The sequence below is a fragment of the Alishewanella longhuensis genome, from assembly GCF_014653435.1.
Lineage (GTDB): Bacteria > Pseudomonadota > Gammaproteobacteria > Enterobacterales > Alteromonadaceae > Alishewanella > Alishewanella longhuensis.
Genome location: NZ_BNAO01000008.1, coordinates 1 through 57671, shown reverse-complemented (window position 1 = coordinate 57671; position 57671 = coordinate 1). Strand labels below are relative to the sequence as shown.

44 protein-coding genes (1 of these 44 running past the window's edge) are annotated in these 57671 nt (G+C 43.8%); 6 read left to right on the top strand and 38 right to left on the bottom strand.

Annotated elements, in window-relative coordinates:
- The 38 genes from IE163_RS14235 to IE163_RS14050 form a co-directional block, all read right to left on the bottom strand.
- Positions 1-263: the beginning of a DUF2357 domain-containing protein gene (locus tag IE163_RS14235; protein ID WP_229833584.1), read on the bottom strand. The gene continues 3769 nt to the left of window position 1, outside the view; only the first 263 of its 4032 coding nucleotides appear in the window; the start codon lies at positions 261-263; its stop codon lies beyond the left edge, outside the window.
- Positions 264-2873: a DUF8727 domain-containing protein gene (locus tag IE163_RS14230; protein WP_189433657.1), complete on the bottom strand. Its 2610-nt coding sequence runs from the start codon at positions 2871-2873 to the stop codon at positions 264-266.
- Positions 2873-4996, bottom strand: a complete 2124-nt coding sequence (locus tag IE163_RS14225; RefSeq protein ID WP_189433656.1) for a hypothetical protein — start codon at positions 4994-4996, stop codon at positions 2873-2875. Before IE163_RS14225 ends, IE163_RS14230 begins: the two co-directional genes overlap by 1 nt.
- Positions 4993-8418, bottom strand: coding sequence for a DEAD/DEAH box helicase (locus IE163_RS14220; protein WP_189433655.1), 3426 nt, complete (start codon positions 8416-8418; stop codon positions 4993-4995). Before IE163_RS14220 ends, IE163_RS14225 begins: the two co-directional genes overlap by 4 nt.
- Positions 8415-9911, bottom strand: a complete 1497-nt coding sequence (locus IE163_RS14215; RefSeq protein WP_189433654.1) for a protein kinase domain-containing protein — start codon at positions 9909-9911, stop codon at positions 8415-8417. Before IE163_RS14215 ends, IE163_RS14220 begins: the two co-directional genes overlap by 4 nt.
- The gene (locus tag IE163_RS14210) at positions 9908-10636 is read right to left on the bottom strand and encodes a PP2C family serine/threonine-protein phosphatase (protein ID WP_189433653.1); all 729 of its coding nucleotides are present in this window, start codon (positions 10634-10636) and stop codon (positions 9908-9910) included. Before IE163_RS14210 ends, IE163_RS14215 begins: the two co-directional genes overlap by 4 nt.
- A complete protein-coding gene (locus IE163_RS14205; protein WP_189433652.1) occupies positions 10629-11210 on the bottom strand; it encodes a VWA domain-containing protein in 582 nt (193 codons plus the stop codon). Before IE163_RS14205 ends, IE163_RS14210 begins: the two co-directional genes overlap by 8 nt.
- 1 nt (position 11211) lies before the next feature.
- Complete coding sequence (locus IE163_RS14200) at positions 11212-12942, bottom strand: Card1-like endonuclease domain-containing protein (protein WP_189433651.1); 1731 nt, start codon at positions 12940-12942, stop codon at positions 11212-11214.
- A complete protein-coding gene (locus tag IE163_RS14195; RefSeq protein ID WP_229833582.1) occupies positions 12939-16094 on the bottom strand; it encodes an FtsK/SpoIIIE domain-containing protein in 3156 nt (1051 codons plus the stop codon). The genes IE163_RS14200 and IE163_RS14195 overlap by 4 nt, the downstream gene beginning before the upstream one ends.
- A gap of 22 nt (positions 16095-16116) precedes the next feature.
- A complete protein-coding gene (locus IE163_RS14190) occupies positions 16117-16338 on the bottom strand; it encodes a hypothetical protein (protein ID WP_189433649.1) in 222 nt (73 codons plus the stop codon).
- Complete coding sequence (locus tag IE163_RS14185) at positions 16331-16708, bottom strand: hypothetical protein (protein ID WP_229833581.1); 378 nt, start codon at positions 16706-16708, stop codon at positions 16331-16333. The genes IE163_RS14190 and IE163_RS14185 overlap by 8 nt, the downstream gene beginning before the upstream one ends.
- On the bottom strand, positions 16698-18026 hold the full coding sequence (locus IE163_RS14180) for a hypothetical protein (protein WP_189433647.1): 1329 nt from the start codon (positions 18024-18026) through the stop codon (positions 16698-16700). The genes IE163_RS14185 and IE163_RS14180 overlap by 11 nt, the downstream gene beginning before the upstream one ends.
- Before the next feature lie 9 nt (positions 18027-18035).
- Positions 18036-18305 carry a WXG100 family type VII secretion target gene (locus tag IE163_RS14175; RefSeq protein WP_189433646.1) on the bottom strand — a complete coding sequence of 90 codons (270 nt, stop codon included), beginning with the start codon at positions 18303-18305 and terminating at the stop codon, positions 18036-18038.
- A 20-nt stretch (positions 18306-18325) separates the two neighbouring features.
- Entirely contained in the window at positions 18326-18640 is a 315-nt protein-coding gene (locus IE163_RS14170) for a hypothetical protein (protein ID WP_189433645.1), read from the bottom strand.
- 10 nt (positions 18641-18650) lie between these two features.
- On the bottom strand, positions 18651-19361 hold the full coding sequence (locus IE163_RS14165; protein WP_189433644.1) for a vWA domain-containing protein: 711 nt from the start codon (positions 19359-19361) through the stop codon (positions 18651-18653).
- A gap of 30 nt (positions 19362-19391) precedes the next feature.
- On the bottom strand, positions 19392-19721 hold the full coding sequence (locus tag IE163_RS14160) for a DUF4258 domain-containing protein (RefSeq protein WP_189433643.1): 330 nt from the start codon (positions 19719-19721) through the stop codon (positions 19392-19394).
- Entirely contained in the window at positions 19718-20005 is a 288-nt protein-coding gene (locus IE163_RS14155) for a hypothetical protein (protein WP_189433642.1), read from the bottom strand. Before IE163_RS14155 ends, IE163_RS14160 begins: the two co-directional genes overlap by 4 nt.
- A 212-nt stretch (positions 20006-20217) precedes the next feature.
- Positions 20218-26574, bottom strand: a complete 6357-nt coding sequence (locus IE163_RS14150; protein WP_189433641.1) for a DEAD/DEAH box helicase — start codon at positions 26572-26574, stop codon at positions 20218-20220.
- A gap of 16 nt (positions 26575-26590) precedes the next feature.
- On the bottom strand, positions 26591-30130 hold the full coding sequence (locus tag IE163_RS14145; RefSeq protein ID WP_268248632.1) for an STY4851/ECs_5259 family protein: 3540 nt from the start codon (positions 30128-30130) through the stop codon (positions 26591-26593).
- Between the two features lie 14 nt (positions 30131-30144).
- Positions 30145-30690 carry a DUF7004 family protein gene (locus IE163_RS14140; protein WP_189433639.1) on the bottom strand — a complete coding sequence of 182 codons (546 nt, stop codon included), beginning with the start codon at positions 30688-30690 and terminating at the stop codon, positions 30145-30147.
- Between the two features lie 21 nt (positions 30691-30711).
- Positions 30712-31359, bottom strand: a complete 648-nt coding sequence (locus tag IE163_RS14135; protein WP_189433638.1) for a hypothetical protein — start codon at positions 31357-31359, stop codon at positions 30712-30714.
- A 2-nt stretch (positions 31360-31361) separates the two neighbouring features.
- Entirely contained in the window at positions 31362-32453 is a 1092-nt protein-coding gene (locus tag IE163_RS14130) for a ComEC/Rec2 family competence protein (protein ID WP_189433637.1), read from the bottom strand.
- 297 nt (positions 32454-32750) lie between these two features.
- Entirely contained in the window at positions 32751-34598 is a 1848-nt protein-coding gene (locus tag IE163_RS14125) for a DEAD/DEAH box helicase (protein ID WP_189433636.1), read from the bottom strand.
- Positions 34599-34694: 96 nt separating this feature from the next.
- Positions 34695-35570, bottom strand: a complete 876-nt coding sequence (locus IE163_RS14120; RefSeq protein WP_189433635.1) for a hypothetical protein — start codon at positions 35568-35570, stop codon at positions 34695-34697.
- Entirely contained in the window at positions 35570-37330 is a 1761-nt protein-coding gene (locus IE163_RS14115; RefSeq protein WP_189433634.1) for a DUF3696 domain-containing protein, read from the bottom strand. The genes IE163_RS14120 and IE163_RS14115 overlap by 1 nt, the downstream gene beginning before the upstream one ends.
- Positions 37331-37339: 9 nt before the next feature.
- Entirely contained in the window at positions 37340-38050 is a 711-nt protein-coding gene (locus tag IE163_RS14110; protein ID WP_189433633.1) for an HNH endonuclease signature motif containing protein, read from the bottom strand.
- Positions 38051-38069: 19 nt separating this feature from the next.
- Positions 38070-39281, bottom strand: a complete 1212-nt coding sequence (locus IE163_RS14105; RefSeq protein WP_189433632.1) for a restriction endonuclease subunit S — start codon at positions 39279-39281, stop codon at positions 38070-38072.
- Entirely contained in the window at positions 39278-40819 is a 1542-nt protein-coding gene (locus IE163_RS14100; RefSeq protein WP_189433631.1) for a class I SAM-dependent DNA methyltransferase, read from the bottom strand. Before IE163_RS14100 ends, IE163_RS14105 begins: the two co-directional genes overlap by 4 nt.
- Before the next feature lie 89 nt (positions 40820-40908).
- Positions 40909-44325 carry a type I restriction endonuclease subunit R gene (locus tag IE163_RS14095; RefSeq protein WP_189433630.1) on the bottom strand — a complete coding sequence of 1139 codons (3417 nt, stop codon included), beginning with the start codon at positions 44323-44325 and terminating at the stop codon, positions 40909-40911.
- Positions 44326-44386: 61 nt separating this feature from the next.
- Positions 44387-45883 carry a sigma-54 interaction domain-containing protein gene (locus IE163_RS14090; protein ID WP_189433629.1) on the bottom strand — a complete coding sequence of 499 codons (1497 nt, stop codon included), beginning with the start codon at positions 45881-45883 and terminating at the stop codon, positions 44387-44389.
- Positions 45884-46416: 533 nt separating this feature from the next.
- Positions 46417-46956 (bottom strand): hypothetical protein, encoded by a 540-nt coding sequence (locus IE163_RS14085; protein WP_189433628.1) that lies wholly within the window; start codon positions 46954-46956, stop codon positions 46417-46419.
- A gap of 39 nt (positions 46957-46995) precedes the next feature.
- Positions 46996-49050 (bottom strand): AAA family ATPase, encoded by a 2055-nt coding sequence (locus tag IE163_RS14080; protein WP_189433627.1) that lies wholly within the window; start codon positions 49048-49050, stop codon positions 46996-46998.
- 195 nt (positions 49051-49245) lie between these two features.
- Positions 49246-50352 (bottom strand): hypothetical protein, encoded by a 1107-nt coding sequence (locus tag IE163_RS14075; RefSeq protein ID WP_189433626.1) that lies wholly within the window; start codon positions 50350-50352, stop codon positions 49246-49248.
- 61 nt (positions 50353-50413) lie between these two features.
- The gene (locus tag IE163_RS14070; protein ID WP_189433625.1) at positions 50414-51427 is read right to left on the bottom strand and encodes a helix-turn-helix transcriptional regulator; all 1014 of its coding nucleotides are present in this window, start codon (positions 51425-51427) and stop codon (positions 50414-50416) included.
- A 70-nt stretch (positions 51428-51497) separates the two neighbouring features.
- The gene (locus IE163_RS14065; protein ID WP_189433624.1) at positions 51498-52367 is read right to left on the bottom strand and encodes an arginase family protein; all 870 of its coding nucleotides are present in this window, start codon (positions 52365-52367) and stop codon (positions 51498-51500) included.
- An 11-nt stretch (positions 52368-52378) separates the two neighbouring features.
- Positions 52379-52585: a hypothetical protein gene (locus tag IE163_RS14060; protein WP_229585690.1), complete on the bottom strand. Its 207-nt coding sequence runs from the start codon at positions 52583-52585 to the stop codon at positions 52379-52381.
- Between the two features lie 199 nt (positions 52586-52784).
- Entirely contained in the window at positions 52785-53357 is a 573-nt protein-coding gene (locus IE163_RS14055) for a hypothetical protein (protein ID WP_189433623.1), read from the bottom strand.
- A gap of 609 nt (positions 53358-53966) precedes the next feature.
- Positions 53967-54221 (bottom strand): helix-turn-helix domain-containing protein, encoded by a 255-nt coding sequence (locus IE163_RS14050; protein ID WP_189433622.1) that lies wholly within the window; start codon positions 54219-54221, stop codon positions 53967-53969.
- 302 nt (positions 54222-54523) lie between these two features.
- Between IE163_RS14050 and IE163_RS14045 the strand changes: the two genes are divergently transcribed.
- The 6 genes from IE163_RS14045 to IE163_RS14020 all read left to right on the top strand — a co-directional run bounded on the left by IE163_RS14045 (position 54524) and on the right by IE163_RS14020 (position 57548).
- Positions 54524-54763 carry a hypothetical protein gene (locus IE163_RS14045; protein ID WP_189433621.1) on the top strand — a complete coding sequence of 80 codons (240 nt, stop codon included), beginning with the start codon at positions 54524-54526 and terminating at the stop codon, positions 54761-54763.
- The gene (locus IE163_RS14040) at positions 54756-55949 is read left to right on the top strand and encodes a site-specific integrase (RefSeq protein WP_189433620.1); all 1194 of its coding nucleotides are present in this window, start codon (positions 54756-54758) and stop codon (positions 55947-55949) included. The genes IE163_RS14045 and IE163_RS14040 overlap by 8 nt, the downstream gene beginning before the upstream one ends.
- 14 nt (positions 55950-55963) lie before the next feature.
- Positions 55964-56260, top strand: a complete 297-nt coding sequence (locus IE163_RS14035; RefSeq protein ID WP_189433619.1) for a hypothetical protein — start codon at positions 55964-55966, stop codon at positions 56258-56260.
- A 66-nt stretch (positions 56261-56326) separates the two neighbouring features.
- A complete protein-coding gene (locus tag IE163_RS14030) occupies positions 56327-56476 on the top strand; it encodes a hypothetical protein (RefSeq protein ID WP_189433618.1) in 150 nt (49 codons plus the stop codon).
- A gap of 293 nt (positions 56477-56769) precedes the next feature.
- Complete coding sequence (locus tag IE163_RS18010) at positions 56770-56979, top strand: MbcA/ParS/Xre antitoxin family protein (RefSeq protein ID WP_189433617.1); 210 nt, start codon at positions 56770-56772, stop codon at positions 56977-56979.
- Positions 56980-57104: 125 nt separating this feature from the next.
- Positions 57105-57548 carry an Xre family toxin-antitoxin system antitoxin gene (locus IE163_RS14020; protein WP_189433616.1) on the top strand — a complete coding sequence of 148 codons (444 nt, stop codon included), beginning with the start codon at positions 57105-57107 and terminating at the stop codon, positions 57546-57548.
- Positions 57549-57671: the final 123 nt, after the last annotated feature.

Below are 57671 nucleotides of genomic sequence, written 5' to 3'. Positions count from 1 at the left end.
TCGACAATGCCGGTATGCAGAGCATGCCCAGAAACAGGGTCAAAGCTAGAGACTTCCGTCAGCCAGTTGCGCAGCATTAGCATCAAAAGAGCCTTGGCCTTTATCTCATCCTGACCGTTTAACGCCTTGTAAATAGACTCGACGGAATCAATAGCCCCGATGGATGGTTCAACAATCTGGGCAGTCGCATGCTGGCGTTGATGGTGATCAGACAACATGCGCTCCTGTCTGGCTGTCAGCTTATATTTCTGCGGTTCAGCCATCTATTTGTTCTCCGCATTTTCCTGACCGTCCACAGCCTCATCATCTTTTAAGTAGTTTGCACTGTTCCAGATAAACTGCCCATAGCCAAATTCACAAGCAAGATCGAAGTCCTCTATGATGTTATAATCGTCATTGACTAGTTGAGTTCGTATTTTATCAAGGCAGTCCGATTTGGATTTCCCACGGGTTTCAATGCCGCGCAGCTTAGGCATAACCTTCTGTACAAGCTGGTCTTCAAAGGCAACTTTCATTGCTTTGCTCAAGCTTGCGTCATCGTTGTTTCTCTGAGCTTCCAACACATCTGGATAATTAGCCATGTAATACTCGATGGACTGCCACACCCTGTGCCCAAGAGCCCTGCCAACCTTGGACAACGAGGTATTCATTTCTTCAATGAACCCCTTGAAGGGTAAAATCTGATCGTCGTTGAATTTGGTTTCTCTGCACCACCAACTCTCCCACAGTTTACGAGACAGCAGAGGAGCTTGCTCTCTCAACGGTTTCAGCTGACGGCGTCTTTCCAGAGTGGTCGGTCGGGGAAAGTTAATTACAATTCCTCGATCAAGAACCTTGTCAGAAAGGGATTTCGTTGTCTCGTCCTGATTCATTGTTCCAGCCCAGAGAACGTTTCTTCCTAAAGAAAGAGGGTAAATAAAATCAGAACCTACTCCCAACTTTACTGGCAAGCTTGGTACGTCATCTCCTTTTAGACCACGTCGCAGCTCAAGTTTGCTCAAAAATTCCGCAAAATAGAGTTCGACATGGGCAAGGTTCATCTCATCCATCAAGATCAGACTCATGGCATCTTCAAGTCCAAAAGGATTATCTATTGTTTGTTTCCTTTGGCTCTGAACTAAAAAGCGTAACACTTCCTGCGCATCAAACTCGTTATCAATTGAGTTAAAGAATCCGAGCATGGATTCCTGGCTGTCCCAGTTCGGCTGCACGGACAGGCTCAAGAAATTGATACCACCAAAATGTGAATATAGTCTTGGCAGCTCGGACTTACCGGTTCCGCTGACGCCCGCCAGTACCGTGACTGGAGACCACTCGGAGGTTTTAAGAGCTGTGTGGAATGCATGCAGGATTCGACGCGGAAACTTTAGACCATAATCGAGACTGGAACGACTTATATTGTCCAACCATTCTTGTTCATAGGTTCCAATCGCATTATCTAAATCAGAATATTTTTGCTCATCGTCTTTTGATAATTCTCCTTCTCGTTTTTTTATCGCTTGCAGCTTTAAGAATTCTCCGGCTTCAGCTTTCAGACATTCGTTTCGCGGGATTTTCTTTTCGATATATGGCTTCTCAATATTTATCTTGCGTTTTTCAAAATCAGATTCTCTTACATATGCTGACTGCAATCGTTCAAGTTCTTTCATCAATCGGTTATTCTCTGCATCCACCGATTCAAACCGCCGCTGCAGTGATTTGTTTTTATCGTTCAGTTCCGCTAACTGCATTTCAAGATCTGACTGGGTCCGTGCTGAACTTCTGAGAACCTCATTTTCTTTAGAGAGTCGCTCACAGGCCAGCAGCAGTTCGCTCTGTTCGGACTTCAAACGATCAAAAGCTTCCCGCATCTCCTGTGTTGGGCGTGTGGCAAGGTCATCACGCAGCTTTTTAAGTTCCTCTTCATAGGTTTTCAGTTTCAGTAAAACAGCGGCTGGGTCTTCATCACCGAGCTTATGCTTCAATTCTTCAAAGTTTGAAATTAGAGCACTGCTCGTTTTGATAGATTCTCTCAAACGGGCAACTTCATCATTAAGTGCAGACTTCTCAATCTCGAAAGATTGCTTCCGCTCAACAACTTTAGCATCCACCTCAAGGTTCAAGTTCAATTCTCTTTCCTCAAGGCGGTCTTTGCTGGATTGAAGGCGCTGTTTTTGATAATCAAGTTCATCCTTGAGCTCATCAAGCTCAGCCTGATCCTTCAGGAACGCCTTTCTTTTTTGTTCGAGCTCATCCTTTTCCTGTTGAATCGCTGCCTCATGAACTTTCAATCTATCAGCGATCTCTTTCTCCAAGCTTGCTATTCTGGATGTCCTCTCCTCCGAAAGTTCTTTTTCAATGGCAGTCAGAGCGCCTGCCCGTTTTGACTCCAGCTCCTTTTCCTGTTCTTTCCGAAGATTGAAGAGTTCGTCATCAAGCTTTGCCCGGGCATCTGCATAGCCATTGTCCCTTTGGATTTCAGCCTTTTGTACCGCCACCTCTCTCTGCCGCAACTTTTCCTTTTCGGATTCAAGAGACTCCAACTCACTTACGCACTGAGACTCCCGCTGCTCCAATTGTTTTTTGAATGCTGCGAACTTTTCCTCAAAGAGTTTCGGAAAGCCGTTTTTTGCCTGAAGCTCCATCACTTCAAGCTGAACACTTTTGACATTCAGCTCCGCTTCATTTTTGGCTATCGCTTCATTAGCGATCTTGAGATCCTGTTCCTTTTGAGCAATAAGCTTTTCTTTTTGAGTCAGAGAGTATTCCAATTCCTTCAGTTCCTGCTGTTTATTCTGGAGGACAAACTCAGTGACATTTATTGTATTATCATCCTGATCTGCCTGTTCAGTATCGGCAGAAGACTGGACGCTCGGCTTGTTATTGTTGTCCATTAGAAGACCTCCGTTAATATTTTGATTGCTTTGAATACATTGTTTTTTAACGACTCCATGTCGTCTCGTGAAATGTCAGATTGTTGTTTGTTGCCGTGTCCACGCAACCGTATCAAATTCTCGGCACAATCAATGAATGCTGGATGTGATTTTTGAAGCTGAATCAGTTCGCTTTCCGATCCCAGCAGGAAAACTGCAAGAAGGTGAGCTCCCAGAGTTGTGCTTGAGCCCTGAACAGCACGCCTTAAATTGTGGGAAGCCACCGTGGTCAGTTGTACTGGGACTCGCTCTTTATCGGAGAAGAATCCGGCCTGGACGATTTTTTCAACCGCAGATTCTTTGATTGTGTCGCTTGCGTTTTCAATCCTTCGGTCGTTTACTGCTTCTAAACAAGCACGTTGCATGACCGAAGCGTAGCATTTGATGATTTCGATTGCCTTTTCTTCTGCATATTGGGCTAACATGAGTTCAGAACGAATCAGTTGTTCTTTCATGTCACCACTTAGATTTGAAACAAAAGCTGTTCCTAGTGCTTGTTCCAGAGCAATAGTTGCCTTGAGCCTTTCCTGATTGATATCTCTATCACGGGAAAGCTCCTCACCCTCACCTAAATCCTCCGCAACATCAGGTATCAATGAAATTACCAGAGCTATAGTCGTTTCAATCAATTCTTTCAGCTTGCCCTCGTCAATATTCAGCTTTTCGGTGCTGCCATGTTCAATTGGATCGCGGTATTTTTTTAACCTCAACGCATAAGTCAGGAATCCAGAGTGATTTTGAGCTAACCGATGAATAGGATGGCTTGCATTGCTGCTTCCTCCCGCGATAGCAAGTGCCAACAAAGGTTGAAGCTCTACCTTGCCGTTCTCGATTTGTCGAATGGCACCTGGTTTGACTTGTAACAGGCTTTGATTATATTCGTTTAAAGAAAATCCAACTTTTTTTGCGAAACCTTTCAACAACTTTTCGTTATCTCGGAAATTACTGCTGGAAAAGATCTTCTCCCATTCAGAAACGGGATTTTCAGCAACCACTTGACGAAGTGTCCACTCTAAGGCGGCATATAGATTCTTGATGCCATCTTCAATCTCTTGCCGGTAGTCACGCTCGTAATTAGTATTGTTTACTGTTAGATTCATGATTTTTTCTAGTGATTTTTTGCTCCACTTAATGCGTTTGCTTATCTCTGAATACCTAAATAATTTTCTTGAGGCTTTATTATCCGAAGCTTCGGCACCGCCAATTTTATCGACAACTCCTTGCTGCTTCAGTTTGATGACCCAATCGAAATTTTGCGAAGTAAGATAATTGGCAAAGCTTTCAGAGAAACCAAACCCGAATCCATCAGTCACCAAAAGGTCAGAATTGCCTATCTGGATAAGGACATTGCAATGCAAGTAAACCAGTTCCGGATTCTTATGTAAGGATATGGCTTCAGCCATTGGCACCGGAGGCGGGTACTGATCGACACCTTGGTTCAACAAGGCATGCCGTTTATATTTCTTCTTAAACTCCCTGATGGCTCTGATGATACTGTTGGAGTCCGGTACTGCTTTCCAGAAAGAGTCTTTAGCTGGGCGTATCTGTCTTGCACTGACCCTCGACTTCTCATTAGTTGGATTGATTAGAAAATCAATAAATCCGTTGTCACCAATCCTTGAGATTTTTTTATAGCTCAGCTGCTCCGTGCTGACATAGGGAAGAAGCTTCCCGGAAAGCAAATCTAAAAACACTGTGGCCACGATGTATTCCAGATTTCCGTCTGATTTATTCTGCCACTCGCTCAGAAGCTCCTGTCCTTGCTGAGTCAACTCATAGCGATCATTCAAAAGGCCGAGCTGGTTGAGGCGATTCTGAATGAAGGCAACCAGCTCATTTTCCAGACAAGTGAGCAGCGCAATCTTTTCTGTGTCGCCGGATTCAATCTCCGTTATCTTCAAGACAGTTTCTTCAAACACATTGAGGCCACTCTTTTTCTTTTGCGGAATAGAGATGTTGAAAGCGTGACACGGCCATAGAACACTTTGTTTGGCGGCGATGTTCAATCCATCCAAAGCTGTGCGAAAACTGATTACTTTAGGACGATGGTCTTTTGCTGATTTTTTTGTAGAGGGCGCACTCATAGGATCACCCCCTTTTCGTGGCACAAATCATAGAAGTTTTTCAGAGCCGGAACGGCATCCGCAGCAATCTGGGTGTTTGTAAGGACGCCGTCTCCCACAATGGCTAAGACCTTCTTCTGACGACTCATGCTCACACATAAGCGGTTTTCCGACATGAGATGGCCGAATAGTTTTTGTTGCTTCTTTTTGTAATCCAGCTCGTTGCGTATATTAGGCGGCAAGGCGTTCATGTCCTGAGACCTCACCATGGAAAGAAACACAATATCGAACTCCATGCCCTGAAAGGCATCAACAGTACCGATGCGGAGCCGCTCTTCGCCATTTTCAAGAAAGCGGAATTCCTGACATATCTGCCATGTACCATCCTGTGCCCGCTCCGTGACACCATATTTTTCTAACTCTCTGTAGACTTCAAATACTTGAGGTTTATAAAAACTAATAATTCCAAAACTAAGGCCTGCATGTTTTGTATCACCAGTCAGTTCCTGCATAAATTCTGCACTGGATTCTTTCGATTTTATCCAAGTATTAGTTTTTTCAGCGATAACTTCTGCCTCTACACTTCGCCATCTCTTCCCACCATCTTTGTTGTAACCTTCTGGTCCTCTACTATTAGGTACATCAAACCATACTGCTGCTTTATCTTCGATGCCTTTTAACTTCTGGGAAAAATACTTAGCAGCTAAAGGAGAACGATAACCTTCATTGTATTGGTTATAAAAGTTGCGGCTTGCAAAATCCCCCAAAATCGGATGTGTTCGGTACTGAGCATCCAGCGTCACTGTTCGTTTGATGCCATCTTTCTCCTCCAGTTTCTTCAGGCGGTTGAACAGATACTCAAACATACTTTTCTTGACAAAATCGACATCAACCGACGGACCGGATGAATCTTCACCTTCCAAGGCTCTCGCGACCTCCTCATCAATCATGTGAGGAAGTTGACGATGGTCACCAACCAGAATGATCCGTTTTTCTGCCTGAGCCATGGGTATTAAAAGATCTCTAGGGCTTACTCGTGCCGCTTCATCAATGATGACAGTGTCATATCTAACAAATTCATCGTCCTTAAATTTCTTTTTGGCTTTCCTTATCGCTATTCCTTCAGAATGCCCCGTGGTAGCTGCAAAAACAAAGTTGTAATCCTCTATGGCCTCTCGAACGCCATCAGGATTGTCTTCAAGCTCATGTAAAAACTCAGCCAGTATTGCATCACGTTTATTGGTTGAATTGAGTTTTTTCTCCAGAAGCTGAGATACCGTTGCCACCAATCTCAAAACATCTTCTCTTGGTTTTTCAGTCCTGAAATCAGGCAAAGGCAGATATTTATAAAGTAGTGATTCTTTCAGTTCTCTAAGCTCTGGGAGAAAACTCAAAGGCTTACCACAGCGCCAACGGGCCGCTTTTTCAAGAACGCTTAAATCTGGATTAGCCAGTTCGTCTTCGATCTTATCCAGCAAATCGACAGCTCTTGCGGCACCGTCGTCAACAAAGGCAGCTTCACTGACACGCAGAGCTCTAACGAGCCGCAAGGTGGAAGGATCATTCGACTTCAGTTCGGTTTGCAGGGAATTACTGATTTCTTCTGCCTCACTGGTGATATCCTCAGAGATCACGTCTCTGGGCAAATCCAGAATACGTTTCATTAAACTGACTGTGTTGTTCTTCGAGGGACACAATGAGTATGCGACAAACAGTTCAGCCAGTCTTACCTGATCTTCAGTCTGAGCAATTTGAGGATTTTTATTTCGAATTTTCTCGGCGACATTGGAGCACCATTTGTTAATTTTTTCAGTGACGGCATCTTCCGTAAATTCCGAATCACCGGACCTTCTGCCGAACTTAACTGCCGGAAGTGCATTAACACTCAGCCTGGCAACGATATTCTCAACGGCATCATGCTGAAAACCGGACACAAGTATCTGACCTCTTATCGACTTGGTCTTGTCATATTCCTCATTGAGCCTTTCAAGAATAGCTGTAACAACAGTTGTTTTTCCTGTTCCCGGAGGTCCCTGAATAAGAGCAATATCCGGGGTGTTCAATGCGACGTCGATGGCCTCCACCTGCCTGTCTGTGGGCGGATGCTTAAAAATCTTCTCTCTCACAAAGGGCGTCAAAGGCTTCAGTTTGGTGACGCGCTGTATGTCCGGTAGCGTTCCTCCTTCTTCAATCAGCAGGCCAAGAAGCGGGTTAGCACAGCGTCCTTCCAGAATGGCTGAACGTGCCCGCATTCGTCTTTCAATCTGTCTCTTGTCGCCATTGATGGACAGAATCAAAAACATCTGACCAGACGGAATTGACGGCAGTTCCAATTCAATGCTGGTTTTCGAAATCTTAAGGATCGGGGCATAAACAGAAGCCGGCATTTCAGCATCGTTTTTTTTCTGACCCTTTTTGGTTGCGAATTCTTCTTCCAGAGCCTTGCTGTAGGCTTCCCATGTAAGAGCAGGATTCTTGAGGTATAAAGGCTCCTCGGAGGTGATCTCTATCTCATCGCCTTCGGTAAGTTGATCCGGAATAGACGACACAAAGAACTTAACACCTTTTGTAGTCTGTTCAGTACCATGATAGTCTATTTTGCCAACTGCTTTGGCTCGGGCCAGCAGCATTTCACCTTCAATTGCGCCGTACTCGTCCCACTGTTTTAAGTAACTCCCGCTCTCCTTGGTAAGTTGACTCATCGCTCCAGCGGCTAAAGCCCGAATGCGACCTGTCGTGGTGTAGTCAGAAAACAGGACCGCCCCCCTTGCCAGACGCAATGCTCCTTCACTCTTCTGGTTATCCTTAAAGACCGCTTTAGTCGCAAAATAGATGTCCTTTGACTTATCGACATTGCGCCTTTCAACCGGGATACGAACTCTCTCTCCATAGATTGAGAATTCCCGGTACTTCTCCTGCGCAACGGTTTGGGAGTCGGGCGAGTCTTCATCCTCAGGAATATCTGCTTCAAAGTCAGCCTTGGCGGATGGACCACTCATAAGCAGAAAGAAATTTTCACCGCCAACGTTGATTTTGCATTTATCGTTTAATACGAGCCCCAGCTCTTCAGCTCCATTGAAGCGAATGCCATTTCTTTTAGCCGTTGATTCTATGCGCTCATCAATGCCGATCTCCACATCGCCAATTTCGACGATTTCACCATTGAAAAAAATGATTTTAACAAGCGTACTGCCGTCCTTTGCAACCTGCATTACCTCGGCAAGATGCGCACAACCTCTTTTAAGGTGAAAATTCAGATCCTTTCCAGCTGAGGGATCACGAAGTTGCACGTTCCACTGCTGGCTATCGATTCTCAATCTGTATGCCTGCCCGGTATTATTGGGTGCGATATATCCAATACCAATTTTTGGAGTCTCTCCGGATAGCTCCGGTATAACCCATAAATCAAAGGTAATTTCGGCATTTATGTCTTTAAGTCTCATTTGCCACCTCCGCTGATCATGCATTTAACCAACCGAGGACTATTCAAATGTGAGAACATCCAGAACTGAACATCTAGTGTTACTCGGTCTATTTTCATCTGTGAATAGAGCTTCTGAAAACCACTTTGTGGGTGACTGTCAGCAGCAACCGACAAATCGGCTTTGCCATGGTCTGACCTTTTAATCAGAATGCCATTATTGCTCGAAGAAATGAGCACCTCTGCTGTATCCGAATCAAGCATTGCAAACTCATCAAAAATTCGCCTTGGTATCGCTATTTCGGTGCCCTGAGAGATCTCTCGTACATACCGCCAGCATGGTGAGTTTATGGGTTTGTCCGGTCCACTCCATCGATAAGACTCAAGAATGAGCACCTGCGGCCTCTGCGTTTTACAATAAGGGCAATTGTGATCCTCTGTTTCCGGGTGAATGAAATCATAGTAATAATTCATCGAGCAACTTGGGCACGTGACGGTCATATCCGCTGCCTGAGCGAGAGCTTCAGGCCAGTGATAGATGGTCGGCCGCAGCGATGGGGATGTTCTGCCCGGGCCGAATGTGCCCTCAAATAAAGAGATCAGTTTTTCTGTAAGGAGAAGGGATCTGGGCAGACCGCTATCGGAAGAATTAGAATCATCATCTAGGTCGTCAACCCAAGGGAACAGCCCTGCATAGGCTTTATCTTCAACATCCCCGCCATCATTTTCCTCATCAGCCCAGTCGCCTTCATCCGTTCCATCCACCTTTTTTCCTACAAAGGGGTGAATCAGCGAAAGAAGGTAGAAAGCCACGACCGCGAACGCATAACAATCGCTTGATGGTCTTCCACCGTCTTTGCCCTGCACCAGCTCGGGGGCTCCGTATTTTGGTGTGTAAACAACACTTCCGCCTACGGTGATTTCAAATCGAATATTGTCGGCATCAATCAGCCAAACTGCTGAATCATCAAGCCCTTCTGAAATAAAGATATTGTTGGGAGAAATGTCACCATAGACCATACCATTGCCGTGAAGGCGTGCCAGCAATGATGCGCACTTGTAGAGCGCATGAAGCCTGCGCCTAAGCCCGCCGGTTTTATAATAATAAACAATCTTTTTTGCTTCGTTCTCCGGCATTGCCGAAAGCCATGCCGGGATATCGTCTGGACCAATATTTTCTGCAGACTTGCCATCAAGCCAGAAATGACTGAACGGAACCATTTCACTCAAAAGCTGCATCACATAACCGGCATTGTTTTGAAGCAGAGCTGCCGGTACGGATATATTCAGATTTTCTGGCAGTGGCAGGAGTCGAACGCGGTTAAAGCGCTTTGAATACCGTTCCACCGACTCCTCATCGGTGACCGGAGTTCCGCTTTCATTTGTAACAAGCTTGATCGCCAGATCAGGATCTTTGGTACGGAAAACGACCCCTTGACCTCCTTTACCAAGCACCTTGTCCTGAATGTGTACATTCTGATATTCATCCACATACTCGTTGAATCTATGACTCATTGGGAATCTCCTTTCTTAAATAGACAAGCAATCGTCTTGTCATCGGAGTGTCCCGGAACCGGCCATTCATTGAGCCAACGTTTAAGATCCCTCTTTCTTTCCTCTGACTCTAGGTCTGCATAAGTGGAGTAGAGTTCCTGTGCAAAAGTCACCTGCTTTTCAGGTAACAGGTCATCGGATATGCCATCCGTGCATAGCAAAACTGCATTGCATGTCGTGCATTCAATCGTCGCTGTTTGCCACTGTTCTGGCTTAAACTCCTGTTGAAGGCTGCTTGTATAGTTTGAGAAGGAATCTTGTTTGTTATCACTGAGAATAAGGTGGTTTTCGCCAGTTTCTCCAAGGGCGGCAATCATTCCGTCACCAAGGCGTCCAAGAGTGATAATTTCTGCGTTCTGGATGGCGAAAAGGCATGTGGCCGAACAATCTGTTGAAGAGTACGGAGCTATTTTCACGAGCCAGTTGGCATGAACGAGCCTTAAAATATCAACGATATTGGCGTCGGGGGTATTCTGGTAGCTCTTGGCTGCCTCAAACACAGCCAGACAGGCGGCTTTTGAACCGTGATCTGAATGTGCCTTGCTGCCCAGTCCGTCCGATACAACAACGACATTTCCCCATTTATACCGGCGTGTCATCCAAGAATCCTGATTGGGAATCCCTGCTTTAACATGTAGGGGGCCGATTACTGAGGCACCCCAACTATTCCAGAGTTTGTCAAGCATCCCAATCCTCCCCTGGTACTTCTATTTCAGTCTGTGCGGATTCCATAATCCTGGCTGTGGATAGTGGCGCGGTCAACAGCTCATCAGAACCAAAGATTGTGCTGTCAATTGCTGAAGCTATGTTCTCAGAAAGGTAAACAGTGTTATTTGTGGAAATTTTCTTCAACTTCAACAAGTCGGCATCTGCGCCGACGGCGACTGTCCGGATGATCAGGTTTCTAAATGTACCCAGTTGTTTCTGAAAACTTACGATGTTTGAATTGGGGAAATTACCGTCTGATAGAATGAGAACCATTAATTTCCCGGTATCATTCAGATACTGGGACAGAAAATCGGAGATAACACATAGATTCGATGAGCCTTCAGCATTTAAGGCAGGGATATCCCCGTCGCTTTGCAAAACGATCTCGGAAACATTCTGCGCCCATTGATAAAAGCGGATGTCTAAGCCCGAGTATTTTTCCTGATCTATGAGCCTTGACTGAGCTGCATATCGGCACAGATTCCGCTGAAGATGGTATTTTCCCATTTCATTCATACTGCCGGAAACATCTACAAAAATAAAAAGTTCCATCTCAAATTTTCCCGAAAAAATTTAGCAAATGTTTAGAGGCTCCACTACCAAAAAACCATTCCACATTTATAAGATCATCTGATTTTTGCTTTATCACAGGATGCGAGGGGGGAAAAGACGAAATCATTATTCCGTGTCCTTTCACACCACCAAAATGTTTAGCAGTTTCACTCAGCTTCAAAACATGGTTCGCTTCAACCTTTCCACTTTTACATTCAATAATGAATAAGCGATATCCATCTGTACAAATAACATCAAACTCTTGATAACCGATATTTTCTTTAAACCCATCATGGTAATACTTAAAGTTATCATTGGAGTCGACGTTCGCAACAGACACCTCTAACCCAAGGCGTAAATCTTTTAGAACAGCAGATTCCTTTAAAGGAAGTAACACACTAAAAATATACACCTCTAGCCACTTACCTAGCAGAAACTCCAGAAAACCAGGGAATTCATCAAACACAAATGACTTACCACCAATTGTTAGCTTTGCTTGTTTATCAATTGTCAGTTCAGCGTAGAAATCATCCCCCCAACTCTTGAATGTTTCATCAGAAATATAACTTTTCAGCTCACGATACTTTGATGCGATCAAGTTACGACTTTCCCAGATTATCTGAGAAGCATTAATAATTTCTCGAGAAAGTTCTTGTTCTGTAAGACCAGGCTTGGATACTGTTAATCCATCACCGTTCAACTTCAGAAATGTTTCAACCGAATCTACTGACACAATCTCACTTTTAGTGAAACTATTAAGATTGATAACCTGTTTCTTAGAAAAATCGAAATAGAATGGCGTTGCATTTACCTTACGACAGGCGGCAAGCGCCCCTGCGTACATCAACTTGGTCCCACCCGTTAAGTTGAAACCGATCTTGGCATCGGCAGGCATTTTCGCAATCAGATCCAAAACTGTGGTTCGGACATTTTCAGGGTCATACGGGTCTACCGCGATTTCACCGTATTCAGCTTCTCCAAGAAATTGTTTCATGACATCGGCAGGGTAATGCGCAGAATTCACAAAGATATGCTTCCGGCTTGAAAACTGGATCACGCCAAGCAGGTTCGGCATACGCTGTTCGCCGAACAGGTGAAAAAAAGCATCATACTGATCATATTTCGTATTGGTTGTTCGAACCTGCCTTCCGTGCCATTCCAGCCACTCGTTTGGCAGGACGATTCTTTCTGGAGGTCTTCCTGGGTGAGAAGATGCGATAAGACGTTTTTTTAGCGTTGGGTGCCTCAGGGCCGCAAAAGCCCAGACGAAAGCCATAACCGGAGTACCCGGACTCAGGTAGAGCGTAACGAGCTTTTCACCTTCAGACGCGGCAACCGCATTCAGGGATTGAGTCGCTGCCTCATATATGCCTTCTGTGTCATTCAGATGTGTAAGGCCCACAGGGTTAAAACACACATCGACCTTTTTACCAGAATCCCTAAGCTGTTTCTTTAGCCATTCATTGAAATGATGGTGCGCCTCCGCTGTATTTGAAAACACATCAATAAACTGTCTCGCGGTTGAAGGATCAAAACCTCTGATCTCTGATGTTTTTTTTTGAAATTCATCGGCTTTATTTTCGCTTTTATCCAGGTGTGTAAAACCAAGGATGACCACGTCGGTGTAATCTTCCGCCAGCAATGCTCCAAGAACAGGGCCTGTTGTCTGTTCCAGTCCGAGTGAGGCCCTGAAATCAGTCATTCCATACCATGTCATTAAATATTTCTTCATAAACTTTCCCCATTTATGTATGGACGGAACCAACTAACCTGATTTTTCAAGCGATCGGCAAAGACAGCGCGATTGTCTGTTTCAAGTCCTTTAAATTTTCCTATTGCTCCAATGACGAATGAGCCAGCATCATCTTCATTCATGCAGAATCCGACGCGCATCTCAAAGAAACCTAGAAGATCCTTGCATGCTGAATTACAGCGCTTCCAGTTATCCACAAAGGCAATCACAAATGTCCCTTGAGGCGGACCGTCTTCCAGAATTTTCTTCAGGCTCTCTTGTGGTGAAGGTGGCTCATCTTTCTTCACCGGCCTAAAACTCGCCGGACCGGACTGAAACTCCTTGGTCGAATCCAGCCCGTCAATAATCACAATTCTTTTTGATTGTTGTAATTCCCCGGAGATCTCGGCCAGACTCAGCGTGGGAACACTCTCATGCCTTGAAACATGTCTGCTTCCGGAACTATTGAGATATTTTGATGCCCCCGCCGGAACTATGGATCGTCCGTTAAAGTAGATGATTTCATCGATGCCATTTTGAGCATCCAAGCTTTGAAGGATGGAGGCGAGCAGACCGTCGTGGATTACATCGTTATAGCCGGATATCAGTAAATTCGATGACGGTCGGTTAACCAATGTGAGTGAGAGCGGCTCAGCTTCAAAGCTCAAACGCTCACCAAGGTGCAGTTGCACCGCCTCATGGCTTTTTGAGTTGAACCAATCAGCTGCAGGCATTTCCGGCAGACGAGAACCGTTGAATATTCTTGTTGAACCGCAGTAACCACGCTGGTGTGCGGTTTGAGTAATCTTGGTAATATGATCCTTGCACAGCCCACGATCGGCAAATGGGATCAGAAACCGTTGATTTGCCGATTTTGCCCCGTTGGAATTGTTGATGATCCCCTCCGGAGGGCTGCTCAATTTGGAAGCCTCCCAGTTGCTGTTGCCAAGAATCATCGCGGAATCTTCCTCGCTGCAGGCAAGGGCAATCCGGCAGCCGATCTGACTTATCAGCTGGCCCATCGAAAGAGACTGGATTCCTTTCAATGTCTGGGTGGCCAGCAGCACATGTATGCCGTAGGCCCGTCCTTGCCTTAGCAGCTGGTTCAACATTTTCTCTGCAGGTTCAGCCACTTGCCGCCCCTCAGAAAATAGGATCTGAAACTCATCGATAATCAGCAGGATACGCGGGAGTTCGGCCGCTGAAGATTCCCTATATTCATAAAAGTCGCGGACAGCCCGGCTTTTGAACTCCTTAGCTCGTTTTTCAAGCTCCTCGGTCAAATGCGCCAGAACAGTTACCCCGTATTCGGGATCACTCTCAGTAGCCACAAGTTTTGCTTGAGGAAGCGGAGGGGAAGCATAAACACTGAATTCCGTACCCTGCTTGTAATCCAGCAGGTAGATACTCAACTCCGAGGGTGAATAAGTATGGCAGAGGCTATGAATCAGAACATGGAGCAGGTTCGATTTTCCGGAGCCTGAACGCCCGGCCAGAAGAACATGGTGCTCTGTATTCACCCCGCCGATAGAGAAAGGAACGATCTCGCCATCTGCAGTCCAGCCGATCGGCACCTGTATACCCTTAACAGCGTCGTGACCCCAGCAGTCCGAATTGCACCAGAGGTCAGTCAGGCTCTTGCTGAATTTCGCGCTCTGTTCATATATGTCAGATATGGATGCAAGAAGATCGGTCAGCTCAGAACGTCCTGGCCAGAACTCCTGTTCCTCCACAACATTTATTTCAGAGACATGCTTGGTCAGTATCTCTGCCGGAATAATGGAATCCATTCTCTTGGAATATTTATCTATCGCAGTGCGCAGCCCCGTAAACTTGCGATCATCAAGCCGACTTTCATCAAAGGTCAACACCGGAAGCACGCCGCAGACAGGGCCGTGTTCCAGAAGGCGGCCAAGGTACCAGAGGCTTTTGTCCGTCAACTGTTCCGGCACTCCGAAAATGAGCAACAGTTTATAAGGTACGGGATTGCTGCTGTTTGCCTCGTTGTAGGCAGACCAGCTATTAATCTCACCCTTGAATTTATTCTGAAGCAGATCCTCGACATAGTCCGTTAACCGGGCCAACGCATTTTCCAGTTCGTCTGACCGAGTAAGTAATCGCTGCTCGGGAAAGAGCCGTTTTACTTTCAACAGAGAAAGAAACGGGTCAAGAGACCTGCCCAATTTCAGCGGATCTGCACCTGTAATTTCAACATTGCCGACCGGCATGCAGTGCATCAGCCGTAAGATCAGCTGGTGAATCAACCGGTATCCTGTAGTCTGGTCAGGCAGCCAGAGCGATTTCTTAAAAGGAAAAGGGATCAGCCGTGGGATATAACCTTTCCAGTTCTGATAGGTAAGGTACATACGCCCGAACGCCAGAGCATCGGGGAAATGGGTGCCCGTGTTGATATTTTCGGCTGTTAACTCATTCAGATGCGGCTGACGAAGGCGGACCCTTTTGCATAGTTCATCAAGATTCTTCAGGGCCGAAACCCATTCCTTCTCAAACTCCTCGTGTACCCGATGTTTTCTCTCTCGAATCTGCTCTTTTTTTGACTTGAGAGCATTCAGCGCGTCGTTTCTTTTTCTGGCTTCCGCGAGTTTGGAATCACTCAATCGCTTAATTTTGGCCTGGATACCGGCAAGCTCAACTTTAAGGTCATTCTGGCGATTCTCCAAACCATCCTTTCGAGAGCTGAGTTTGGCTCTGGTTTTAATTAAATCATCTTTGCCAAGCTCATTCTTTTGAATCTCTCTCTGGATTCTTTCAGATTCCTCACGTTCAGCATCACCGAACACGTACTTCACGATTGAAATTAAAATGGGTCGCTCGTTAATCTCACGGTCAAGCCTATTCTTATCACTCGCGAGATCGGAAATAGCTTTTTCAATCTGCTTTATATGATCCTCTACACTACGGATCTCATCGCTTAGCGATAGCAGATCTTTCTGCAAAACTGTCTCTTTATCATGCAAAACAGCTAGTTCGCCTCTTTCCGCAGAGTCACTGACAGCTCTGAGATTGCCCATATTTCTGTCGCAGTACTGCTCCGATTGCTTCAGTTCAGTTTGAAGCTTACGGTAGGTATCTTCCTTCCTTAGAATCGCTTTATTCATTGCACCAACGGCATCGAACAGGCGTTTAGGCATGGACTCCCTGTTTTTCCGGCTGCTACTCATGGCCAATGCTTCCTATCGATTGCAGTTCTTCAGTTAGCTGATCAATCTCAGCGGCTCTGGTCTGAAATAATTCTCCCATTTGCTGAAGGCCGGAGATGTCCTGCAAAAGGGGCTCGAAAACGTCTGAGACAATAGAATGACCAAACTCGTCTCTGACTGTGTCGGAAAATTTGCCCATCTGCTGTGAAGTCACATTAAATAGGTCATCAAACATCGGCATCCTCCTCTTCAAACGGTAGTTGGAGGACGATACCATCAGCCTTTAATGCCTGCTCAATAACCCCTGAAACATCCGCAAATGATTCAGCCACACCGGCTGCAATAATCGTTTCGAGTTGCGGCTTGGCCATGATGTAGTCGGACTTGAAATCGTTATCAGAGTTTCTGACCTTTTCAATCAGCTGGTGCCAGTATTCTTCCGGTAAGGACAGGGAATACTCGCTATCTGTTAGCGAGACCAGTTCTTCCGTGAGTTGGTCAACAGCACTCATCTCACCTGCCTCCATAGCGTTCTGGAGCTTGGAGGAAAGATCCTGAGCTTTGCTGGTGTGTTCACTTGGTATCAGAGCGATTTTAATTTTCATGAGCTCCTCCGTTATTTGCATTAGAACCAGTCACCATGTCCCAGCAGGCTTTGTCGATCTCGTCTTTTGTCGGGAGCATGCCTATTAATGGCGATCCGGCACTCCGAAGGGCTTCACGCAGCTCTTCTTCTTGTTCTGGAGTTAAATCCTTGATGTCGCGTGAACATATCGTCATCGACGCATTGGCTTCCTGATGTCCACCGGACTGGAATACCATGTGGTCTTTCTGAGAATAGAGATACGAAGCCCGGCCGCATTTCACTTCAATGGCGATAGAGCCTCCGGCCGGAGCACTCATGCCTTCACCACGACCGAGAATAACCGGCACTTTCAGATCTTCGATGATCAGGTCGGTTTTTGTGAATCTGCCGTCCTCAAATGTGGTCCGGGCCTGCGTGTCCGCTTTATGTCCGAGCGGACTCAGCGCCTGTTCCACAATTTTTTCGCCACAGTAACCGCTCAGATTTCGGCGGATCTTAAGCTGAACCGCATGCCTTTCAGCAGGACCGTTGGCGGCTTCGAGCTGGCTTCTGTAGTCGGCAATCTTGGCTCTGAACGCCGGGTCACGATCGGCGAGATACTCGAAATAGTAGCGCTGCTGTTCAACGGATAGATTCAGCCTCGAATGCAGCTCTTTTGGCGTAACCGGCTTATTCGGGTCCGGTGTCCATTTCAGCCATGAATAAAATTCCGCCGCTGGCGGGTGCGTATCGAGATAGGCGTTGAGCGCTGCCTTAGCGCTTTCCAGTCGTGCTTTTCCTGTTTCAAGATGAGCAGCAGCACTGGCAAGCCGGACTGCACACTCCGTTTGCACTGTTTCCGCCAACTGAGTTGCCATATCAAGACACTGCCGGGCCATTTCATTTCGCTGCTCCATCTGCATGCGATGGTCTTTTGCAGCTTCAAAAGCTTCCTCCGCAGCTGCGACAGCGGATTCCGCTTCTGCAACAGAAGAATCTGCGGCGGCTACATCGGCCTCTTCAGATGAACAGTTTGGCGGTTCATAGTTGCCGTCCTCATCATAGCTACCACTCGCTTCGCAGGCGGATAGAGATGAACAAGCGGAACTTAACTGCTCATTGGCTGAAGCAAGCTGCTCATTAGCCTGTTCCAGCTGCTGCCCGGCCTCCATTTCGGCTTCCATCGCAGCATCCAGCAGTTGAGCGCTGTTGTCGGCCTCCTGCTGTGCTTCGGCCAACTTGGCTTCAGCCGCAGCAATTTGGGCCTGACAGGCACTCTCCATGGAGTCATAGGCCGACTGAAGTCCGGCAATTGCCTCCTCGAGATTCTCAACTTGTCCAACGGATACGTACGCCATTCCCCCACCTTAACTCTGTAAATAATCTCTTAAACGTGAAGCCAGAGCGTGAAGATAAGGGACCTGTTCCGATACGTTCGCCTCAAAATAAGAAAGCTGCTGCACCAGTGCGTTATAGTCCTCTTCAAAACTCGCTCGCTTTTCATCCTGCCAGGTATCCCCGAGGGCACCAAAGCTATGATTCAAACCGTTAACCGCTTCATTCAACGTGTCGATGAACTGCGTTAGAGACTGCGCGAAACGGTCAAGTTCATCAGGGTCGCCAATTGCCTGTGGCATAATTCACCTCCAAATTTTTGTTACCAGAAACCTTCACCGTCTCTTTCTTTCAACTTCTCAACAGCTGCCCCTTTCTCAAAAGCCAAGAGTAGCTTCTTTAATTCATTAACCTGACTTTTCAGTAGTGCATTCTGCAATTTCAACTCCGAAACAAGCTCCTGATCGACTCTCGTACTCTCGCAATCATCCGTGTTTTCTTGCACCCTTTGAGATTTACTTGGCACGTCATATAAAACCTTATTTCGTAGATACCTGACATCACTCTCAAGATCATTGATACGTCGAAGAACATCAAATTCAATCTTATCTTTTAACTCTTGGACCGCATTAGACATCAGCACCTCTTTACCAGTAACCTTCATCATTGGATGAAGCGGTTTTACTTCCAGCTGCAGCCGACTTGACACTGCCGCCGTCCAGTTTGATCTCCGACGGGGCCGGTACTACGTTCGGGTTCTTGGACTGAGTGCGTATGGTCACCGACATGGTCACTCGCTGGAAAAACTCATGCAGCTGCCCGGCGTTTTCCGCATAAAAGAGGTCATGGGGCGTGCCTTCGATAAAACGTTTGAGAACCGTTTCATCAGCATCACGTCCGATAGCCATTGCCATGCGATCGCACTTGGAAGAGCGTCCTTCGGAGATAAATTCCTCCAGCGGTCTTTCCCAGCTGTCATTAGGCTGTCCGTCAGAAACGAGAACGATCGTCGGCCGGTAGGCACGGGACGGTGTGGTCTCCTTGTCCTCGATCATGGCTTTAGCCATCTTTAGAGCGGTGCCCATAGGAGTCATTCCGTTTGCTTGTAGATCTTGCCACTTCACCTGAGATGCCTTGGTATAGGGAACCTTCAGCTCAACTTGATTACCAAAAGTGATAACAGAAACAAGAATTTCAGTCTCCATCTGCTCTTCCTGCGCAAAGGTGTCCAACATATCTTTTACAGCCTTGTTAAGGTTGTCGATATTATTTCCTGACATACTGGAGCTGACATCCAGAAGCAGAACGACGGGAAGCGGTTTAGCCGAAGTGATGGTAAACTTTTTAGGATCAAACATTACTAACTCCTTAGAAATAATGATTAAAAATTAATGTAGATGCTTATGCTTTCTTTTACTTGGCCTTAATTGGCGTAAATCATGGTTACGATAAGTAGTTAGAACAGTGCAGGTATCCGGCACTGTAAGCACGTGCAACCCATCAAGTTCTTTCAATTCAGGGCACTCACTTGCAAATTTCCTAATTTCTTTTTTACCAATCACATGAAAGACAGTTCTGCGCGAATAAACTTTTCGTCCATACTTAAGAGCTAAACGAATTTCTCGCTCATTCATCCCCCGTAAATTCATTCGCTTACGAGCATGAGCACTGATTACTGGTTGACCAAAAGTAAAGTTGTATTGCTTTTGACTACTCATCCTGCTTCCCTCATTGAATTTGCTGGATAGATATTTGCAGGATACAAGCCAAATAATTTATCTTTAAAAATCAATGGAATAAGGAGAGGTGCATCACCCTTCACAGTAAAATAAAATACAAAGCAGTAAACTTTATTACAGTTTGATATTGGTTTAATATTGAACAGAGTTACGGTGTATTCAAATGAAAATAAGAATTCTTTACATCCTAAATATTGGTGTAAATACTCTAAAAATAGAGAAGTGAGGCAGCTAGAAAAGCAAGATAAATGTTGGTATTCCATAACTACACTCCTTTGTAATACGATAACTAACCATTAGCTATTGGTATGAATACCTAAAAACCATCATGGATTCAATATAAATATCTAAATACTGGCGATAAATTATTTCAAATCATATTGTCGTAGGCATCCCGTCAATCATCTCAACGTTATAAGAATAAAAAGGGTGTAATATTAAGACAGCACTGAATCAATGCCGTCTTATTTAATTACTAATTTCCTTTATGAATAACTATATAACTGTTTCCGCCTGCTGATGCTAATTCAAAATCCCAAGTTGAAAGATCCGTTTTGGCAACATCGTCGAAATCAAATTGAATACGACTGTAAGGGCGTCTTGTTGACCAAAACCCCATTCCCTGATCAAATAAGAATTTAACTACATCGCCGTTCTTAAGTTTGATCATTAGACATCTTCCGTGATCAAGCTGATGTTTATCAGCAAATTCAGAATATACAGATATGCCATAGTGTGTACTTGCAATCTCAATAAAATCATTCACCTGATCAGTATCTTTGAAGTTATCAGCTATGCAGTATGGTCGTTTATCGTGAGTAGAATTTGGATAAGCAGTTATAATCTCAAACTCATCAACCCCAAAAGCTTCTTTGAAGTGAGCAAACATCGATATTGCCAGCCCCATACTTAGTGGGCTGAATAAATAACGATCACTATAGGAAATATGTTCAATACCTATTGAGAACAGCTCATTAAAGTCAGAAACATTAGCCTGGAAAAGACTAAATAATGCTTTTCCAAAAGAACTAAAACATACATTTACTTGTGTTGCTATGTCATCAATCAACGCAATGTTACTCACTAGTTCTGACTTAAGAGCAAGTTTTTCAAGGTCGAATAGCCGTGTTTTCAGATTGATGTTCATCGGCTTGGCAGCAACTAATGATGACTTAACGCTAGCCCCCCAATTCGGATTACAAGAAATTTGTGAGATGTCATCTGTAGCAAACCAATAGTCTCCATCAGTGAATGCCATTCTCAAGATTGGAAATGCATTTTTTGAGAGTTCAATTGGATGTTGATAAATCTCAATTTCCACACTTGGTGGTAATTTAGCTCTAAGTTGCCAAGCGAGGTTGGGTGTAAATGTCTTACTCACCTCTTCTGTTATGAGAAGACGAATAGATACGCCTCTGAAGTCTTGAATTTTTGCTAGAACGGGGGACTCCGCAAAGTCCCATTCTGAACCAGATATAAATAAATCAATACTGAGAGAGGATCGCCCTTTCAGAGAAATAAGTTGCTCAACACTATTTAATTCTGGAATAGACCGCTCGCCAAAAAATGCACGATTTTGTTCAACTTTAAATCGTTTATGAAATTTGGTTTCTTCAAAAAAGCTGATCAATAATTTTCTATCAAGTTTATCAGCATGGTGCTGAGTGTCATAATCTAGAAGACAGGCATGACAGTACGCATCACATGCAGCAGGACATTCAGCTGCAAACTTTAATATCTCACTAAACATTTCTGGCAGAATTTCAGGAATAGATGACGCATACCCAGCACCCTGCTCGGCTGTATCATAAAGATAGAGACTACATACTGATTCATTATCTGCAGAAGCAACATTTCGGGAGTACACAGAAATGCCCAGTTCAGAGGTCGAGATACCCTTTTTCTCGCAATACACTTGCCTCAGCGCTGCGCCTAAACTGAACAGTAACTTTTTATCAGATATCCACTCATGGGTAAGTGGGTTGCGAAGTTGTAACTCGAACATGCTCGTTAAACTATTAAATCCTAGAACAAAAGGGGTATGTAAAAGACCGTCTTGTTGTTGAGCAGAACTGACTTTTATACTCCAATCACTCTTTAGACATTTTGTATTTCCGTCAATTGCAGCACCAGAGAGCCTCGGATGCTCTTTACTACTTAACAAGCGGGCAGGGTTGTCTAAATCTATGAAGGTTCTACCTTCAGTGTTTTTTATTGCTAATGGTTCCATACGGCCACAACTCCAACAAAGTGCATACCCTCCGCCGTTACCATTATTGTAATAAAACAAATTACCTTTATCGGAAACCTTAAACCGACCAAATTCAGGCCGATTTAACGCCTGCCATGACACATCAGTCATTGAAATTAAAGGCTCTATATAGGGCGCGTAGTGAGGCTGAGTATAATCATTATGAAGCTGAGTAGCATAATCAACTTTAAACCCATCCGGCACAATGTATTCCATGGATTTAAGTTTGTTAGAGCCACAATCTGGGCAATTTCTTAAGTCTATCCCGCTATTCATTTCGGCCTGACAAAAGCCACACTCCTCACAATGCACAACATTTCGCAACTTTTGTATTTTGGATAATTCATGCTGATTATTTGGCGAGGTCCACGATAACTGTAGCCCCATCGAACGATAAACCGCACCGTTAAGGACTATATCGCTTCCAGGTGAAAACTCCCTGATAGCTGTTGCTAGCCCTCTTGAGGGATAACCTTTAATATCTTTTGTTCTTTCCATCCTGTTGTTGGTAATCAGCTCAACAACATTTACAGGGAATCCATATCCTGGTAAAAAAGCTCTGGATGTCAGCTCACTGAGAAGAGGTTCTTTCTCCATTGATTCTTTCTGCTTTATTAATCGGCGTTTAGCTCCCGAATCATCCTGCCCTGACTTCTGAATTTCTTCAGATAGCGCTTGCCAGCGCTTCAGCCAATGCGTTGAGGCATCTCTAATCGTCACTAAAGAATTCTCAATTAATAAAGCTGACGAGTAGCCTGCGAGCCCGCTACTGTTAACCAATAACTCCAAACTCTCGGTAATAATTTTATTGCCGGCTGCTTCATGCGATAACCAATAGATAAATCGCTCAAACAGTGCTGTGTCAGTGTCTGACGTAAAAAACTTTCCTGCTTTTAACTGAGGTAAGTTCTCTTTACTGAACTTGGTATTTAAATAAGTAGAGAGCAGAAATGCATTTATATGCCTACTTACAATTGGCACACTTTCTAGTGCAACTTTCGGTACTGGAATGGGCGTATCGAAAGGCCACTTAGGGTTAGCAAAAATTCTTTCACCATGAGGCGTTGCTTTGCAAAATGTAAAAACAACTGATGTACTTTCCCCGCGACGACCAGCTCGACCAGCGCGTTGAAGGTAATTCGCGGTTGACGGCGGAGCATTATTCATAGCGACCATGGTTAAGGAACCAATATCTACCCCCATTTCCATAGTCGTTGAGCAGTTTAATACATTCAAAAAATCTTTCTTAAATGCCTTCTCAAATAGCTTCAAATTTTCTGTATATTGCTGTGCAGAGTGTTCTGCTGAACGCATCATTGCCGGAGGTAAAAACACTGCATCAGCAACATCTCTCCAGCTACCTTCATTTTTTCTGGTGATAATAATCTCGTTACTTCCCACCCAATCACGTAAGTTTTGTGAGCTCTCACTTGCCAGCAAATCAGCCTGAGGATGAGGGATAGTCTGTAGCCTACTCGCCACTAAACAATCTTCTAATGAGGTTTTACTTGTCAGATACGGTGATATATCTCTAAACGTTGTATCTAGCCATCTTTTGGTAATAGGGCACAATGAAGCGGTCTTGGTAAGCTCAAAAGAAACTGCTTTAGAAAATTTTAAATGATAGCCATTACGCCACTCTCTAGTTTCGTCTTTATAAAACTCGATGATATTTTTGTTTTTTAGTGTATTCCATGCAAAAGTCAAAACAGCGTTGAAGAGCTCGGGATCATCCTTTGCCACCTTCTTACTGTGAAGTTCCAGCATACGCACTAACTTATGCTGATTTCCTTTATTAACTGATGGAAAGGCCCAAACGGCTCTGCTTTGCTCTTCAGTTGAAGCTTCAAAGTTTGGACCTTGCAACAGCCGAGCGTACAATTTACCGCCCATCCAGTTGACTTGATATGAATGAATATCAACAAGGGTGTTTTCCCGTATGTAAAAATCAATAATAATTTTTAGGTAACTCTTCCAATCCTCCAGATTAAGACCCAAGTTAAACCAAACAGGACAACCAACTCTCAACTCCTCTTCAGTAATGTTATCCAGTCCAGGATAAACTAATTTAACTAATCCAAGCGTTTCCAAGTTGTTGGCATTTTTAGGTCTGCGAGCAAACTCTCTTAGTATAAATAGCTCTGCAAGCTGCTTGGTGTTATCAAACCTATTATCTCTGTTTTTATATTCACCAGGTAACATGTAATCTTCGACATCAAGCTCTCCGGCCATAAGCTTTAACTCATCAGCATTAGCCAATAACGCCACAGCCTCATTCCAGGATAACTTGAACGATGCTTTACTAAGTTCAGCCTCTCTTGCCCTGATTAAATCTAAAATGCCCTTTTGTCCATCACCTTCAGGAACAAATTTTAATGCATCTCTATAGCTTTTAATTTGGGGATCACTGTCCAGATTAATTGCAGAGCTACGACTGGCAATTTCACGGTAAATTTTAGAGCGGCACCACTTTCTCTCAGAATCCAGCTGTAGCTTCGCTGAAAACCTTGCAGTTCCTTGCCGACTATCGGTAAAGGTAATAAGCCGAGCACCAACCAAAGAGTCTTCATTCTTTCGAGGAATATGACGCAATAGCTCAGGCACAATATTCGCCATCAAAAATGGCGCGCCTAGTAACGCCCTTTTAAAGGTTGAATTTGGAATGGCTTCAGTAGCATCGCAACAAGCACAACGTAGTGGGGAGTCTCTATGTGCAACACTGTACCGAATAGAAATACTATCGCCAGATTTTTCCTTAACTTGTCGTGTATCTCGAACTAAGTAAGCATCAACTGCTGCACCAACCGCTTTAAATCGTTGTAAATCAGCAGACTGAGAACTGAAAACCTGCACATTATTTTTTATCTTGTACGCCGTTTGATTTGGTTCATCTTCATGGCCTTCTTCTATGTCATCCGAATATTCATCAAGGTCATCTTGCTCTCTTGAGTGCAGAATCCTATTTCCATGCATATCAAGAACGAGCGATGCGGCAAGCGACGGCTCTCTACAATCCTTACAGTGTGTTAATTCAAATACCGGAGCACCACAGCCTTCTAAACATTTATGTCGCTCAGTAACAAAAACACGACCAAAGGGCCATTCAGCTTCTAATTCCGTTCCACGTTTGTGAACACAGTTAGGGTCAACACACGCCCATAGCCCACGTTGTGCTCGATGAAACAGGTGCGCTCTTATTGGGAAGAACGCTTCATGGTCAGTATTTCCATCTGGATAAGCATCAGTTGCAACATCGATCAACTTTAGGGCGTTATCCCTGTGTTTAGCTCCTATGAATTCAATATCTGGATAAAGCGCTTTTGCAACCTCATTTAACGTCATTGGTGATTGAATGAGTTGTTGGCGAAGTCGTCTCATTAAGGGTATCTGACATAACAGATTGAATGCATCGCCGCTGCTTATACCCTGAAAATCAGAAATCGAGATATTACCGGCAACCTCGTTATCATCTGGAATTGACGGTATAAAACGCTTCCCCCTTACTACAGAGACCTGCGCGGGAGAAACACCAGCAAGCCCAGCAAGAAACTCTTTTAGTAGCTTCTCAGTTTGCTGCCAATCTTTAGCATCTCCTATCGTTGCCGACGTTGCTACAAACCTAACATCCTCAGGTTTTACATCAAATGCAATCATCGTTCTTCGCAGCAACATCGAAATTTCCGCTGCTTGTGTGCCCACTAAGGTATGTGCTTCGTCCAAAATAATCCATCTCAGTTTCCCTCTGGATTTTGATAAGATCTCTCGATCTATCGGTCTAACGAGCATATATTCCAGGATCGTAGAGTTTGTTACTAATATTGGTGGAGGCGCACTTCTAATCTCCTCTCGATACTCCACTTTTTCAGGTTTATTTTGTTTAAATGTCTTAGTCGCTTTTGGTGGCGCAGTGTTTTCTGTCTCTCCCGTGTAGAGTGCATATCTGATTTTTCCATCAAAACCTCTTGTCCAAGCACTTAACCGCTCTTGCTGAGAATTGATTAACGCATTTAATGGATAAAGCATGATGGCCTGAACACCGATAAGCTGTGAATCCTGTTGCTCTACCTGCCTAGCCAAATCATTAAGTAGTGGCACTAAGAAACACTCGGTCTTACCCGATCCCGTACCTGAAGTCACCACCGCAGAGCGTGGCTGTTTTTGATTTAAAACTCTCCAGGCCTCTAGCTGATGGAGGTATGGTGGTCTATTAACAGGCCAGCTGTAATCTTCATCAATATCAGCCGCGTATCCCAAACGAGTTTTTGCTTGTTCTTCGTCCTTTTTCCTTTGCTGTTCAGTATCAGGTGCAAAAGCGCCATCCATACAATCAACAAGTTTGTATGAAATTTCATTTTGTTCAGCTAATTCATACATGGTTTCATTAGCTGAATACCATCCAAAAGTTGCCTCAATTACAGGATCGGCTAAAAAGCCATCACTATTCTGCTGACTAGAAAAGAGAGCTCGCAAATAACTTCGCAAACTGACATGCCTAAAATTCAGTTGATTAAGAACGGCATCAACCGACACAGACGAAACAGCCTTGTATACATTTGTCAAAGAAATACTTTTTTTCGACATTTCAAAACCTATAATTTTATCCGACTACTGTCATTCTTGAATTAGATAAAGCGGAATAAGCAGCACTAGTTGCCAGAGACATAGCCTCCTGCATCCAACCCCTGTCAAAATGTTGAAGCTGACTTAACGCAAAACTCAATGCGCTTAATGTCCAAGTAGGAAGCGGCTGTTGAAAAATGCCCAAATTGTAAAATGCTAGTTTCAAAGGCAATTCAATCGTAAGTTTATGAGCACGCCTAACAACCTCATTTTGCTCATTTTTACATGAAAAAAAACCGCGAAGATCTGCAGGTAAAATGCTCGTAGGCCAGACCCTATCGATACATTCGATTAACTCAAGATCTTTTTTCTTTGATTGCGATAGGCTCATTAGTTTGTGATGGTGCCGCTCAAACAATTTCGCTCTTGCAGCTAAAAATCGCGTTCCAATAAAAGAACTAGCATCGTTGCACCCTCTGGTATCAGCCCATATTTGCCTACTCGGACTATATGTCACCAACGCGATATCAACTAGTGTGGCGAAATAGTCACCTTTTGATATGAGCTCATTGAAAAGCCCCTTCTGGATCTCAGCATAAATGGCTGGAGCCGATATTTTTAACTCCCCTAGGTGCATCAAACTTTTTTGTTTAACTAAGTCGATCGCTTTAATCCATGCTTCAATTGGAATAATCGCCCACTCAAAAGGCAAGTAATCTGCAAGCTCCCAGACCTTATGAAATTTCGACTTATCCCTAAGTAATAGTAACGTTAAGCATGACGGATGAATCATTAAGCGCTTAAGGGCATGAAAGTTACTAGGTTCAATTTCCTCAATTAAATCAACTAGCCTATTAAAATAAGCCCATCCTTCATGCTCCGCATCGTTCGCCATTTTTGTTAGCACACGATCCAGTGAAGAAAAGTCGATCTCTCCCCTTGAGCCATACCTTTTTAGGTACTTTATTGCATACTGGAGAGAATCAACTTTTAAGCTTTCATCAAAGTCAGTGATCCCTTGCGAAGACTGATATGCAGATTTAAGTGCATACCCAATAGCTCCAAGGTTATCTACTTTCTTTCTTACAAGAGGGATTTCAAACTCTACCACTGTAGGCTTTATATTGTCTTGTCCAGGAGCCCATAACAACCAGCGCCCATATTCATCCAGCTCTGGAAGAGGAATCTCAATGAAGTCTCCAGGGCGATCAATACACTCAAGTTTGTAACCATCGCTTTCAAGATCCCAAGTAGGGCTCAGTTTCACATTCCATTGCTTAAACTCTCTCATTAAATGTAATGTTTTTCTAATGTATGCAGATTTTTCGCGGATTACAGGTGAATATTTAAACCTAGAGATCAAAGGTAACTGACTTTCCAACACTTCATTGTTTGAATAAAAGGTCAATTTTACCGTATCACTAGGGTTTGTGCCGTGTCTAAAAAGCCGTAATGCAAGATTTGCAACCGCTCTAGCAGATAACGTTTTGCTGGCGCCTGCTACATTAAGGTTCATTTCTTGTGAAACCGTTGCTTCACAACCTCTAACTGTATGTAAATCGGCTTTTACTCGAAGAACATCAGAATCAGTCTTTAGCTTTAATGTGCAGTTGATCAAGTCTTCAGCAGATAATCCTCCGGCCTCAGCCTCCCGATATATATGGCCATTTCTTGTGATAAGTGAGATAGCGTTAATATCAACCGGTAGCCGGATCTTAATAATAACATCTGGATTCTTTAACCAAAAAAGATTGAACTCAACGCTGTCAGTTAAAATATCAGTCAATTGAATGTCACAAAATGTATAGCCAGCGATAACTTCTGGTTCGCTCATCATCATGGCACTTTGACCGGGAGTTAAACCAACCTGACCGTTTTCCAACCCAGAAAGTTTTACTTCAAAAACACCTTTCCCGATGTTAATAAGTTCAGCAGAGAATGCCTCATGCAAAAAAATACATTCATAGATCCAGACAACCTCACCATCAATAACTCTTACAATAGCCCCAACACCACAACTATCTTTTAAGTCAAAGTAAGGCTTAGGATCTCCTTTGCCATTTAACCAAAAAAACTCTTTTTTATTAAAAACATTGCTAGAGCTGGACTCATCAAATACAAGGTTAGGCTTACCGATATAAACAGGTTTATCTGAAATAACATCTGAAAATATTTTCCCCTTCACATTGATATATACAGTTTTAGTCTGCTTTGAACTGGTTCGAACATGAAAATCGCCAAATACCGATGATATTCTTACGTGTCCACTGACCTTATATAACTTGCGTGAGGTGGAACTAAGATATCCAACATAGTCGATATTTGCATTTTGGTTGAAATGCATTGGCTCAGAGCTACTTGCAATAAATACTGAAGGCAGGGAACTACGAACGCTAGCGCTCCCCAGAAAATTATAAATCTGTCCATCAGCGTCAAAAATCCAAGGTACGCGTTCATCAAATCGTTCGCCATTACGATAAGCACCGGCACAAATACACTCACCATCCGAATACAACTCGTATGTCAACTCTTTTGATGCATCTTCGCCAGTAATTGCGCGTCCAAGCTCTGATACAATCCATCTTGGTTGAGCTCCAGTTACAAAATGAAAACTTGCTGTTCTATAACGTTTTCCATCTTCCGTAACGGTGAATAAATCAAAAAAATTAGGTAGTGACTGAACTGAAAACACATTTTTCAAATCGGAAGGATGGATTGTGTGATTAACATATATCTCACTTACCAAGTTAAATACGTTTTCACGCTCTGTAAGATAGCGCTTTAATCTGACTGGATTCTGCGAACGTTTGACAACTTGACTTGTTTTTTTTAGTAACTTATTTATAAGTCTCTTAGCTTCATCATCAATGACCAAAAATGGAAGCTGGTCACGCCAATTTGGATTTTTCATCTCCAATATTGCTAATGGCTCAGAGGATACATAAAGCTTATATCTGTCCCTGAATTCAATTAAACAAGAAATTAGAGAAGAAGCGAGCTCAGCAAAAGGTTGTTGTCTCAGAGTTTCTGGTAAATTAGACAACCTATCCTGAGCAACTTCATTAATTGAAGTTGCGTGCGAGAATGCTGCATAATGATTCAAAACTTCTTCAAAATATTCAGATAGATTGGTATGAGAAATACCAAGCAAATCAGCACGTGGGAAGCCACCGTGACAATATAGAGTATCTAAATATCGGTGACTCTGAGTGACATGTATTTTTATACCAAGTTTCTTAAATCCGCTTTTAACGCAATCAACAATCAATCCCCTACTACTTGAGTTATAGTCCAGGCAAATACTTGATGTAACACTTTCCCAAGTTGGCCTTTTTTGGGTATTTCTTTGAAGCCAAGTTGAAAAATAAAGGACTAATGGGCATCCCAAGCTGCCGCTATACCTGTTAAAAAGCAAGCTAATGTTTACTGTGGAAAATAATCGCTGCAAGATGGTTTGCAGATTTTCTAACTCATTATCTGTTATTTTGTATGCCCATAATGGACTACCCAAAGGGACGTCCTGCCTACTCTTAAGTAAAGAACTGGTCCACCTGTTAAGATCTTCTAATGCTATCAATTCACAAATCCCTTTTATGCAATTAACTTCAACGCAGCTTCTTGACTAAAGAAGCCCCTAGCTTCACATTCAAGCTGCAATTCCCGCCATTTTTTCTGCCGTGAGTAATTTGCTGCCATCCTGGCTGGCATGCACTCTATAAGTAACTGGTGCACACCGAGCCGTTTGATGTATTTTTTTAAAATGGCATTCTGTTTATTTTCTTCGGCCACCATACCTGCGTAAAGAAAAGTTAGAATAAACTGCACCTCATTAGGCTCTTCATACTGTTTTGCCATACGAGTTATGTTATTGACTACACCATAATTAATGTCATTTGTCACTAATTTGAATACGGTTAGAAAATCACGGTATAGCCAAAAGCGTTGTAATGTCGTGGTATATTTTTGCATCAAGAAAAATACTTCCTCATCACGAACAGCATGAGCAAATTGATTACGAACATGGTAAATACACCAATGGTCGAAACGGCCTTTAGCAAAAAATAACCGTGTACCATCTGATAAATTCGAGATAAGAACCGCTTCAGCTTCAAATTTTTGATTCACTAAAAATGCCATAACTCGCCCTCCTTCAGTTCGCTATTTCTGATTAGAACGTGGCAGCATCAGCCAGGTGACAACAGCATTAGTCACCATTCTTTTGCCACTGTGATGAGCAGCTAGCACACAGGCTAAAGCAAAGAACACAGACACAAAAAACGAGTTTGGGGCAAAGACAGCAGCAGCTACTGGCACTGCAATAACCCCAAGCGCCAGCATTAAGCCAATAACCAGTGACACCACAACGCTGTCACGCCAAAGCAAAAACGCTTTGTGTGCATCCTTTATCAGCGGCTCATGCTGTAATGGCTGATAAATATGCTGATACCACACCCGGTTTTGCTGCTCTTGCGGCGCATTAAGTGGCATCAATGCCATCACTTTGTGCTGTAAACTAAGCAAATCGATACGCGGATCGTAAGCAGCAAGCTGCATAAAGCGATGGCCCGGTAAAACATTGTTAAGCCGAAAATACACAAGCTGATGCTTTACTGACGCAGGCAACAGGCTGCTAAATAAAGCTGCTAACAACATGATTAAAGCCATAACTACTGTATCTGGTGAAAACACCTCTATTGCAGACCAACTAAAGTCTGGATTAGAGAAGCCATAGGCAACCGATACCTGCGCAATAATAACCAGTGCTAACATTGGAAGGTTTTGTGTTTTTAAGGATAGCCTTGCCATAATTAAACCTCCTCTTCATAAGAAAAGTGGTATGTCTCAGTATCAATTGAGACCCAGCTAGCACGAGAAGGGGCATCGTGATAGTGACGTATCCCATTGCCTCGGGTTACAGCAACTTTGGCGCCTCGATGCAAAAACGCATTTAATACTGACTTACGCGGATGCTTTGGCTCGCCCGCTTTGGCGGTAGAGGCAATTGCCGTCACGCCACTTTGTGCACCCTGCACAACCGAGCTACCAATCAGACGGTTTAACACTGTTGGGCCAACATTGCGCCGGCTACCATGATGTGGAATCTGGATAAGCTTCAGTTCAGCTCCAGAGACACAAACGTCTATTTCATCTGCTGCATATTCTAATGCCTGGATGCCCGCATCTGCGGTAAATACCAAGCGGCGACCGTCAACAATAAGCTGGGTAATAACACTGGAGTTGTTCTTGGCAGAGGTTTTACCATCATCGGAAATATGATCGGTCCCCCAGTCAGCGAAGAATTTTTTCACTGCACGAACGGCTTGAGCTAGCAAGCTTTCATTAGCAACTAACCGCCTTTCAGCACGAGCAGGCATTCCATCAAAATCAGGAATTAGCGACTCGTAGTAAGACTTGCTTGGCCCTAACACCTTAACCGAACCCGTTCTATCCTTCAGACCGGTAAAGGGCTCTTTTAGAATAATACCTTTGCGCTTTGCTAATTTGGACAGTGACCATGCACGCTCCAAATTCTGCTTTAAACGCTTACCTAGACTGGAATCAGTTAAGCGACCATCGGCAAACTCATCCTCCAGCTTATGGTTATGTAACCATGGCTGATGCAGCCACAGCTCCTTCACTTGTAACTCGTTAAGTAGCACCTCGAGACCATTGATATGGTCTTGATCCGGGTGAGAACTGATGACCAAGTCAACGCTATCGGTACCAAAATGCGTGCGGATATGCTCAACTAATTCAGTGCCTGTGTTACTAAAGCCGCCATCGATGACTACCACGGTTTGTTCGTCGCGGCGACCATACAAATTACCAAACCGAATGGCAATTGCATCGCCACTTTTAGATTCGCTGCCTACACCTAAAAAATCCACTTCGTAACCCATGTTGTACCTCCTTTGAAATGTTAGTCACAGGAGATAATTCAGGAGTCATGCCATACAATTTTATCTTTAAAAATCAATTAACTATTAAAATACAATATGAAAAACAACAAGAATTAAGTAATTAAAATTACAATGCTGCAAATTATATTACCACCGAGATGCTATTAGTACTTACGGGGCTTCAGAAAAATGACACTTGACGAATTGCAAGGGTTTTACTCGTTGTGACATTATGTTTTTCTCTGCCAAAAGAGAATGCAACTGCAAAACAAAACTACCGTTCAATATAATGAAGGTTTAGCTGTGAATACCTGCCCAACCTTTACCATACTCCGCTAACTCAGGGATAGTGCAAACAACGGTCATGCAACTTCCAAGGGGGCTCCTTTTAAGCCGGGTTAAGCCAGCATAAATTAAGGCAAGATTTTTTCTGTTTGGCTTGCCATCAATCAGTACAACCAAGATCCTCGATTCCCAACCTTTAAAGCTATGTAACGTTGTTGCTTTTACTCTAGCATCGCCCATGTAAAAACCGACTTTTTGCCTTCTGGACTCTCGATCATCAGGGTCAAAGGTATGTACAGATTTAATGCCCTTTGCACCAATAGCTTTAACATAGGCAAATCCTTGTTCACGCGTGCTGCAAAGAAAAGTGGTATCACTAATTGCCATGTCTGAAAATGTGTCTTCGGTAAAAAAACTTAATGTTTCTTTCAAACAAATTTCAATTGCTGAGGCCGCATCGGTCTGAACCCATCTTAAATATGTCGGCTCCAGGTCAAGAGCATCTTGTTGCCTCATGGGTAAAATCGTGTCTTTTCCAGGAAGGAAATGTTCAGCAAAAAGGCTTGCTTGTTTTAACGCGTCTTGCGGCAAACGATAACTGATTGGAAGCTCAGACCAAGGACCACTGAAACCAGCGCCCGTCATAGCATCGTCTGTCCAGTTGCCTGCAGTCTCATAGATATCTTGTGTTACATCAGCAACTAGCAACATCTCACCATCTTTTACACAGACTTTTCGCAGTAAGTTCCACCATTTCGGTAAAAAATCCTGGCCTTCATCTACTAAAATCGCATCAAAGAAAGTTATTAATTCAGGTTTATTAGTTAATGCTTTTTCAACTAAATTTGGTAAGCCCTCACTTAATACTAATTCAGTGCTTTCGTTTTCATCCCAAAGATCTCGGTATTCCTTTTCAAAGCCTGCATCCTCACACACTCGACGGCACCACATATGAAAATTTAACCAAGTCACTTGCTTACGCGTATTCCCCGTTTTATTTGGCCAACGAACAGCTATATCCATCAGATAATGAAGCAGGGTTATATTGAATGTGACCACTAAAACCTTTTTGCCTTGGCCGACCAGCTCTGCAGCCCTTGCTCCCAATACAAGTGATTTGCCCGAGCCCGCAGCCCCTCTGACACGGCGGTAACCTGTTTTTGTCCGGCTGTTGACAAGAAACCTCTGATTCGCATCAAGCTCTAGCGGCAAGCGTTGCGCTTTTGAAAAGTCTGGTTCAACCAACCAGTTTCGTAAATCCTTTGCCAGTTCTGTATTCATGTATCTGGAGTATTTGCGCTTACTCTCAGGAAAAACTATTGAAATATCGCCACTATTTAAAGCGTCCCGACCTGAAACTGGCGTATATTGCGGATATTCCAACATAGCACGATATTGCATCGATGGCTGAAATAGCTTCCGAATGTGATCTGTATCTGCATTGGTAAAAATGACACCAGCAGTAACCAGAGCAAAACCCGCCCTTTGCTGCAACCTTGGACAATAGAGCTCAAAAACCTCTCGCTTATATCGAAAAAGCTGCTCAATGGGGTTGTCATTGACTAAAAAAGTATGAGATCCATCATTTGCCAAAAGTTTAGGTGCACTATTTCCCTTGGTTTCAATAAAGTAAGACATAGCATTGAAGTTCCAGTCTTTTACTTCAAAAACCGCAATACCAACAGCAGGATTAAGTAAAACAAAATCGGGCCTTAATCCATTTAAATGCGGTTGAACATAGATTTCCCAGGCAGGATCAAGATAACGGTCAAAAAAATTAAATACCATCCACTCACCATCCGTAAGAGATTGGCGCAGGTTCTTAAGTTCTGCCCGTGGTGGAGATACAATACGTTCCATACGTTTTCCTCAATACCTTACCTGGGTTATTGCCGCAAAGCAGTTCTCGATTTGCCATCAAGCCAAAGACAAATTCATCAGAGTGAAAATTTTTAGTTAGTTCAGCGCCAGCGATAATGCCCGCCCATCATCGATAATTTGTTTTAGCCACACAGCGGCCTCCTGACTCTCTTCCTTACTACACAGATGAAAACTTAACTTATCTGCCTGGGCGCCAAGTTCAGGACCAACATCAAAACCCTGTCCGGATTTAATCGCACCAAACTCGGTAAAAATATATCTGTCGTGAAAAAACTTTGAGGGTACGACGATCAGATGAAACTTTGGGATAAAACTAAAACTTGCGCCGTATTCTCGCTTGAACACAGCTTCGGGGTTAGCTGTATTAACACTGGTCGCCAGTGTTATATTTACGGTATGTTGATGAGCCTGCAGAAAGCGAAATATCTCCTTTAATACCGGGTTAGCCGCCAGACTGAAATATTGGTCGATAATTACCAGATTCCCCCCCCACCTCAGGAGCGAACTTAAAGCCTCGACGATACTTTCAGCTGTTTTTTTGACTCTGACTGTAGGTGGAGTGGTCCAGCTGTGGTCACCTGCGATGATGTCTTCAAAACTCAATGCGTTTTCTACGCGCTCCGATATTACAGAATTGAATGGTCTAACTGCCCGCTGATACTCCAACCAATTTAGCCAACTATCAGCACTAATATGTGAGCGGTAGCATGGCATAATGATTTTATCCTGCGCTTTATCCTGACGCAGTTTGTTAAGGAAGTTTGTAATCGATTTTTTCTTGACGGGCTCAATATGTTCTGACGCTTTAGCCGCTTGATAGGCTTCGCTTAACCAATCTTTTAGCGGTGCAACGACATACCTGCCCGCTTCAAACCCAAATGCTGTTTTAAGCAGGCCATAATAATGATAATGACTCAGACAGTTCGGATCTAACGAAACTTCCTTATACATCAGAATAGCTCCTCATCACGCTCATCAAAGAAACCATCAGGCCAATCGTGCTCGAAATCACCATCATCGGTAATCTCAAGTTTTTTGGTAATGACTCCTTCGCTAGTCGACTGCAAATAAATTATGGAAATTTCGTTGGGATTAATTGGATCATATTTGGCTTCAGAATCTTTATGGCTTTCTCTAATCCGTCTGAGAATCCTTAAAATAATATGCTCGCTATGTGTTTCAATAAGAAAGGATTTATCATTACAGCTTTCTAGCAATAAATCTCCTAATACCACTTGCACTCTGGGGTGAATATGCAATTCTGGTTGCTCACAAGCGATTATTCCTTTTCTTTCATCTTGCGACGCTACAATCAATGGTAATAATTGTGAAATGCCTACGCCGATATCAGATGTTGTTACCGGAATTTGATTGCGAATATCCCAAAGAGAAACGAAAGAGGTCTTATCTATCTCATTACCGACATAGAAACTCGAGTATATATCGTTGTTTTTCCTTAACTCCTCAAGATACTCCATCGAGACAGGCACCTGTTCAGACTCAGGGTTCACATCTAAGTTTTCTTTAGATAAGCTGGCCATCAACTGACCTTGGACCGCGTCATTGATTGCCATCACATCTTCAGTACGCTCAAAATTTAGCGACGCCTTAATAAAACGAGTTTCTGAATCTCGTGTTACATAAACAAGTTGATAACCCAGATTGAGTTTATCTTCGTCTGCTAACCACTCATTAATTTTAGCGTCGCGCATTAAATAAGGCGTACTTAGCTCATCCCAACAGGCTTTTCCATCATACCAATCACCTTGCCGAGGGTACTGGCTTGGCTGATAGGTTGAATCGGGAATACACCGCAGCGGGCCAATACACAGACTGTCATTCAGGATAGCCAGTAAATTATCTAGGGGAGATACCAATACTTCACTGAGCGCTTCATTGATAATCGCTGTGACAACAGAATCTTCGTGGCTGATGGTTGTTTCAAGTAGTTTATTCGGTTTAGGCAGTGCTCCAGAAATCGCTTTAAAACCAACCATCTTGTGATGTTTCAGCTCAGCATGCAGCTGACTCTTTAAGCCATTCTCACTAAACTTCTCTGAGCTATTACTTAAAGCCATCTTTGGCTGATACCAGCCAGACCAAATAGCTTCTTCGCTATTTTCCAACATGGTTTCTAGCCATGTATCGTGGTCAGAGGGGAGTAAAAGCACATGCGACAAATTTAACTGAGTGATTAAAGGGTTTTTTAAACCTTCATCACAAGAGGTCTCACAGATAAACTCATTATTTAGCCAGACACTAAGCTTTTGCACATAGGCCGTTTTCTGCAGCTTTGACCAGGCAATTACAAATTCTAAACCTACCTGCTCGGTTGCAACTGCTTGATCTTGTAATAATAGAGATACGTCATGCAGCGTGCTGGATTCCGTTAAAAGATCCAGCGATTTAGCGTAAGTACTGCCAATTGCACCTTGCTTATCATAATCAACACGGATCACGATACTTTTCGACAAATCGCGACCATTTACTAAATTTTTGAAGCCTCCAACCAGTTTATTGCCCAGCGCCTCAAGTCTTTGCGGATTACATTGACCCTTCTCAATAATTTGCTGCAGGTAAAACAGCGCCATTAAAACCGAACTTTTACCGACTGAGTTAGGGCCAAATAACAATGTTATTGGAGAAAACGTTATCGTCTGCTCCTTCTTAAACGAACGGAAGTTGGTAAGTGTTAATTTGGTAATTCTCATTAGGTATCCTCAACTCCCATAAACGGCTTCTAACCGGCTTAAAAGTGACGCCATTACACGGGTTTCTACTTCAACATTCATTCTGCTTGCTACCAGATTTTGCAAGGTTATGGCGGCTTCGATGTATTGTTTTTGCTCGGCAAAGCTAAACCGTGGCCAGTTGTTGGCGTGTTTTTTAGCGTTATGTGCTTTTAGTAATAGCTGCAAATTATCAGGATGGTGCTTGCCCGGTGTTTTGGGGTTTAACAATGCGGTGGCATGGTCGACTTCAAAGTCCAACCCAAAGTAAGTTTTCAGTTGGCGGCTAATGGCTTCAAACTCGTCGATACGATACTGCTCGGCCACACTTAGTTGTTCACTATCGCGCTTTATTATGTCGATACGGCGAAGTGGTGCTAAGTCTTCTTCGACCTCTTCGGCTTCATGTTGCTGCTGCTCGGTAGGCGTTAAAAAGCGCACCTTTTTTGGCCGCTCAGAGGCATCAACTTCAATCTGGCTGCCAAAGCCTCCACTGGAAATCCGCGAGCTTAACCTGGCGGCTATTTCCCGCAGGCCGGTGGTATCGTTTTTCTGTTTAGCCGCTTGCGCATCGGCGTTAGCCAGTAAATCGGGGAATAGCTCCGCTACCTTTAGCGCCCATTCCGATACCGTTAGCCAATCCGCTGCGGTGCTTAGCGCATGCAGGTATTTGTCGTTAATGCTGGTAAGTTTGGTATTCATAACATCCTTGTTTTTCAAGTTATAGCTGGCCGGAGAAGACTTTTTGACTTAGCGATTCAAATAATGATTCGTTACCGAATTCATCCGAATTTTCAAGAATCGAATTAACTTTCAATCGAACCTCCTCAAATTTCTGTTGCATATTTACTGGCGGTACAGGAATGTTCAGGTTCTCAATCTGTTGTTTGGTTAAGGCTTCACGAGTAGCACCTGCGCCTGACATCTTTAACAGCATTAGTTTGTAAGGCGAGGAAATAAGTACGTGCATCAAATAACTTGAATACACATCGCTCTTGCCTCTGATTATACAAACATGTTGGTTAACTCTCGCGGGTAAGACGTTAGCAGGAACAACTGTACACCGACAGACAGAAGCACCCGTTATATTCAGAAGGACATCGTTTTCTTCAACGACGACGTTTGATAGTCTTGTTGCCTGTTCATCATTAATAAAAGCCAAATCCTTGAATCTAAATTCGTTATCGTGAATATTCAGACTTCGAATTAATGAAATACCTTCTGATTGGTATGACTCCGAACCACCTTTAGGCGTTGCTCCACTGCCAATTTTGCTCGTTATTGCTTTTAAAGGCTTAACCTCCCACCCCTTCGGATTCGTCACCGGATCGCCAAACATTTCCAGAAACACGGCGCGAAGGAAGTCGTCGGCGAGTTGGATGGCTTGCTGGCGTTTGCGGCGGATGGCGTCGGCTTTGTCCAGTATCGCGGCAATGCGTTTTTGCTCGGCTAGTGGTGGGAGTGGGATTTGCAAACTACGAATATTCCCAAGTGACACAAATTTTTGTGTTCCACCTCGTGAGTTACTCTCAAATTGTCGAATAGCAAGATCGCTGTTTAAAAAATGGTAAATGAACCGATTGAAGACCTTACTACTTTTTGAAAATTTGAATAAAGCTACATTTTTTATTGAGAAATCAATCTGTTTTTCAACAATAACAGGATTCCCAATTGTTCCTATCATTGCATATAAAATATCACCATCATCTACAGCTGAACGTTTTGATATAGCAAGGTGATCAGCCTCAGAAATCAGGTTACATGATGAAAAATCAATCTTCCCGCCAACGAGGTTTTTAGATGTTACTAACGGAATGCCTGTATCTACACTCTTTGGTGAGTCATGTGTTCCATCACGAACGTCCATTACAGAGTTGGCATCAACCCATTGCCAACCTTTTGGCAAAGAACTATCGCAACCAAGCTTAATCACAGCATGGCCTCCAGTGCTTTTAAATCCGCCAAAATATCGTTTTCCAGCGCTACCAGCTTATCCAGGATCACTTTAGGGTCTTCATACTGCTGCTCGGCATACACCACTTGCTTATAGCGGTTAATCGATAGGTCGTATTTATTGCCAACGATATCGGCTTTGCTGACCCAAAAGGCTTTTTGGCTGCGATCGTTTTGCGCGGTTTCGGCAATGGCTTTATCACGCGCTTTAAACTTGGCGACTACGTCTGGCAGGTCGTTGTCTTTGATTGGCGTACGTTTGTCATCCAGGCTCATGCCGTCGGCTTGCACGTCATAAAACCAAACGTGGTCGGTGCGTGAGCCTTTGGTGATAAACAAAATGGCAGTTGATACACCGGCGTAAGGTTTAAATACGCCCGATGGCAACGACACCACTGCTTGTAACTCGTTGTTTTCAATAATGTGCTGGCGCAGTTGTTGGTGGGCGTTGGATGAGCCAAATAACACGCCGTCCGGCACGATAATGGCAGTTTTGCCGCCGTTTTTAAGTAAACGCAGAATTTGAGCGACAAATAACAGTTCAGTCTTTTTGGTTTTCACCATGCGTAAAATAGCGGGGTCGACGTCTTCTTCATCGAGCGAGCCTTTAAACGGCGGATTGGCGATACACATGGTGTAAGCGTCTTTACTTTGGTTGGGGAAACGCTCGGTAAAGCTGCCGCTTAAGGTGTCCTGATAATGCACGTCAGGTTCAGTCACCCCATGCATTACCAGGTTCATGGCGGCAATGCGCAGCATGGTGGCGTCGAAGTCAAAGCCGTGGAACATATCGGAATTGACGTAATCACGGTGTTCGACCAGTAAGTCGCCACTGTAGATTTTTACCTGCTGCGTTTCGCCGTTGTCGCCCACCACAGTCTCAGTGTGCACGCCTTCGGGCGAGGTGTATTTTTCCAGCAGGTACTCATAGGCCACAGTTAAAAAGCCGGCGGTGCCGCAGCTTGGGTCGACAATGCGGTCTTCGACTGTGGGGTCCAACATTTCAACCATAGCGCGGATAATATGGCGCGGGGTGCGGAACTGGCCGTTAATACCGGCGGTGGTGAGTTTGCTTAGCAGGTACTCGTACAAATCGCCTTTGGTGTCGCTGTCTTCAAGCGGTAATTTGTTGATCATCTCGACCGCGGATTCCATTAGCGTTGGCTTTTGGATCATGCACTGGGCGTCTTTCATAAACTCGGCAAATAACGAACCTTCGCCCGAGGCATTTTTAAAATGCGGGAACACTTCGTCGCGCACCAGCTTGAGCATGGTGTCTTTGTCCTGATGGATAAAACGGTGCCAGCGGATATGTTGCTGGTCGTCGTTAAAGCGGCGTTTAAAAGCAATGCCGCGCAATTTGGCCCGTTTTTCGTCGCGCTGTTCGTGTAAATCTAACAAGCGGGCATACATCAGGAAGGTGATTTGTTCTATCACTGTCAGTGGGTTCGCGATACCTCCGGTCCAGAACTCTTCCCATAACTTGTTGATATCGCTTTTTAACTGGCCCGTAATCATAAAAATCTCTTTATTGGTTGTTTCACTTATTTGTCGCTTAGCAAGGGTGCTAAAGCAAATTCGGTTTTGGTATATATTTGGAACTTTCTTTATATTTTCGCTGCCATTTCGGCTTTGGTTAATGGCGCTGGTAGCTCGAAGGTTTTTAAGAACGAGAACACGTCACCTTCGGAGCTGCCTAAAATGCCTTCATAGATTTTGTTGTAAGGTGCCTGATCGAGATCAGCCATTTTAATGCCGCCACTGCGGGCAATATGGCCTATCAACATATCGATGATCCGCATAGCTTGCGGCGGCATGCGATGATGTTGTAACAAGGCGGTAAAGCTTTGCTCAATGTAGCGGGCATCCATCCCGACAATGCTACGCAGTAACTTATCCAGTGGCTCGGTAGTATCGGGATAGAAGGTTTTTAAGGTTTCGATATCCAAATCGGCGTATTTGGCGTGAATAATACCGTTTAGCTGGGCAATTTCCTCTAATGTGACGGCTTTACCTTGGCGAATTTTTTGGATAACCGGGTTGCTGTCAAAGATGGGCTCAAGCACTTCCTGTACTTTTTGCTGATAGATTTTGTAATCCACCGTATAAATATTGGCGGCTCTAACCTGGTATTCGATATCCGCATATTCCTCTTTGACATCGGTATATTTAGGGCCAGGATTGGGCGGTGTAATTTCACCTTCCAGCAGATACATCACTTCGCGTAGCGCCAGCCGATGTTGCTCCAGCACAGCAACGCTGATGCTTTGCCAATTGCTGTCATCCATCAGGAATTTAATTTCGATGGCCTTGGCTTGTACCTGCGCCACGTTTTTCGGCAGCCTTTCCAGCACGGCTTGAACTTCAAATTTTAGTTCGGCAATCGCTTGCGGGTTGTTTATCAGCTCGGTTTGCGTTTGTGCGATTAAACAATCCCAGCGAAAGGCTTTACTTTGGCCATTTAAAAGCAGCCAATCCATCAGTGGCGCGATGGTGGTTTCCAGCATAGCGATGGTGGGCTTGGCAAATTGCTTTAATAATTTAAGATCAGACAGCTGTTCAACTAGCTGCCACTGATCACGGATGTTGATATTGCGGGTATCCAGCGATTTGATGTCTTGTTGCACCAGGTTAATCGCCATATCAAACGCTGATAGCTCGAGTTTTTTCAATGCGATTTCAGCCAGTTGCAACCGCAGCTCAAAGCGTTTTTGCGCCAGCGATTTACTATTGGATGGCTCAACTTCTTCGTAATAAAACTCGAAGTAGTCAAAGTTGTTCCAGTGGTCAAAAATCAAAAAACGGGTTTTGTCTTTACCGTGGCCAAATAAGTCTTTGCAAAGCCGGGTGCCACGGCCAATCATTTGCCAAAACTTCACCTTCGACTTAACAGGTTTTGCAAATACCAGATTCACCACACTGGGGACATCGATACCGGTATCCAGCATGTCTACCGAAATCGCTAGTGTGATGGGGTCAGGCAACGAAGGATCTTTGGCCTTTTCTTCTTCCGTGATTTTAAACTGATCAATTAACGCTTCGGCACGATCCTCCTTCGAGTGAATAACTTCACAAAAGCTCTTACTGAGCTCCGGATACATCTTGTCGAATAAGTCTTTTAATAGAAGCGCGTGATCAATCTTGCGGGCAAAGATAATGGTTTTGCCGATTAATTGATTATCTTTGTCTTTGATGCCGTTGGTCATCAAATTACGCAATACCTGACGGTTAGTATCTTTATTAAGCACCGCTTTATCAATGTCGGTAGACTCGAATTCATATTCGTTAGGATCTTCGCCCTGCGCTTCTAGCTCTGCAATCTGTTCGTCAGTTAAGGAACGTTGATTCATACCCTCGCGCATAAACTTGGTGGTCATGCTAACAATTTCAAAGGGTACCAAATGGCCTTCTTCAATAGCTTTTTCCAGCGGGTAGTTGGCCGTTGGTTCTTTGTAGTCACACTCAAATAACTTACAGGTAGAGCGCGATACCATTTCTACCGGTGTTGCCGTCAGGCCCACTTGCAGGCAGTCGAAGTACTTAAACAGGTTACCAAAAACGTTATATATTGAGCGGTGCGATTCATCAGCAATGATAAGGTCAAAGTACCCTACATCAAACTTTTCATAAATGCCCATCATGCCCGGGTAAGTGGCAATAAAAATCCGGGCGGTGTCCTGATACTTTTTATCGCTTTTGCCAACCACATAAGGCTTAACGCCCAGGAACTCAACAAAGGCTTTGTCGGCTTGTTTACGCAGTTCTTTGCGATCACATAAAAACAGAATGCGCTTGGCCCATTTGGCATCCATCAGTGACTTAGTCAGTGCAATTGATACCCGCGTTTTGCCGGTGCCTGTGGCTTGTACCACCAAAGCCTTACGGCGTTTTTGCTCAAAAGTTTCATGAATACGCGCAAGCGTTTCTAACTGATAACGACGGCCAGCGATACTGGTATCAATAGCGACCTCACAGAGCTTTTTCTTTTCAACGCGCTGAAACTTCACCAGATGCTGTAATGAGCTTTTGGAATAAAAACTATAGATTTTGCGCGGCGGATAGCCCTGCACATCGTCCCAAATGTAGATGTCGTGACCATTGGTGTAGAACATCACTGGGCGCTGACCGAAATCCTTTTCTAAGGCATCAGCATAGTCTTTAGCTTGTTTCTTACCAAGGCGCGCGTCTTTGGCGGTTTTCTTGGCTTCCACTACGGCAAGAGGTAAACCATCATCATCCCACAGCACATAATCCGCATAGCCTTTGCCGGTTTGGGTTGGCTGATGTTTAACTTCAATTTCCTGACCGACTTGTTCAGTCGACTTGTTGTTATCACCAACATCCCAACCCACGTCACGCAGCTCTAAATCGATAAGGTATTTGCGGGTTTCTGCTTCGTTCAGGTTTAAGGTGTTGATAACGGTTTGGCTATTGGTAGCAAAGGCGGTAAAAGCGGGTTCATTGCGCACAACAACAGTTTGTTTCGCTGCTGCCAGCAGTTTTTCATTGGCTTCTTGCTGGCGTGCCAGCTCCGCCATGGCTTGCTGGTAAAGCTCCTCTTTTTGTTCGAGCTTTTTCGTTAAGTTATGGGCTGGTGAGACATCGGCTGTGAACTCGATAAAGGCGGGTATCACATCGGGTTTGGCCTGGTGGTAGCTACAATAAAACCATGCGCCTAACTGGTAACATTGTTTTACCGCAAACACCGCATCTTTATCGGTGCCTTTATTTTCGTGCGCCGCTTTGTTACCCAGCGTTTTAATGATGTGGAATTTATCCAAAATGGCAGCGTCGGCTAACAGGACAAAATCAGCCCCCACTAACTTGTCGTGAAACGAGGCTTTAGGCAGGCATGGCAACTTGAGCGTTTGATAAATGAAATTCACCATAAACTCGCCGTAAGAGCGCAGTTTAATCAATGCACTTTGAGGATCGCTAAACGCGTATTCTTCCGCGTATGCACCAAAATCAGCAAGCTCTGGCCAATTTTTTCTTAAAAACTCAAAATTCATCGATTGCTTCATTCCAATTTATTCCTAATATCCCTGTAATACAAATTCGGTGCCAATCTTTGTTTTTAACTTACTACTCGGCCTCAATACCTAACTTTTTAATCCAATTGCTCAGCGTTTGGTGATTAGCTAGCCCAAGTAATTTAGCGGCCTTGGATAAGTTACCGCCCGATTTTTCCAGCGCCGCTAAAACATATTTTTCTTTAATAGCATCAATATATTGCTGCACGTCAAATCCCGCAACTAAATTAGGAACGTTTTGCTCCGAAGTGCCCGATTGCTCTACAGAAAGCATAACTTGCTGTAGATCCTGCACCGTAATCTCATCGCTTTCTGCCCAGAGTACAGCACGGTTTAAACTATTCCATAATGCACGAATATTACCTGGCCAGGCATGATTTTCTATAAACTTTATTGCAGAATTGCTAATTTTTTTACTTTTATAATCTGGTAATTTGGCAAACGTCTTGTTGATTTCTGCCAAAATTTGCTCAACTAACTGTGGTATATCTTCGCGTCGAGCTCTTAAAGGTGGCATTTCAATAACACCCACGGCTAGGCGGTAAAACAAGTCTTCACGAAAAACGCCATTGGCCATCATAGCAGTAAGTGGCCGATGCGTAGCGGCAATAATGCGCACATCAACCTGAATGGTTTTATTGCCACCAACACGGGTTATCTCGCCCTGCTGTAATGCGCGCAACAATTTTACCTGTGCTGCTTGTGTAAGCTCCCCCACTTCATCCAAAAAGAGTGTGCCCCCATCGGCCTGTTCAAATAAACCAGCATGATCTTTATCTGCACTGGTAAACGCGCCTTTAACATGACCAAATAAAATGGAATCGACCAGGTTTTCAGGCAGTGCCCCACAGTTTATGGTTTTAAGTGGCTTGTTACTTCGGTTACTGGCGGCATGAATAGCGGTTGCCAATACCTCTTTACCGGTGCCGGTTTCACCCAGTATTAATGCGGGCAGCTCGGTTACTGCAAGCTTACTGGCTTGCTTGATAACAGCCTGCATAGGCGCTGATTTTGCGGTTAAGGTATTAAATGCACCCGCAAAAGCCGGGCCTGACATCACTCTTGCCGAGATGTTATGCCGGGCAACCCTGGCATAGGTAGCAGCAAAATCAAACGGGATTGTTACGTCTTCAATACTGTTATCAGGTGCGGTTTGTAAAAAGTGGCAGCCATAAATCCCTTTACCCAGCAACACTGACACAGCTGTCATGGTAGGCGTGCCTGATGTCAGGTTGATAAATATCTCGTTACCGGCTTTAGCAAGTGGCTCTAGGTTACGCTGCATAGCATTAGCCACAGCCTGATAATTGGTTGGCGAACTGAGTGACTGAGAAAAAATTTTTACCACATCAGGCCGCCCCAAAACTGCCAAGCGCTTGTTTAGCCAGCTCTCATATTGATTCCAGTGCTCTTGCCAGCTATTGGCGAGAATAATAATGTCGTCAAATGTATGATTATGCTTTGTTGCCAATGTTGCAATAGAGGCCATTTTATTCTGCCGCATATTGTCGACATCAGTTTTACCAAGCCAGGAAATAAGAATTTTCATAAACACGCCATAGCAATACTCTACCACTGAATACTAACAGCGTATCGTTTTCGGCACCAGCTGGAAAAGGTAACACTTTTTATGAATTGTAATTATTTTTACAAGCAATCTGAGATGCAATACTTTTCTCTAACTGCAACCTGGTCATACATGCCACCAACAAAAAGTGCATAAACTTGATTACCGAGCTGGCTCTTTGTACATTTTGACGCTTCTGAGGCTTACCATTTGAGTCAGTGTATTTTTTTTCGGTGGTCTCTACGAAATATAACCAAACTACTCCTTGACATACCAGCCGAACAGTTAATCAGTGGCCATTACTCATTCGGTGCTAATGAGTTAAATATATATTGAGCACTTCATAAGGTTCTTAAATGTCTTGAGGCTGAGCATGGGCTACAGCTCCCAAAATCACAACATGCATTTATTATTTTTATTCATCAAAGGTGGAACAACGATGACGATTAATAAAAATCGTCATCGTATCGATTAAAAGCTTATACAGTCTATCCAAATTAGAGGGCCATACTAACTTATTGATATCCTCGCCAAAATTTCTCTATTTCCCACATCGCACGATCACCATTCACTTTTCTGATTGCGGAAATCACTGCTTCGTATTCATCTGAGTTAAATTTTGACCATCGTATCTTTCTAGCAAGAGACCAATTTTTCTTTAATCCACCAGTATTTTTACTGTAAAGTTCGTCTAATAACACACTGTCTATCGGAGGATGTAACGCTTTCACCCTTTCATGCTCATGGTAACCACCACACACAAACGCTGCTTTCAAATAAATGTTTATAAGTTTAGCAGCCACACCATGAGTGAAATTTGTTAAACCTATCTTTTCAGCCTCTAATATAATTTTGTTACGCCACGACCTGTGAAAGCTATCCATTTCCAAAGGAATTGGTAAATCATTTGGATGAGCAATAAGATCAACCATAGCGCTCCGTTCAAGAATAATCTTTGCATCTTCAACAGTAAAACGACATCCATTCACACTTGCGGCTCTGCCTGCTGCCCAAGCTGCAAAACGATGGCGATGCTCATTTATCGTATATGACATGTCTAAACTCCCTTAATTTTAGTGTTTGATGAAAATTAATTAATAAACAAATCCAATTTTACGAACATTTGTCGCTCGTAAACTTAACTCTCTCTGCAATGCTTTTAGAACTATATCCACATCAACCCACTCAATCGGACTGAATCGCATTTGTTTTTTGACAAGCTCAAAATCGGCTGGCGTAAGCTGCATGCCTTCTAAACGAGCCAGAAGTGAAGATGAAGGTGCTGGTAAACCAAACGCTTTAACACATTCGCCAAACAAGCATTTTGCTTGTTCAGGTTTTAGGAAGCTAAGTTGCACTTTTACATCAAAGCGGCGTAACGCTGCAGCGTCGATTTGTTCAATAAAATTGGTAGTGCATACCAAAGTGCCTTGATAGTGATCGAGTTGCATCAGTAGCTCATTGGTCATGGTTTTTTGCCAATGCTGCTCTGCCTGGTTTCGATGGCCAATTAATGTATCAACCTCGTCCAGCAGCAAAATTGCGTTATCGCTTTGTGCTTGGCTAAACGCCTTGGCAATCGCACGCTCGGTTTCGCCCACATAACTACCTAGCAATTCACTTGCTTTCTTCTGCAGCAAGGGGCGTCCTAATTGATCGGCTAGATACTGGGCAAAACTCGTTTTACCGGTTCCGGGAGGCCCATAGATACATAACTTTAAATCAGCGGCTTGAGTTAAATAGTTGGTTAATTTAGAAACCGAATAATCGCTGTTATATAACTCAGGGCGAATACTTTTCTTTGCAGGCTTAATGCGGTTCCGCCCTGTTTGTGCCTCTAACATAGGGTTTAAGATTAAGTCGAAATACCGCTCTTTTTGTAAAGGCGGCATCTCGCCAAGAACAGTATTATTAGCCCAGAGTCTCGCTAAAAACGCCGGAGTGACATTGTCATCTGCAGCAAGCTCATCTATATAGGCTGCCGATACCCCCGTGTTTTGCAAATAACGCTGGGCAATTTTCAACCGGGTTTTCTTTGGTGGTACGTTTACAGGGATAATCTGGCTAAAACGTCTCAGCTGTGCTGCATCGAACTGCCTAATACTGTTACAAATCCAGATACAAGGGCAATTATTCGTTTCTAAAATGGTGTTTATCGCCAGTTTTTGCGCATCGGCATTACCCAGTAAAATACCAATCTGACTGGGTAGCACATCGTCAGCCTCATCCAGTATCACAACATGCTCTGCATTTGCGCCGTAAATTTTTTGGCACATTAAAAGTGCATTTAATCTGGATTTAGCACCATAAACCTCTTGCTCAAATCCAGCGCTAACGCCGGTTACCTGCTGCGAGTTTTGATACGCAAGCAGCTTAGCGATTTCTGTTTTGCCTGTACCAGGCAGGCCGTAAATCAAAATATTGCAACCACGCTGTTTAAGATTTATGGCGGCTGAAATTAATTTTGACGCTAAGGCCATTTGCTCAGTTAAATAATCAAAATCGGATATGTTCAGCTCCGGCTTACTAATGCGTGTGCAAAATTGTTCCAGTAAGCTTTGCGGATTAAAATTGTCTGAGAAGAGCTTTCCGAATACATTCATTGTTCTAAAATGATCAATAAAGGTATGCCCCCTCTCCTGCTTAACCAAGCCACATAAAGCAAGGGACGATTTGTCGTGTAAGGCTAATTCAACATCGTACAAGTCAGCACCAATACAATTTGCCAGGATCTCGTACGTATCGTTGCTAGATGAATAGTATCTGGCGTTTCGCACATCATTAAAAATTCCTACCCAATTGCGCGCTATCAGGACAAACCGGAATACCGCAATCTCAATAGGTGTTAAACCAATCTTGGTGCCAAACACTTGAATATTTTTATCCAACGCTAAAGGCGGACGGTTAGCAATAAAGGTATCAAGCAGGTTGATAATAGCGTTGTAATTTAGGTCAGCTTCTTCAGTAAAAATGGCAAACGCCAGCTCATCAGGCACGCCAAGTCCCGTAAGCACTTTTTCGCAGCGATACCGGCAAAAATGTTGTTGGATGTTAATTAACCAACGAACGGCAATGGCCAGATCTGTTGAAATTATCGGGTTGACGACTAAGGTGTTTGCCTGGTCACCTTTTAGAAAAATCTGCTCCATATCCCCTCCATCTTTGACTGGGCGCAGATTGTAGCAGAGGGTTGTATCATTGATTGATACAACCCTAGAAAGGGCTAACCCCCTCAATACATTGTAATTTAGTTGGCAAACCGCATGACTGAAAATTGTCCGGTTTTGCTTAACAAAATTAAACAACCGCCAGGTTTAGTTAAAACACGTCTTAACTGAATGATGTTAATACCCTTCCATAAACAGTATGGCTTCAAGCTCTCGTAGGGTGATGTCTTTGCTTAAGCTATATCGCTGCTTGTTCTGATTAATGTAATCCCGAAGATCACAACAAAGACGATTCGCAGCGAGTTGTGCTTTCCAACTACCATAACCATTAGGCCAGCGCCATTCATACTCCCTAGGTCTGGAACCCCCTCTGCCATTTACTGAGCCAAGGGCGCTATAGTCAGACCAGTCAGGTGAATGACTGAACACGGGCATCTGTTTATCCAGAATACCGGTTAAGGCTGTTGCAACCCTGGAGTCATAAATAACAAAGTCATCAGGCATGGCGATAGCGTACAGCTTGGTATAAGCGCTATTAATAATGTTACTGCGACGAACCGACTTTCGCTTAATTATGCTGTCACATACCGATACTACCTGCTGCTGCAACTCAGCTTCAGATAGCTGCGGCCTTTTAACTCCGCCCCAATCACAAATTTCCCAAAATAACTGACGAAGCGCAGTGCCCGCTCCAGCGTGGGTTAAGTCCGGTTTTAACGCTTTAAAGCGTTGCTCAAATTGATTCAATAGCTCGGTATTTTTATGCCAAGTATCCGATATGCGCGGCCAAAAATAACTTTGCAAACGCTGTTCAATACCCACCACCGGTTCCACAGGAAAATAGTTTCGCTCTCGTTTGAAATATCTTTGATAAGGCACAAAAGCTAGATAATCTGCAATAAACCCTAATAGCGATTGAGCGTTAAGTGCTTTACGAGCAGGAAGCTCAACCAATACAGCCTCTTCATCCTGATAAATATCATCACTATCGTTCTGCTCTGCTTCAAACGGCAAATCACGATGAATCTTTAAACGATAACGGCCTTTACTCTCAAATATGAATAACGCATCAGCACCATTTTTTACGTTGAAACCTTTCGGCTCACCCGAAGCCCATTCGCAATAATTTGCTGTATGAGTGCGCAGAGTGGATAGTTTATAACTATTTTTACCTACCAAAAATGAGCCGTCTCTGTGCGGGGTGTGGCACAACTGCCGACATGAAAATACAACGGGTATTTTATTGTTCTGAATATCAAGCAAAATATCGTCTTGTAGAGCCATAATCTTAATCCTTTTAAATTATTTACTTAGCTTGCTGCGCCCAGCAAGCTAAAGCGCCTTCTTATACATCTGCATAACGCTTAAGCAGCGCTTGTAATTCTGCAGTTATTTCCGCCCTAAGTTCAGCTGGAGCAAGCACTTCGACATTGACGCCAAAGCCTCGGATAAACTTCCTTAGTTCGTAGCAATCACGCACCGTTGCTTTTAATACTCTGCAATCATCTGCCAGTAAGATAATCTCTTGATCATCACTTAGCGGTGTTTCATCGATATAACGGGCTGCATCACCATAAAACTTAAGTTCAATGGCAATTTTTTTATCTCGGTGTGAGCTGAACAAACCGATTTCATGTTCCTCACATATCTGAGTTAATGTTTTGGTATCAGGTTTGCAGCGATACTTCAGCTCAATGGGTAATGGAGCTAGGTTCTCCATACGATGCACAGCATAAGACGCAGGTTTATCAATGTCTAAGTGCCCCTCAACACCCAACAAATAGATTTTTTCTGCTTTAAACATCAGCCCCCAAGGCATCAGCTGCTTTCTTTTGGCTTGCCCTTTCATATTGCGGTAATCAAAAGCAATGGGGTGCTGATTTTCAATGGCCGAATAAATTACTCTTAATGCTTCGGCTTTATAGTCAGGTGAACGCCAAACGGCTGAGGGAGCAACATAAATATATTGCTGCCAGCGATCTACACCGTTCTGCTTTATCGAGCGTTGAAAGATCGCCTGCTGCTCAATAGGTAAGAAACGAGTTACCTTGTCATTCAAGTAACTAAGCTGAGTCAACACGCCTAACGCTTGTTTTACTGGCTCTTTCTCACGACCAAATAAGACTGGGCGAGCAGACTTTTCGGAATAGATCGGATACTCATTAAATTCGAGTAATTTTTCCAGTATGCGTCGTACAAATTGCTCCAAAGCGCGGGAGTTAAGACTTTTGTCATCTATTTTGTGTTGACTACTTAACCTGCGAATAATTTCTTTCAATGATATTGGGTTAGCAGGCTTTTCAGGTAACGCTAGGAATACTTGTTGCTTTGTTAAGTCTATGCGGCTTGCTTTAGGCAATTTAAGCCTCCTTGCTCAAAAAAATAACAAACTAATCCTAAGTACACGATTAATCAATACTTTCCATTTATTAATCTAGAACTTCTCCTAGGTAAGCACTGACACATTCCTTCAGTGTATTGTCATGTAAATCAAGCACCGGCCAGATATTACCTTGCTCATCGCGCTGATACCCTCCCGCCGTATTCCAGGCCAGTGGTATCTTGTGCTGCTGACAAAAAGTAAATACGATCTTGTCACGCTCTCGTAGCTGCTCTGTTGTAAGAAAACCTCCCAGTGGATCATCAATATGCAGATCAGCACTGGCTTGAAACAAAATAAGATCACAGCTTGCCATTTCAGTTAAAACCTTCGGCAGCGAATCAAGATAAGCCTGTGCATTGTCAGGTATTGGGTCAACCGCATAGGCTAAACTATGATGCACAATCCAATCGTTTAACTGCAGTTTGTCCATAATCTCTCGAGTGCCATCGCCCTCGTGCACGTCTAAATCTAGAATCGCTATTTTGCTGAGGGCACCCTCATGCTTTAACATTAAGGCGGTAATGAGTAAACCGTTAAAGGTGCAAAACCCAAACGCATCCGCATAACCTGCATGATGAAAGCCTGATACGGGTGCAACGGCAACCTGCTTGGAAACAAGTGCACTTCTTGCAGCGGCAAGCATAGCGCCAACGGTATAAAGACAGCTATTAGCAACAGCGATATCTTTATTACCAAAACCATTCTTAAGAATTCCGTTCATTACGCCATCAACGTAATCATTATCGTGAGCTAATTTGAGGTTGTCTGGCGTTACAGGCTCAAAGGAACAAACCTCAATTGGCTGTGAAAGGCTAAGCCAGCGCTCTACAACTAGCGCAGGCTTAGCAGCACTCGGAGAAAAGCTTTTAACATCACTGATAATTTCATCGCGATAAAAAATCGGGAGCTTTTGCATTGGCACTCTCCTTAGTAAATTTTAGGCGCGACTAAACTCTGTAGGGCATTCCCTTTCGCTATAACAGTGCCGCGGCGTAAATCCATGGTGTAGTTCATGCCAGCGTAATAGCGTCCAATCACGCCATCCACTGTACGAATGGATTGATCACCACCTGGATGATGATCAATAAAAGCATAGGGATGTCCGGCAGCGTCACGAAGGATTTGGCTTGTCATAGATACACTCCTTGGTTAGTTCGGTGACAAGTGTATAACACTGATGTTTCAATGATTGATACCTGAAGCTCACCCTAAGAGTAACTGTTAAGTTAAGTAATTATCAGATTAGACAACGCAAAACTACAACGGCGTAATAACAGTTTGGAACAGCACTTCACAGACTCAAACCTATGGCATGCTGCTCCGGTGTTGCTTTCTAACTTAGAGCAGATAACCGCTTATCTATCTCGCTGAACTGTTGAATTAAACCATACACCTCATCGCAGATATCCGCCAAATACACCTCTTCATCAATGGTGAAATAACTGGCCAGCACTAACTGCTCACATTCTGGCTCGGGGAGCACCAATATATCCGGGTATTCTGCTTGAATAATCGATGCCAAGGCTCGGTGATGTTGATTAAAGATCATGGTAAAGCCCAGATAGCGTGAACCTGATGTTGGTTTTGTCCAGCAGCCGGGTAACATGCTGTAGACATGAAACGTGCCAAACGAGACAGGAACGGCCAGCATTACTTCACGATTTGGGTGGCCTGCTGCAGGCCGAAAGCACATATTTAAACTGGCCAACATTAACAATGCAAATCCTTTGGGGCTGATGCCAGAAAGTGGCTCTTCAAAAGGATCATCACCTTCAATCACACCGGTTCTCGCACCCTTATATTCGAGATAGAGGTGAATACTTAGGTTTTCCATTTCCAGCGAATGGCTATAATCAGACAGGTCTAGCAAAGTTTGGTTATCAAGTTTCATTAATGGAATGTTCATATGGCCTCCTTTTGGTTAAATGAACCAGGCCATCTCAACACAGAAAAAAATTCACGCCACAAAGCTTGCAGTAATGTCTAGCAAGGCTGTTCTTGCCGAAATGGGAATTTGGTTTATCATAAAAACTAAACCAAATCAGGTTTAGGAACTCACTATGGTTGGAATATTAATTAGTATCGGTGTTTTTATCCTTATCATGGCTGGCGTAAACCTCTACGTGGTCTACCGCTTTGCATGTAATCAGGGATCTGATAATGATAAAAGTTGAGGTGTCTTACTCGAAGCGTATGTGCTGCTGGCAGCTTCTCTTATTAGTATGGCTATTTGTCACTCGCGATGGTCTCTTTTTTTGGCAACACGTAACACTAAATAGAGGGTGAAACCAATTGCGGTAAAACCGACTATCAAAGCCACAATACCGTAAACCTGCATTCTTATTTCTCCTGTTGAAAACAATTAAAATCTAGCATGATATTCGTAAAATTGGTCATGTGCTCAGGTTCGTTTAATTAATACGATGTTTGCAACTGCGTAAAGACACCGCAAGATGGTAATGCCACTTATTGGCTCTTATTGACCAGTTCAGTGGCGCTCTCCATATACCAGACGTTATTTCGCAGGGAGGAGGATGTTCTCAATCCTATCGTTTTGTACAAACTCCAACACGTCACCTACTCCACAGTTAAAATAGGCACAGAGTTTATCTAGGGTATCTGTCCCGGTAATATAGCCTCGCTGATTAACCATTCGGGTTAAGGTCTGCCGGCTGATGCCGCTGACATCACACAACTCCTTAAATGTGATCCGGCGATTTTCAACAAAACTTTTCTCAGCTAACAACTCACGAACTTTATAACGCAACATAGTCACTCTCCTCTGATTGATTCAGCACCAGCCTATCGCAGGATCGCAATTACGCTACAAAACGATCTGGCCGTAACGACTGTTATTTCCTTCTGGGATTTTTCCTCATTTTCCGATTTGTGGCGTCAATTTGTATCTCGGTTAGCCTGCTCGTATGTGGCGAGAAATCGGCACAGACAAAAGGGTTATCGACGTTTTTTAGTTGTTTTGCCTCAGCTGCGAGGTTTGTGGCGGGAATTTAAAAGCACGGTAACGTGAAATCTGTATCGCAACGGTGCGATACCCAACAAGAGGAAATAACAATGCGTGCAACACGTACTTATTTAACTACCGAGCAGTTAGCCGAGCGAATCCACTACGATGTGTGCTCAATCCGTAACATGTTGTTAGACACCTTCCTGATTGAAGGACGGCATTACATTCGGCCGTTCGGGCGGCGCAAACTGCTGTTTATCTGGGAAACCATTGAAGCTGACTGGTTGAGTTCAACACATGACAGTATCGGCATGATGTGTGAGCAGCAGGAGGTGGTCAATGGGTAAAATTTCTGTCCGCCGTGAGACTGCCCGCCTCTACTACGACTTTATGTATCAAGGGCGCCGTTGCCGGGAGCAAACCACCTTACTCGATAACAAGGGTAACCGTAAAAAACTGGAAAAGCACCTGCAGCAAATTGAAGCGGAAATTCAAACCGGTACCTTTAATTATGCAAAGCATTTTCCCAATAGCAGTTACCTGAGCACCTTGGCTGAGCTGGATACTGAGGCATTGGTCGCACAAGCTGCGATTACGGCGCCCCGTACGCCGCTCTTTGCTGAATTTGTGGATGAGTGGTATCAGGAAAACGTGATCCAGTGGCGCCAGTCCTACCGCATCAGTATTCGCGGCTCAGTTGATAAGTACTACCTACCTGCATTTGGCGCTCAAGGTGTCGGCGACATCACCCGTGCTGATTTATTGAAATTCCGGTCAAACCTCGCAAAAGTCCCTGGCCGGAGCAATAAAGAAGCGTTATCGAATAATCGTATTAACAAAATCATGGATCCGTTAAGGCGGATTTTTGATGAAGCCGCCGACCGGTATAACTTTAACACGCCTTTTACGCGCATTAAACCGCTAAAGGTACCCAAGAGTGACGTGCAGCCATTCTCGTTGGATGAAGTGAATCTTATCCTGGAGAAGTGCCGCTCTGACTATCGCAACTATTATATCGTCCGCTTTTTTACCGGGATGCGCACGGGTGAAGTCGATGGCCTGAAATGGCGTTATGTCGACTTTAATCGTGGTCTCATCCTGGTAAGGGAAACCATCGTCGCCGGTGAAGATGATTACACCAAAAACGACTTTTCTCAGCGGGATATCAAAATGATTGGTCCGGTAATGGAGGCACTGCGTCGTCAATACCGAGCTACCAGTAATTTTTCTGAATACGTGTTTTGTAATCGTGAAGGCAAACCGCTTGAACATAACAATGTCACCAAGCGCGTCTGGTATCCGATGCTGTTACGCCTGGGGCTTGAAAAGCGCCGCCCCTACCAAACCCGCCATACGGCAGCCACTCTGTGGTTAGCCGCTGGTGAGTCGCCAGAATGGATTGCCCGGCAAATGGGTCATTCGACCACCGAAATGCTGTTCAAAACCTACTCACGTTTTGTGCCAAACCTGACACGCAATGATGGCTCAGCGTTTGAACAGTTATTAACGTCCACCTTAGGTGCAGCCCTGTAATCGAGGATACCAACATGTTAAAAATTGAAAATACCCCAGCCTACCGGGCTCATAAAGCGGAAAAAGAACTAGCAGAGAAAATCAATAAAATGACGCACTCTCTGATCTACCTTTTAAAAATTAATCGTTACGATGTCGGTTTAGTATTACTTATCGGCAAGGACGGCGATCGCAATAATGAAGCCGCAGTAAAGTCATGGGTCACTGATAAACTCTGCTGTCCAAGCTGTATGCGCCAGGATGATGCAAGAACACTGTCGAATGATCTTCGCAAAGCGCTACTTGCTCAAGCGGACGACATCTACAATTAATCTCAAATCAGCCGCCGCATAAGTTGTGGCGGCTTAGCTACCTAGACCCTACTTAAGGAGAATAATATGCTTAACGGTTATGAGATTGCGATGCTGCTGACCATCGCTGCATCTTTTGTCTATATGATGGTGCGGCTTTTTCGGGCATTTGAGCTTGAGAAAAAGGAAAAAACTGAGCAAATAAAACAGCAGCAACTTGATGAAAAAAACGAATAATGTTCTCTCTTCAGTGCCGTAGCAAAATGATTGAATTGTTCGCCAGAGCAACGAGTACAACAATTTTTATTACTACGCTATAATAACTCTATTGCTACTGACCGGGGCCAGGACACTGGAGTAGCAATGCCGGAGCGACGCTCCCCCAGCCTGTGAGCGGGATAAAAAGGCTACCCGGAAACCAAATAATACATAGTCATCAAAGCGCTTTGGATATTTAACTTTAACGATTCTGCGCATATCTATTCTAGATTCTTGACATTTAAGCGCGCCCGATATCTTTAGGTAAGTGCATGCAAATAAATCATAATTGTTCAGAATTGCAACTCGAGCATGAGCTAAACATGTTCTTCAATAATGATAAAGCTCGGTTAGATGAATGGCTTGATACGCCAATCCCGAGGCTAGATGGTCAATGCCCCCGAGACCTACTTTTCACTGAGGAAAAACGCAGAGAACTGTTAACAGTTCTCCAAGAAATGAAGTTTGGTGAAATGGCATGATTTTACTTGTATGAGTGAGTTTAGGAAATAATGTGGCAAGCAAGGTTAGTCCGAAGATTGTTTTACTCGCAAGTTAGGGGTGATATTTCTATCCGATGGTAGAAAGTTAATTTTATAGGTACAGCATGACGGAACCTCGTAAATACTTACCAACTCATGTTTCCAATACTATTTGGGCAGAACTTAAACTGCCAAGTGAAGATCATAAAGTTCGAGCGTTGGTCAAGTCAGGTTTCAGTGTTGAGCTACTGTCAAATGTGGCGAACATAATTGGTTTTAGGTTAACTTTAGTAGCACATTCACTTGGTATCACCAGTTCGATGCTAGCCCGCCGACGAAAACATGGTTACTTCAACCGTGAAGAAAGCGATCGTATCTTTTGTTTGATCAAAGTGATAGAACGAGCCAATGATTTTTTTGAAGATGATCAAAAATCAGTTCGCCAATGGATGCAAACATCGTTACCAGCGCTCGGGCAAAAGCAGCCGATTGAAATGCTTCAAACAACCGCAGACACCATAGCTGTCTTAAATCTAATTACTCGGCTCGAGTTCGGTGTTCATTCTTAACTTGAGGGGCATATTGTTGCTATTAGGATAAGCTCTAATTCCGCTTTGAGCGCAGGCTGTGTAAAAACTCAATATTTCCTGACTTTTGATCAGGTCAATCCCGAGCATCGGTAAAATTCTGCT

Coding starts and splice junctions, on each gene's coding strand:
- IE163_RS14230 (WP_189433657.1), bottom strand. CDS start 2,873: ATGGACAACAATAACAAGCCGAGCGTCCAGTCTTCTGCCGATACTGAA.
- IE163_RS14225 (WP_189433656.1), bottom strand. CDS start 4,996: ATGAGTGCGCCCTCTACAAAAAAATCAGCAAAAGACCATCGTCCTAAA.
- IE163_RS14220 (WP_189433655.1), bottom strand. CDS start 8,418: ATGAGACTTAAAGACATAAATGCCGAAATTACCTTTGATTTATGGGTT.
- IE163_RS14215 (WP_189433654.1), bottom strand. CDS start 9,911: ATGAGTCATAGATTCAACGAGTATGTGGATGAATATCAGAATGTACAC.
- IE163_RS14210 (WP_189433653.1), bottom strand. CDS start 10,636: ATGCTTGACAAACTCTGGAATAGTTGGGGTGCCTCAGTAATCGGCCCC.
- IE163_RS14205 (WP_189433652.1), bottom strand. CDS start 11,210: ATGGAACTTTTTATTTTTGTAGATGTTTCCGGCAGTATGAATGAAATG.
- IE163_RS14200 (WP_189433651.1), bottom strand. CDS start 12,942: ATGAAGAAATATTTAATGACATGGTATGGAATGACTGATTTCAGGGCC.
- IE163_RS14195 (WP_229833582.1), bottom strand. CDS start 16,094: ATGCCTAAACGCCTGTTCGATGCCGTTGGTGCAATGAATAAAGCGATT.
- IE163_RS14190 (WP_189433649.1), bottom strand. CDS start 16,338: ATGTTTGATGACCTATTTAATGTGACTTCACAGCAGATGGGCAAATTT.
- IE163_RS14185 (WP_229833581.1), bottom strand. CDS start 16,708: ATGAAAATTAAAATCGCTCTGATACCAAGTGAACACACCAGCAAAGCT.
- IE163_RS14180 (WP_189433647.1), bottom strand. CDS start 18,026: ATGGCGTACGTATCCGTTGGACAAGTTGAGAATCTCGAGGAGGCAATT.
- IE163_RS14175 (WP_189433646.1), bottom strand. CDS start 18,305: ATGCCACAGGCAATTGGCGACCCTGATGAACTTGACCGTTTCGCGCAG.
- IE163_RS14170 (WP_189433645.1), bottom strand. CDS start 18,640: ATGTCTAATGCGGTCCAAGAGTTAAAAGATAAGATTGAATTTGATGTT.
- IE163_RS14165 (WP_189433644.1), bottom strand. CDS start 19,361: ATGTTTGATCCTAAAAAGTTTACCATCACTTCGGCTAAACCGCTTCCC.
- IE163_RS14160 (WP_189433643.1), bottom strand. CDS start 19,721: ATGAGTAGTCAAAAGCAATACAACTTTACTTTTGGTCAACCAGTAATC.
- IE163_RS14155 (WP_189433642.1), bottom strand. CDS start 20,005: ATGGAATACCAACATTTATCTTGCTTTTCTAGCTGCCTCACTTCTCTA.
- IE163_RS14150 (WP_189433641.1), bottom strand. CDS start 26,574: ATGTCGAAAAAAAGTATTTCTTTGACAAATGTATACAAGGCTGTTTCG.
- IE163_RS14140 (WP_189433639.1), bottom strand. CDS start 30,690: ATGGCATTTTTAGTGAATCAAAAATTTGAAGCTGAAGCGGTTCTTATC.
- IE163_RS14135 (WP_189433638.1), bottom strand. CDS start 31,359: ATGGCAAGGCTATCCTTAAAAACACAAAACCTTCCAATGTTAGCACTG.
- IE163_RS14130 (WP_189433637.1), bottom strand. CDS start 32,453: ATGGGTTACGAAGTGGATTTTTTAGGTGTAGGCAGCGAATCTAAAAGT.
- IE163_RS14125 (WP_189433636.1), bottom strand. CDS start 34,598: ATGGAACGTATTGTATCTCCACCACGGGCAGAACTTAAGAACCTGCGC.
- IE163_RS14120 (WP_189433635.1), bottom strand. CDS start 35,570: ATGTATAAGGAAGTTTCGTTAGATCCGAACTGTCTGAGTCATTATCAT.
- IE163_RS14115 (WP_189433634.1), bottom strand. CDS start 37,330: ATGAGAATTACCAAATTAACACTTACCAACTTCCGTTCGTTTAAGAAG.
- IE163_RS14110 (WP_189433633.1), bottom strand. CDS start 38,050: ATGAATACCAAACTTACCAGCATTAACGACAAATACCTGCATGCGCTA.
- IE163_RS14100 (WP_189433631.1), bottom strand. CDS start 40,819: ATGATTACGGGCCAGTTAAAAAGCGATATCAACAAGTTATGGGAAGAG.
- IE163_RS14095 (WP_189433630.1), bottom strand. CDS start 44,325: ATGAAGCAATCGATGAATTTTGAGTTTTTAAGAAAAAATTGGCCAGAG.
- IE163_RS14090 (WP_189433629.1), bottom strand. CDS start 45,883: ATGAAAATTCTTATTTCCTGGCTTGGTAAAACTGATGTCGACAATATG.
- IE163_RS14085 (WP_189433628.1), bottom strand. CDS start 46,956: ATGTCATATACGATAAATGAGCATCGCCATCGTTTTGCAGCTTGGGCA.
- IE163_RS14080 (WP_189433627.1), bottom strand. CDS start 49,050: ATGGAGCAGATTTTTCTAAAAGGTGACCAGGCAAACACCTTAGTCGTC.
- IE163_RS14075 (WP_189433626.1), bottom strand. CDS start 50,352: ATGGCTCTACAAGACGATATTTTGCTTGATATTCAGAACAATAAAATA.
- IE163_RS14065 (WP_189433624.1), bottom strand. CDS start 52,367: ATGCAAAAGCTCCCGATTTTTTATCGCGATGAAATTATCAGTGATGTT.
- IE163_RS14060 (WP_229585690.1), bottom strand. CDS start 52,585: ATGACAAGCCAAATCCTTCGTGACGCTGCCGGACATCCCTATGCTTTT.
- IE163_RS14055 (WP_189433623.1), bottom strand. CDS start 53,357: ATGAACATTCCATTAATGAAACTTGATAACCAAACTTTGCTAGACCTG.
- IE163_RS14050 (WP_189433622.1), bottom strand. CDS start 54,221: ATGTTGCGTTATAAAGTTCGTGAGTTGTTAGCTGAGAAAAGTTTTGTT.
- IE163_RS14045 (WP_189433621.1), top strand. CDS start 54,524: ATGCGTGCAACACGTACTTATTTAACTACCGAGCAGTTAGCCGAGCGA.
- IE163_RS14040 (WP_189433620.1), top strand. CDS start 54,756: ATGGGTAAAATTTCTGTCCGCCGTGAGACTGCCCGCCTCTACTACGAC.
- IE163_RS14035 (WP_189433619.1), top strand. CDS start 55,964: ATGTTAAAAATTGAAAATACCCCAGCCTACCGGGCTCATAAAGCGGAA.
- IE163_RS14030 (WP_189433618.1), top strand. CDS start 56,327: ATGCTTAACGGTTATGAGATTGCGATGCTGCTGACCATCGCTGCATCT.
- IE163_RS18010 (WP_189433617.1), top strand. CDS start 56,770: ATGCAAATAAATCATAATTGTTCAGAATTGCAACTCGAGCATGAGCTA.
- IE163_RS14020 (WP_189433616.1), top strand. CDS start 57,105: ATGACGGAACCTCGTAAATACTTACCAACTCATGTTTCCAATACTATT.